The 57671-nt window shown below is 72.0% G+C and carries 48 protein-coding genes, 1 tRNA gene, 1 other RNA gene and 1 pseudogene (2 of these 51 running past the window's edge); 35 read left to right on the top strand and 16 right to left on the bottom strand.

Annotation, left to right across the window (positions count from 1 at the left end):
• Nucleotides 1-91, bottom strand: the start of a protein-coding gene (locus KI385_RS18120; RefSeq protein ID WP_238573220.1) for an ABC transporter substrate-binding protein. The gene continues 1280 nt to the left of window position 1, outside the view; the window shows 91 of its 1371 coding nt (coding positions 1-91); its start codon is at nucleotides 89-91; its stop codon lies off the left edge, out of view.
• 205 nt (nucleotides 92-296) lie between these two features.
• Nucleotides 297-3647 (bottom strand): FtsK/SpoIIIE domain-containing protein, encoded by a 3351-nt coding sequence (locus tag KI385_RS18115; protein ID WP_238577732.1) that lies wholly within the window; start codon nucleotides 3645-3647, stop codon nucleotides 297-299.
• A gap of 480 nt (nucleotides 3648-4127) precedes the next feature.
• On the opposite strand from KI385_RS18115, the gene KI385_RS18110 reads away from it, so the two are divergent.
• The 4 genes from KI385_RS18110 to KI385_RS18095 all read left to right on the top strand — a co-directional run bounded on the left by KI385_RS18110 (nucleotide 4128) and on the right by KI385_RS18095 (nucleotide 9764).
• Nucleotides 4128-5792 (top strand): serine/threonine-protein kinase, encoded by a 1665-nt coding sequence (locus tag KI385_RS18110; protein WP_238573219.1) that lies wholly within the window; start codon nucleotides 4128-4130, stop codon nucleotides 5790-5792.
• A gap of 191 nt (nucleotides 5793-5983) precedes the next feature.
• Nucleotides 5984-7321 carry a serine/threonine-protein kinase gene (locus tag KI385_RS18105; RefSeq protein WP_238573218.1) on the top strand — a complete coding sequence of 446 codons (1338 nt, stop codon included), beginning with the start codon at nucleotides 5984-5986 and terminating at the stop codon, nucleotides 7319-7321.
• Between the two features lie 150 nt (nucleotides 7322-7471).
• Complete coding sequence (gene prfB / locus KI385_RS18100; RefSeq protein ID WP_238573217.1) at nucleotides 7472-8578, top strand: peptide chain release factor 2; 1107 nt, start codon at nucleotides 7472-7474, stop codon at nucleotides 8576-8578.
• A 322-nt stretch (nucleotides 8579-8900) separates the two neighbouring features.
• Nucleotides 8901-9764: a hypothetical protein gene (locus KI385_RS18095; RefSeq protein ID WP_238573216.1), complete on the top strand. Its 864-nt coding sequence runs from the start codon at nucleotides 8901-8903 to the stop codon at nucleotides 9762-9764.
• Nucleotides 9765-9874: 110 nt separating this feature from the next.
• On the opposite strand, the gene KI385_RS18090 is transcribed toward KI385_RS18095, so the two are convergent.
• Complete coding sequence (locus KI385_RS18090; protein WP_238573215.1) at nucleotides 9875-10069, bottom strand: hypothetical protein; 195 nt, start codon at nucleotides 10067-10069, stop codon at nucleotides 9875-9877.
• Between the two features lie 251 nt (nucleotides 10070-10320).
• Between KI385_RS18090 and ftsE the strand changes: the two genes are divergently transcribed.
• From ftsE to ssrA, 5 genes are all read left to right on the top strand, one after another.
• Nucleotides 10321-11010 (top strand): cell division ATP-binding protein FtsE, encoded by a 690-nt coding sequence (ftsE, locus tag KI385_RS18085; protein WP_030069385.1) that lies wholly within the window; start codon nucleotides 10321-10323, stop codon nucleotides 11008-11010.
• Between the two features lie 9 nt (nucleotides 11011-11019).
• Nucleotides 11020-11931, top strand: a complete 912-nt coding sequence (gene ftsX / locus KI385_RS18080) for a permease-like cell division protein FtsX (RefSeq protein ID WP_238573214.1) — start codon at nucleotides 11020-11022, stop codon at nucleotides 11929-11931.
• 68 nt (nucleotides 11932-11999) lie between these two features.
• On the top strand, nucleotides 12000-13220 hold the full coding sequence (locus KI385_RS18075; RefSeq protein ID WP_238573213.1) for a S41 family peptidase: 1221 nt from the start codon (nucleotides 12000-12002) through the stop codon (nucleotides 13218-13220).
• 18 nt (nucleotides 13221-13238) lie between these two features.
• Entirely contained in the window at nucleotides 13239-13739 is a 501-nt protein-coding gene (gene smpB / locus KI385_RS18070; RefSeq protein WP_128506430.1) for an SsrA-binding protein SmpB, read from the top strand.
• Between the two features lie 101 nt (nucleotides 13740-13840).
• Nucleotides 13841-14210, top strand: a transfer-messenger RNA (tmRNA) gene (gene ssrA, locus KI385_RS18065).
• A gap of 82 nt (nucleotides 14211-14292) precedes the next feature.
• On the opposite strand, the gene KI385_RS18060 is transcribed toward ssrA, so the two are convergent.
• Nucleotides 14293-15612: an MFS transporter gene (locus tag KI385_RS18060; protein ID WP_238573212.1), complete on the bottom strand. Its 1320-nt coding sequence runs from the start codon at nucleotides 15610-15612 to the stop codon at nucleotides 14293-14295.
• A gap of 120 nt (nucleotides 15613-15732) precedes the next feature.
• Between KI385_RS18060 and KI385_RS18055 the strand changes: the two genes are divergently transcribed.
• On the top strand, nucleotides 15733-16707 hold the full coding sequence (locus KI385_RS18055; protein WP_238573211.1) for a LysR family transcriptional regulator: 975 nt from the start codon (nucleotides 15733-15735) through the stop codon (nucleotides 16705-16707).
• A 113-nt stretch (nucleotides 16708-16820) separates the two neighbouring features.
• The gene (locus KI385_RS18050) at nucleotides 16821-17363 is read left to right on the top strand and encodes a DUF4232 domain-containing protein (protein WP_238573210.1); all 543 of its coding nucleotides are present in this window, start codon (nucleotides 16821-16823) and stop codon (nucleotides 17361-17363) included.
• Nucleotides 17364-17369: 6 nt separating this feature from the next.
• On the opposite strand, the gene KI385_RS18045 is transcribed toward KI385_RS18050, so the two are convergent.
• Together KI385_RS18045 and KI385_RS18040 are read right to left on the bottom strand one after the other, a co-directional pair.
• Nucleotides 17370-17630, bottom strand: coding sequence for a DUF397 domain-containing protein (locus KI385_RS18045; protein WP_238573209.1), 261 nt, complete (start codon nucleotides 17628-17630; stop codon nucleotides 17370-17372).
• The gene (locus KI385_RS18040; RefSeq protein ID WP_238573208.1) at nucleotides 17627-18442 is read right to left on the bottom strand and encodes a helix-turn-helix domain-containing protein; all 816 of its coding nucleotides are present in this window, start codon (nucleotides 18440-18442) and stop codon (nucleotides 17627-17629) included. The genes KI385_RS18045 and KI385_RS18040 overlap by 4 nt, the downstream gene beginning before the upstream one ends.
• A 217-nt stretch (nucleotides 18443-18659) precedes the next feature.
• Between KI385_RS18040 and KI385_RS18035 the strand changes: the two genes are divergently transcribed.
• The 4 genes from KI385_RS18035 (at nucleotide 18660) to KI385_RS18020 (ending at nucleotide 22142) form a co-directional block, all read left to right on the top strand.
• The gene (locus KI385_RS18035) at nucleotides 18660-18860 is read left to right on the top strand and encodes a hypothetical protein (RefSeq protein WP_128506457.1); all 201 of its coding nucleotides are present in this window, start codon (nucleotides 18660-18662) and stop codon (nucleotides 18858-18860) included.
• A complete protein-coding gene (locus KI385_RS18030; protein ID WP_425356922.1) occupies nucleotides 18857-19174 on the top strand; it encodes a type II toxin-antitoxin system PemK/MazF family toxin in 318 nt (105 codons plus the stop codon). The genes KI385_RS18035 and KI385_RS18030 overlap by 4 nt, the downstream gene beginning before the upstream one ends.
• A gap of 136 nt (nucleotides 19175-19310) precedes the next feature.
• On the top strand, nucleotides 19311-20750 hold the full coding sequence (locus KI385_RS18025; protein ID WP_238573207.1) for a nitrate/nitrite transporter: 1440 nt from the start codon (nucleotides 19311-19313) through the stop codon (nucleotides 20748-20750).
• 201 nt (nucleotides 20751-20951) lie between these two features.
• A complete protein-coding gene (locus tag KI385_RS18020) occupies nucleotides 20952-22142 on the top strand; it encodes a uroporphyrinogen-III synthase (RefSeq protein ID WP_238573206.1) in 1191 nt (396 codons plus the stop codon).
• 29 nt (nucleotides 22143-22171) lie between these two features.
• Here the strand turns inward: KI385_RS18020 and KI385_RS18015 are convergent, their stop codons facing one another.
• Nucleotides 22172-22948 (bottom strand): class I SAM-dependent methyltransferase, encoded by a 777-nt coding sequence (locus KI385_RS18015; protein ID WP_238573205.1) that lies wholly within the window; start codon nucleotides 22946-22948, stop codon nucleotides 22172-22174.
• A 247-nt stretch (nucleotides 22949-23195) separates the two neighbouring features.
• On the opposite strand from KI385_RS18015, the gene KI385_RS18010 reads away from it, so the two are divergent.
• From KI385_RS18010 to KI385_RS17980, 7 genes are all read left to right on the top strand, one after another.
• A complete protein-coding gene (locus tag KI385_RS18010) occupies nucleotides 23196-23843 on the top strand; it encodes a CGNR zinc finger domain-containing protein (protein WP_238573204.1) in 648 nt (215 codons plus the stop codon).
• A 151-nt stretch (nucleotides 23844-23994) separates the two neighbouring features.
• Entirely contained in the window at nucleotides 23995-24483 is a 489-nt protein-coding gene (locus KI385_RS18005) for a sigma-70 family RNA polymerase sigma factor (RefSeq protein WP_238577730.1), read from the top strand.
• Entirely contained in the window at nucleotides 24480-25220 is a 741-nt protein-coding gene (locus KI385_RS18000; protein ID WP_238573203.1) for an anti-sigma factor family protein, read from the top strand. The genes KI385_RS18005 and KI385_RS18000 overlap by 4 nt, the downstream gene beginning before the upstream one ends.
• Before the next feature lie 156 nt (nucleotides 25221-25376).
• Entirely contained in the window at nucleotides 25377-27734 is a 2358-nt protein-coding gene (locus KI385_RS17995) for a HelD family protein (RefSeq protein WP_238573202.1), read from the top strand.
• A 430-nt stretch (nucleotides 27735-28164) separates the two neighbouring features.
• On the top strand, nucleotides 28165-29598 hold the full coding sequence (locus KI385_RS17990) for an NAD-dependent malic enzyme (RefSeq protein ID WP_238573201.1): 1434 nt from the start codon (nucleotides 28165-28167) through the stop codon (nucleotides 29596-29598).
• 306 nt (nucleotides 29599-29904) lie between these two features.
• Nucleotides 29905-30186, top strand: coding sequence for an HU family DNA-binding protein (locus KI385_RS17985; protein WP_030069353.1), 282 nt, complete (start codon nucleotides 29905-29907; stop codon nucleotides 30184-30186).
• 337 nt (nucleotides 30187-30523) lie between these two features.
• On the top strand, nucleotides 30524-30685 hold the full coding sequence (locus KI385_RS17980; protein ID WP_238578099.1) for a hypothetical protein: 162 nt from the start codon (nucleotides 30524-30526) through the stop codon (nucleotides 30683-30685).
• 30 nt (nucleotides 30686-30715) lie between these two features.
• Here KI385_RS17980 and KI385_RS17975 read toward each other — a convergent pair.
• Nucleotides 30716-30784: pseudogene (locus KI385_RS17975) on the bottom strand (hypothetical protein); the annotation flags it as partial.
• A gap of 175 nt (nucleotides 30785-30959) precedes the next feature.
• Nucleotides 30960-32306: a UDP-N-acetylglucosamine 1-carboxyvinyltransferase gene (gene murA / locus KI385_RS17970; protein WP_128510977.1), complete on the bottom strand. Its 1347-nt coding sequence runs from the start codon at nucleotides 32304-32306 to the stop codon at nucleotides 30960-30962.
• Between the two features lie 297 nt (nucleotides 32307-32603).
• Here murA and KI385_RS17965 point away from each other — a divergent pair, with 297 nt between their 5' ends.
• The 9 genes from KI385_RS17965 to KI385_RS17925 all read left to right on the top strand — a co-directional run bounded on the left by KI385_RS17965 (nucleotide 32604) and on the right by KI385_RS17925 (nucleotide 46699).
• Nucleotides 32604-33275, top strand: coding sequence for a YqgE/AlgH family protein (locus tag KI385_RS17965; protein ID WP_238573200.1), 672 nt, complete (start codon nucleotides 32604-32606; stop codon nucleotides 33273-33275).
• Nucleotides 33276-33520: 245 nt separating this feature from the next.
• Entirely contained in the window at nucleotides 33521-34201 is a 681-nt protein-coding gene (locus KI385_RS17960; protein WP_238573199.1) for a hypothetical protein, read from the top strand.
• 158 nt (nucleotides 34202-34359) lie between these two features.
• Nucleotides 34360-34653, top strand: a complete 294-nt coding sequence (locus tag KI385_RS17955) for a DUF3039 domain-containing protein (RefSeq protein ID WP_026169910.1) — start codon at nucleotides 34360-34362, stop codon at nucleotides 34651-34653.
• Between the two features lie 353 nt (nucleotides 34654-35006).
• Nucleotides 35007-36659, top strand: coding sequence for a beta-N-acetylhexosaminidase (locus tag KI385_RS17950; RefSeq protein ID WP_238573198.1), 1653 nt, complete (start codon nucleotides 35007-35009; stop codon nucleotides 36657-36659).
• A 341-nt stretch (nucleotides 36660-37000) separates the two neighbouring features.
• Entirely contained in the window at nucleotides 37001-37897 is an 897-nt protein-coding gene (locus KI385_RS17945) for an FAD binding domain-containing protein (RefSeq protein WP_238573197.1), read from the top strand.
• Nucleotides 37894-40107, top strand: coding sequence for a 2Fe-2S iron-sulfur cluster-binding protein (locus KI385_RS17940; RefSeq protein WP_238573196.1), 2214 nt, complete (start codon nucleotides 37894-37896; stop codon nucleotides 40105-40107). The genes KI385_RS17945 and KI385_RS17940 overlap by 4 nt, the downstream gene beginning before the upstream one ends.
• Complete coding sequence (locus tag KI385_RS17935; RefSeq protein WP_238573195.1) at nucleotides 40104-42443, top strand: xanthine dehydrogenase family protein molybdopterin-binding subunit; 2340 nt, start codon at nucleotides 40104-40106, stop codon at nucleotides 42441-42443. Before KI385_RS17940 ends, KI385_RS17935 begins: the two co-directional genes overlap by 4 nt.
• Before the next feature lie 630 nt (nucleotides 42444-43073).
• Entirely contained in the window at nucleotides 43074-45173 is a 2100-nt protein-coding gene (locus tag KI385_RS17930) for an ATP-binding protein (protein WP_238573194.1), read from the top strand.
• Complete coding sequence (locus KI385_RS17925) at nucleotides 45170-46699, top strand: ABC transporter substrate-binding protein (protein ID WP_238573193.1); 1530 nt, start codon at nucleotides 45170-45172, stop codon at nucleotides 46697-46699. The genes KI385_RS17930 and KI385_RS17925 overlap by 4 nt, the downstream gene beginning before the upstream one ends.
• An 18-nt stretch (nucleotides 46700-46717) precedes the next feature.
• Here KI385_RS17925 and KI385_RS17920 read toward each other — a convergent pair whose 3' ends face one another.
• From KI385_RS17920 to KI385_RS17910, 3 genes are all read right to left on the bottom strand, one after another.
• Nucleotides 46718-47134 carry a hypothetical protein gene (locus tag KI385_RS17920; RefSeq protein WP_238573192.1) on the bottom strand — a complete coding sequence of 139 codons (417 nt, stop codon included), beginning with the start codon at nucleotides 47132-47134 and terminating at the stop codon, nucleotides 46718-46720.
• A 235-nt stretch (nucleotides 47135-47369) separates the two neighbouring features.
• Nucleotides 47370-47441 (bottom strand) — tRNA-Cys (locus KI385_RS17915).
• 215 nt (nucleotides 47442-47656) lie between these two features.
• Nucleotides 47657-48520 carry an alpha/beta fold hydrolase gene (locus KI385_RS17910; protein ID WP_238577729.1) on the bottom strand — a complete coding sequence of 288 codons (864 nt, stop codon included), beginning with the start codon at nucleotides 48518-48520 and terminating at the stop codon, nucleotides 47657-47659.
• A gap of 153 nt (nucleotides 48521-48673) precedes the next feature.
• On the opposite strand from KI385_RS17910, the gene KI385_RS17905 reads away from it, so the two are divergent.
• From KI385_RS17905 to KI385_RS17890, 4 genes are all read left to right on the top strand, one after another.
• Complete coding sequence (locus KI385_RS17905) at nucleotides 48674-50299, top strand: MFS transporter (protein WP_238573191.1); 1626 nt, start codon at nucleotides 48674-48676, stop codon at nucleotides 50297-50299.
• A 167-nt stretch (nucleotides 50300-50466) separates the two neighbouring features.
• Nucleotides 50467-52263, top strand: coding sequence for a DEAD/DEAH box helicase (locus tag KI385_RS17900; RefSeq protein WP_238573190.1), 1797 nt, complete (start codon nucleotides 50467-50469; stop codon nucleotides 52261-52263).
• Between the two features lie 348 nt (nucleotides 52264-52611).
• A complete protein-coding gene (locus tag KI385_RS17895) occupies nucleotides 52612-53253 on the top strand; it encodes an IclR family transcriptional regulator (RefSeq protein ID WP_128508503.1) in 642 nt (213 codons plus the stop codon).
• 124 nt (nucleotides 53254-53377) lie between these two features.
• The gene (locus KI385_RS17890; RefSeq protein WP_238573189.1) at nucleotides 53378-54157 is read left to right on the top strand and encodes a S16 family serine protease; all 780 of its coding nucleotides are present in this window, start codon (nucleotides 53378-53380) and stop codon (nucleotides 54155-54157) included.
• A 68-nt stretch (nucleotides 54158-54225) separates the two neighbouring features.
• On the opposite strand, the gene KI385_RS17885 is transcribed toward KI385_RS17890, so the two are convergent.
• The 4 genes in view from KI385_RS17885 to KI385_RS17870 are tightly spaced (each overlapping or abutting the next) and all read right to left on the bottom strand, a layout consistent with a single transcriptional unit that may run on beyond the window.
• The gene (locus KI385_RS17885) at nucleotides 54226-55212 is read right to left on the bottom strand and encodes a glycine betaine ABC transporter substrate-binding protein (protein WP_238573188.1); all 987 of its coding nucleotides are present in this window, start codon (nucleotides 55210-55212) and stop codon (nucleotides 54226-54228) included.
• Nucleotides 55209-56093, bottom strand: a complete 885-nt coding sequence (locus KI385_RS17880) for an ABC transporter permease (RefSeq protein WP_238573187.1) — start codon at nucleotides 56091-56093, stop codon at nucleotides 55209-55211. The genes KI385_RS17885 and KI385_RS17880 overlap by 4 nt, the downstream gene beginning before the upstream one ends.
• Nucleotides 56090-57364 (bottom strand): betaine/proline/choline family ABC transporter ATP-binding protein, encoded by a 1275-nt coding sequence (locus KI385_RS17875; protein WP_238573186.1) that lies wholly within the window; start codon nucleotides 57362-57364, stop codon nucleotides 56090-56092. Before KI385_RS17875 ends, KI385_RS17880 begins: the two co-directional genes overlap by 4 nt.
• A protein-coding gene (locus KI385_RS17870; RefSeq protein WP_238573185.1) for an ABC transporter permease crosses the window boundary here: on the bottom strand, nucleotides 57357-57671 show its 3' portion. 333 nt of this gene lie beyond the right edge of the window; 315 of the gene's 648 nt are visible here — the last part of the coding sequence; its start codon lies beyond the right edge, outside the window; it ends in the stop codon at nucleotides 57357-57359. Before KI385_RS17870 ends, KI385_RS17875 begins: the two co-directional genes overlap by 8 nt.

Here is a 57671-nt window from a genome sequence, read left to right as displayed (position 1 = left end):
TGCCGCAGGCGGCCAGCGTCAGGGCCAGCGCCGCGGTCGCCGCCACCGCGGTCGTGGCGCGTACAGCCGTGCGGTCGAGTCGTCTGCGCATCCCCGTAGCCCCTTATCGCTGCGCCTGCCGTGCCGTTCGCATCGCGGTGTGCGTGCTGCCGTGCGGTGGTGCTTGTGCGCTGGTGCTCGTGCGGTGGTGCTGTTCGGTGTGCGACAGTCCTACGCCCTGACCACGGGGTCCGCAATACCGCGTTCGGTGCCAACTCACCTTTCGTGACGGTGCTGTTACGGGCGCCGCGGCCGGCTCACGCCAAGGGCGGGGCGGACGGTGCGCCGGAGGACTGCGCGGCCCGCTGCAGCGCGCTGGCCAGCAGGGCCAGGTCCGTCGGGCCGTTGCCCAGCTCACGCAGCGGACGCCGGGCCGGTGGGTCGCCCATCCGCTTCCACTCCAGCGGGACGACCGTCGGCCGGAGGGTGGACGTCCGGGGTATCCGGCCGGTCACCCGGCCCGCCTGGAACGGCGTCGAGGAGCCGTCCGCCGCACGATGCAGTCGGCCGCGGCCGGCCGGCACCGGCTCGGACGGATCGCCGGCCGCGCCCAACCGGACGCGCAGACCGGCCCGTTCGCTGGTCGCGGTCTCCGCCGTACGGTCCGGATGGCCGGTCGCGGCTATCAGATGCACTCCGAGCGCCACCCCGTCCCGGGCCACCGCCTCCAGGGCACGCACCACGGAGCCGGCGGCCGGCCGGCCGGTGCTGCCCAGCGCCGGGGCCACCAGCGCATCGAAGTCGTCGACCAGCACGAACAGCCGCGGCATCGGCGCCGCCGCCGGTAGGCCGTCCTCGGCGGGCGCTCCGCTGCGCGCCCGCAGCCGCAGCGTCCCGGTCGTGGACGGGTCCGGCTCACCGGCCGCGGACCCGCTCGTGCCCTCGGTCGTACGCCGTGGCGCGACGATCCGCGGCGCCGGCAGATGCTTGGTACGCCACTCGGCGAACGGCGTGCCGGCCAGTATCTCCGCCCGCCGCTTCAGCTCGGAGGACAGCGCCTGTGCGAACTCCCGCATCCGGACCGGGTCCGAGGCGGCGAGATACGTCGTGACATGCGGCAGGTCCGTACACACCTTCAGGCCCTCGCCGCGCTCGCTGCCGCCGCCGTCCACCAGCACCAGCGACAGCAGATCCGGGCGGTCCGCGGCGGCCAGCGAGGCGGCCAGCGAACGCAGCAGCTCGGTCTTGCCGGTGGCCGCCGCGCCCTCCACGAGGAGATGCGAGCCATCGGCGGCGAGATCGGCACACAGCGGGCCGTGCGGTCCCGCACCGAGCACCGCGGCGGCACCGGGCCGGCCGGTGTCCAGCGCGGCGGCCCAACGGGCCATCAGGGACGCCGGGGTGGCGCGGGCCAGCCCCAACTCGTCCAGCAGCCGGGCCGAATCGGGCAGCGGAACGGCCGCGCGATGCACCGTACGGCCGCCGACGGTGGCCGTCGCATCGGTCTCGCGCAACGGCGCCAGCGCCCGTGCGAACCGCTCGGCCCAGGCGCCGGAGACCGCGTCCACCGTCGCGACCGTGCCGTTGGGCCCCGAGCCCGGCTGGACGACGCGCAGCGCCGTGGCGACATCGCCGCTGAGCACCGCCACCGCCCCGCACTCCCCGAAGGCGGGCGACGCCTTCCGCGCCGCTTCGTACGTCGCGGCCAGCGGGAAGGCGGGAGAGGCGGCCGGGGTCTCCGCCAGACACAGCAGATGGATACCGGCCGCCGGACCGCCCGCCGCGAGCCGGGCCGTGGTCTCGCGCAGCGCGGACGAGCAGGGGTCGCCGTCCACGATCACGAGCGTGTACGGGCCCTGATGACGGGCGGCGGCGGAGGCGACCTCGGCCCGCTCGGCACTGGCCCAGCCGGGGCCGAGCGGGCCGTCGTCGAGCCGCCGCACCAGCTCGGCCGCCCGGGCCGCGGCCTGCTCCTGGTCGTAGGCGAGCAGCAGCCGGCAGTCCTGGCCATGGGCCGGGCGGACCTGCGGCAGCCAGCCGAGCCAGGACCAGTCGGCCACCCGTTCCTCGGCGGCGCGCGCCCGTTCCGTGCTGATCAGCACGATTTCGAGGGTGCCGGGGGAGTGCAGGGCGGCGAGCTGGGCAATGGCGGAGCGGGCCAGTCCGGCGAGCCGTGCGCGCGGCCCGGCCAGGCCCAGGGAGCCCGCCCGGCTCAGCTCGACGGTGACCGGCACGGCCGCCCGGCCGCCGTGCCGGCTGGCGGTCCCCAGCCGGACGGTCAGCGCGTCGGGGTGGTCCGGGCCGCGCTCCCAGAGCCGGGGCCCCGGGCCCAGCGCGGTGAGCAGGATCGCAGCCGCATCCGGCCATCGCTCGTGCCCGACGGGCCCGTCGGGCGCCGCCGCCTCCGCGCCACCGGGGAGCTCCGCAAGGGCGGCCGCATGGTCGGCGGCCGGATCGTACTCCGCGAAGGCCGCGTCGTCGTCCGGCCGCTCCACGGCGGCCCGGCCGCCGGTCAGCCGTCGCGCCCAGGCGCCGAGCCCGCCCCGGCGCCCGCCCTTACGGGACGGCTCATCGGCCGGCGCCAGTGTCTGCTGCCCGCCGTGCGTCCGGTCCGGCGCACCGGCCGGGCCGTCGTCGGCCCGCTCCCGGAGGCCGGGGCCGAATCCATGGCCGTAGCCGTGCGCGGTGGCGGCGTCCGGGTAGGGCGCGGCCGCGGGGCGGTGCGGGGGGCCGTATTCGTGGTCCGGTGTGCCGTGCTCCGGCCCATCGCTCCGGGCCGGGGTGCCGCGCAGCGGGGTGTCCCGCCGGGCCCCCGCGCTCGGTGGCCCAGCGGTCCGGGCGGCCGGTACGGGGGAGGCGGCGGCGCCCCCGGGCATCCGGGCGTACGCACCGTCCGGGGCGGACAACCCCTGCGGGCCTTGCGGGGCCTGTGCCGCCCCGTAGGTGTCGTATCCCGGGTGCCCGTCCGTCCGCCCCGCGTCGGCGCCCGTGCCGCCCGCCCCCGGGGCGATCCGCAGATGCCCCTCCCCGTCGGGCGCGGTCTGCAGGGCGGGGTCGGGGGCGCTGGGCGCCGACTGGAGGCGGAGGGCGGATTCGCCGATCCGCAGCAGGGCGCCGGGCCGCAGCGGCGCGGGCCGTTCGTCGAGGCCGGTGCCGTCGACGGCGGTGCCGTTCGTGGAGTGCAGATCGGCCACGAACACCGCGCCGTCCGGCTCGACCGTCACGGCGCAGTGCAGCCGGGAGACATCCGGGTCGTCGAGCGGCACATCCGCGTCCGCGGAGCGGCCGATACGGATCTGGCCGCCGTGCAGCAGATGCACACCGCCGGCGTCGGGCCCCGAGATGACGCGCAGCCGGGCGGAGCCGTGCGGCAGGCCATGGGCCGGGGCGGGGCCGGGGCCTTGGAGGGAGAGCACCGCGCCGTCGATCAACGGCGGCTCACCGATCGCCGCGCGCTGTGGATCGAGCCGCTCGGACCCGGCGAACAGCACGACCGGACCGCTGCCGCCGCCCGCGCCGCCGACATCCGCACCCGACCCCGCCACGGAGGCCGCGAGGGAGCCGGCCACCGCCGCCAGCGCCGTCCCGGCGGGAGCCGTCACGAGCACGTCGCAGGCCCGTGTGGTGTGGCCGCTGCGCGGCCCGAGGACGGTCAGCCGGATCTGCATCGCCGTCAACGGTCCCTTCTGCCGGGGATCCGGCAGGGGGTCCGCTTGCTCCCCCACCACACCCGAGCACGTCGGCACGTACAAGTCCCAAGTGCACGTCGCGACAAAGACCGCGCGCCCCCACCGCTTCGTGCTGGGTGCATCCTCGCACCTGCCGCTGACAACACGCCCGCCGACCGTCAATCAGTGATCTTGATTGGTCGTCTAAGGACGAAAAAGTGCCTGCTTGCGCGCGGTGATCGGCCTGATTTCGACCTTCGCGGTCAGCTCGGATCCGTCCCCGGCGGGTGGCGCGGGCGGCGGGCGCCTCGGTCGCCGGCCGCGGGCAACCATCTGTCCGGAACGCGCGTCTTCCCCACAAGCCCGGCCCGGGCCGCCGCACCGAAAAGCTTGTGCGACGGCACTACAGTGGGTCGGACGGGCCGCGTGCTGACCCAGCGGGCCAGGCAAGAGATCCATCACGACCAGGGAGCGCATGACGTGCGGCCGGTAGGCAGCAAGTACCTGCTCGAGGAGCCGCTGGGACGCGGCGCCACGGGCACCGTCTGGCGTGCCCGCCAGCGGGAGACGGCGGGCGCCGAGGCCGCCGTGGCAGGAGAGCCCGGCGAGACGGTCGCGATCAAGGTTCTCAAGGAAGAGCTGGCGCACGACGCGGACGTGGTGATGCGCTTCCTGCGCGAGCGCTCCGTCCTGCTGCGGCTCACCCACCCCAACATCGTCCGGACCCGCGACCTCGTGGTCGAGGGCGATCTGCTCGCCCTGGTGATGGACCTGGTCGACGGCCCCGACCTGCACCGCTATCTGCGCGACAACGGCCCCTTCAGCCCGGTGGCCGCTGCCCTGCTCACCGCCCAGATCGCCGATGCGCTGGCCGCCAGCCACGCCGACGGCGTGGTGCACCGCGACCTCAAGCCCGCCAACGTCCTGCTCGCCGGGTCGGACGGCTCCGGCGAGATGCACCCGATGCTGACCGACTTCGGCATCGCCCGGCTCGCCGACTCCCCGGGTCTGACCCGCACCCACGAGTTCGTCGGCACCCCCGCCTATGTGGCGCCGGAGTCCGCCGAGGGCCGCCCGCAGACCTCCGCCGTGGACATCTACGGCGCCGGCATCCTGCTGTACGAGCTGGTCACCGGCCGTCCGCCGTTCGCCGGGTCGACCGCCCTGGAGGTGCTGCACCGGCACCTCAGCGAGGAGCCGCGCCGCCCCAGCACGCTCCCCGAGCCGATGTGGACGGTGATAGAGCGCTGTCTGCGCAAGCGGCCCGAGGAGCGGCCCAGCGCCGAGAACCTCGCACGTGCGCTGCGCACCGTCGCCGCCGGTGTCGGGGTGCACGCCAGCCCGGCCCAGGCCGAGGCCGCGCTCGGCGTCGCCGCGCTGCTCGCCCCGGACCCGGCGCCCGCGACCGTCCCGGGGACGGGCACCGACGGCGGCCAGGCCCCCGGTGGCGACGCCGACCCCACCCAGGTCCTGCCGTCCGGCGCCGGTTCGTACGACCCCGCGGCCGCGACCAGCGTGCTGCCGTCCACGGGCGGCCCGGCCGGACCGGGCTTCCCCGGCGGTCGGGACGCCGATCCGACCCGCGCGATGCCGCCGATGCCCATGGGCGCACCGCCCGGCGGACCGCAGGAGCCCGAGGGCCCCCATCCGTGGGAGTCCCAGATGCGGGCCGCCCGCGACCGCAACGAGCAGACCCAGGTGCAGTACCTGGACCCCAACGAGGACCCGCTGCGCCGCCGCCCGCAGCGCCGCCCGGCCGCCCCGCAGCAGCCGCCGCAGCGCCCGCAGCAACAGCCCCAGTACCGCCAGCAGCCCGCCCCGGTGCCCTACGCCCAGCAGCAGCCGCAGGCCCCGCAGCGCCGCCAGGAGCCGCCGCCGCAGCGCTACGAACCGCAGCGCCCGCCCGCCCCGGAGCCCCGGCCCCGGCGCGAGCCCCGTCAGCGCAGCGCCAACCCGGTACGGATCCCCGGCCTGGGCTGCCTCAAGGGCTGTCTGATCACGCTGATCCTGATGTTCGTGGCGGCCTGGCTGATCTGGGAGCTGACCCCGCTCCAGGAGTGGATCGGTACGACCAGGAGCTTCTTCTCGCAGATCGGCCACGTCTTCGACAACGTGCAGAACTTCGTACAAAAGCTCGGCGGTTGACGCCGGCCGCCCGCAGGTTCCGTCGATCCTGCGGGCGACGTAGTGGATTTGTCGACTTCTGACGGGCAATTTCGCTCACAGAAGTGAAGGTTGCCGCCTTCCGGGGCACTGAACCCCCTGGCACACGCGTAGCTTTGACGCCAACCTCAGCCCCCGCAGGACGCTCGGGGGCCCGACACGTCGGAGCAGTTTTGGCACGGAAGATCGGCAGCCGGTACACCGCTCACCAGATCCTGGGGCGCGGCAGTGCCGGCACGGTATGGCTGGGCGAGGGTCCCGAAGGGGCCGTGGCCATCAAGCTGTTGCGTGAGGATCTCGCCTCCGACCAGGAGCTCGTCGGCCGCTTCGTACAGGAGCGGGCGGCGCTGCTGAGCCTGGACCACCCTCATGTCGTCGGTGTCCGCGACCTCGTCGTCGACGGCAACGACCTGGCGCTGGTGATGGACCTCGTACGGGGCACCGACCTGCGCACCCGACTGGAGCGCGAGCGCCGGCTGGCCCCGGAGGCCGCCGTCGCGATCGCGGCCGATGTCGCCGACGGGCTCGCCGCCGCGCACGCCGCCCGGATCGTGCACCGCGACGTCAAGCCCGAGAACGTCCTGCTGGACATGCAGGGCCCGCTCGGCCCCGGTGGCGCGCACCCCGCCCTGCTCACCGACTTCGGCATCGCCCGCCTGGTCGACGCGCCGCGCCGGACCCTCCCCCTGGGGGCACCTCCCGGCGTCAGCCGGGGGACTCCGGCCGGGGGGACCCCCGTCTCGCCCCGCTCGACCAAGGTCATCGGCACCCCCGACTACCTCGCCCCGGAGATCATCGAGGGCCTGCCGCCGCGCGCCTCCGTGGACGTCTACGCGCTGGCGACGGTCCTGTACGAGCTGCTCGCCGGGTTCACCCCGTTCGGCGGCGGGCACCCCGGGGCGGTGCTGCGCCGCCATGTCACCGAGAGTGTCGCGCCGCTGCCCGGCATCCCCGACGAGCTGTGGCAGCTGCTGCTGCAGTGTCTGGCCAAGGCGCCCGCCTCCCGGCTGCGCGCCCCGGAGCTCGCCGCCCGGCTGCGCGAGCTGCTGCCCGATCTGGCCGGCATCCCGCCGCTGGACATCGACGAACCGGACGACGAGCAGCCGGAGGACGAGCAGGAGCCGGCCGCCGGGTCCCGGGAGGAGTCGTTCTATCCGTCGGCGGCACCGGGCGAGGCCACCCCGCCGCGCGGCGCCGTCCCGCTCGTCCAGGGCGCGGCCCCCGACTCCAACCGGGAGACGCACACCAGCATGCGGGTCCCGGGCCCGGACGAGCTCGCGGGCGGCGCACACGGCACCGCCCGGGCCCCCCGCGCCGCCGGTGAGCGCCGCGCGGGCTCGGCCCGGCACCGTTCGGCACCGGAGGCCGTGCGCCGCCGCCGGACCAGGATCGGCGCGGCCGCCGCCGTGGTGGTCGTCGCGGCCGGTCTGGGCGGCTGGCTGGCCTCGGGCGACGACGAGCCGGGCGACGCCACACCGGGCGTTCATCGGACGGATCAGGACGCTCCGTGACGGTCCGGGCCCGCGGGGTGACCGGCCGGCCGTACAGCGGCCCCGTGGCGCCGCCCACGACCCGCCGTGGGCCCGGTTCTCCCGGGCCCCGGCAGGCCCGACCTGCCGGGGCCGGGTCACGCTGACGGCGGCAGCCGTTAGGCTGGGTGCGTGGCAGTCGTCGATGTATCCGAAGAGCTGAAGTCCCTCTCCTCGACCATGGGGTCGATCGAGGCCGTCCTGGACCTCGACAAGATGAGGGCCGATGTCGCCGTGCTCGAGGAGCAGGCCGCGGCGCCGTCCCTGTGGGACGACCCGGAGAACGCACAGAAGATCACCAGCCGGCTGTCCTACCTCCAGGGCCAGGTGCGCCGGGCCGAGGAGCTGCGCGGCCGCGTCGACGACCTGGAACTGCTCTTCGAGCTCGCCGAGGACGAGGGCGACGACGATGCCCGCGCCGAGGCCGAGTCCGAGCTGGCCCAGGTCCGCAAGGCGGTCGACGAGCTCGAGGTCCGCACGCTGCTCTCCGGCGAGTACGACGCTCGTGAGGCGCTGGTCAACATCCGCGCCGAGGCCGGCGGGGTGGACGCCGCCGACTTCGCCGAGAAGCTCCAGCGGATGTACCTGCGCTGGGCCGAGCGCCACGGCTACAAGACCGAGCTCTACGAGACCTCGTACGCGGAAGAGGCCGGCATCAAGTCGACCACCTTCGCCATCCAGGTCCCGTACGCCTACGGCACGCTCTCCGTCGAGCAGGGCACGCACCGCCTGGTGCGCATCTCGCCGTTCGACAACCAGGGCCGCCGCCAGACCTCCTTCGCCGGCGTCGAGGTGCTGCCCGTCGTCGAGAAGACCGACCACGTCGAGATCGACGAATCGGACCTGCGGGTGGATGTGTACCGCTCCTCGGGCCCCGGCGGCCAGGGCGTCAACACCACCGACTCCGCGGTCCGTCTGACGCACCTCCCGACCGGCATCGTCGTCTCCTGCCAGAACGAGCGCTCGCAGATCCAGAACAAGGCGTCCGCGATGAACGTCCTCCAGGCCAAGCTCCTTGAGCGCCGCCGCCAGGAGGAGCAGGCGAAGATGGACGCGCTCAAGGGCGACGGCGGCAACTCCTGGGGCAACCAGATGCGTTCCTACGTCCTGCACCCCTACCAGATGGTCAAGGATCTGCGGACCGAGTTCGAGGTCGGCAACCCCTCCGCGGTGCTGGACGGTGACATCGACGGCTTCCTGGAGGCCGGAATCCGCTGGCGCAAGCAGCAGGAGAAGTAGCGGATCCTTCCGCTCCGCAACGTGAAACAACTGCCTCCTTTGGGGAGGCAGTTGTTTTTTGCCGTGGCGGTTTGGTCACAGTCGTATGTCCATGTACCGCCTAACTCCCAGCAATTCGGGCATCGAGACTTTATTCGGCCTTGACGATGTTGGCCGAACTGGGAAGGCTGAGCGCGGCATGCGTATGTCTGGGGCGCGTGTATGAACGGGGAAATGAGTGGCCTGCCCGCAGTGCGGGGCCGAAACTCGCGTACCCCCAACGGCTCGTCGCCCCGTACAGCGGTGCTCCAACGACGAGTTCAGCTACTGGGGGTAGCAGTACATGACGAAGAAGACGCGGCTGCGCGTAGCGCGCATTGCGGCCGGTGCGGTGATCGCGGCCGGTGCGTCGCTCACCGCCGCCGGCGCGGCCTCCGCGGCCAGCCCGGGTGACGCCCCGGGCCAGGACGGCGGCATTATCGGCGGCATCATTGGCGGCATCATCGGCGGCGGTGACTCCGGCGGTGACTCCAGCGGCGGTGACACCGTCGGCACCACCGACGGCGGTGAGACCGTCGGCCAGGTCGGCGGCGAGACCTCCGGCGGCGAGATCGGTGGGGACTCCGGCGGCGAGATCGGTGGCGAGACCACCGGTGGCGAGACCACGGGTGGCGAGACCACGGGTGGCCAGACCACCGGCGGTCAGACCACGGGCGGCGAGACCACCGGTGGCCAGACCACCGGCGGTCAGACCACGGGCGGCGAGACCACGGGTGGCCAGACCACCGGCGGTCAGACCTCCGGTGGCGAGACCACGGGTGGGCACTCCACCGGCGGCCAGAACGGCGGCCAGAACGGCGGCCAGAACGGCGGTCAGACCGGCGGCCACAGCGGTGGCGGTCAGAATGGCGGTCAGACCGGTGGCCACAGCACCGGCGGTGACTCCACCGGCGGTGACTCCACCGGCACCGGCACCGACAACGAGGGCTCCAAGCCGATCGAGCAGCCCGGCCAGGGCAAGGAGCAGATCGCTGACACGCCCGGTCAGGCCAAGCAGCAGGCGAAGGGCGGGGAGCTGGCGGAGACCGGTTCCTCCGGCACCACCGTCCTGCTCATCGGCGCGGCGACGATGATCGCGGGCGGTGTGGGCTTCCGTATGCTGCCCCGTCTGATCAACAAGAACGGCGGCGGCGCGGCAGCGGCCTGACGCTGACGTGGCACCACGAGGGGCCCGGGACGCAGCAGCGTCCCGGGCCCCTTGGCGTTCGTGGCACCCGGCTGCCGCCAGGGCGGCGCTCGGGCGGCTTCCTACCGGTGTCAGGCGGCCTGGTGCAGCAGTACACCGACCGCGATCAGCACGATCATCAAAGCCACCAGCATCGCGGGGTTGAGCTGGGCGAACATACCGCCCGCTTGCTGCTGGAGCCGTTCTCTGTTCGCCCGGCAGACAGGGCAGCGGCCCTCGCTCACAGGGGCCGCGCAGTTGGCGCACACCAGTCGGTCGTACGTCATGCGACCTCCTTCTCCACTGCACCAACGCACCGGAAGGCGCATTGGTTCCCTCTTCCACTGTGCCAGCTCCGGGACGGAACGGCGCGCCCCGTGGAATTGTGCGCCCTTTTGTCCCGTAGGTGCCGTGAATAAACGCACCAACCCCCTACGGCGACTGCGCCGCCGTGCGAGGTTCGCGTATGGTCACGCACACCGACGGGAGCCGCAACTCGGCAACCCGTGCCCCTATCCAGGTCGACCGTGGTGCATCAGTGATCCGATTCGACAACGTCTCCAAGACCTACCCGAAGCAGAACCGCCCTGCACTCAGGGACGTCTCGCTCGAAATCGAGCGCGGCGAGTTCGTCTTCCTGGTGGGCTCCTCGGGCTCCGGTAAGTCCACCTTCCTGCGGCTGCTGCTGCGCGAGGAGCGCGCCAGCCATGGCGCCGTGCACGTACTCGGCAAAGACCTCGCGAAGCTGTCCAACTGGAAGGTCCCGCAGATGCGGCGCCAGGTGGGCACGGTCTTCCAGGACTTCCGGCTGCTCCCCAACAAGACCGTGGGGCAGAATGTCGCCTTCGCCCTTGAGGTCATCGGCAAGCCGCGTGGCCAGATTCGCAAGACGGTCCCCGAGGTCCTCGAACTCGTCGGCCTCGGCGGCAAGGAAGACCGTATGCCGGGCGAACTCTCCGGCGGTGAGCAGCAGCGCGTTGCGATCGCGCGGGCCTTCGTCAACCGCCCGATGCTGCTCATCGCGGACGAGCCCACCGGCAACCTCGACCCGCAGACCTCCGTCGGCATCATGAAGCTGCTGGACCGGATCAACCGGACCGGCACGACGGTGGTCATGGCGACGCACGATCAGCAGATCGTCGACCAGATGCGCAAGCGGGTCATGGAACTCGAGAAGGGCCGGCTCGTACGCGACCAGTCGCGCGGCGTGTACGGCTACCAGCACTGAAAGGACGCCATGCGCGCCCAGTTCGTCCTGTCGGAGATCGGCGTCGGTCTCCGCCGAAACCTCACGATGACCTTCGCAGTCATCGTCTCCGTAGCCCTCTCGCTGGGTCTGTTCGGCGCCTCGCTGCTGATGCGCGACCAGGTCAGCACGATGAAGGGCTACTGGTACGACAAGGTCAATGTCTCCATCTTCTTCTGCAACAAGAACGACTCCGAAACCGGCAACTGCGCCAAGGGGGCGGCCACCCAGCAGCAGAAGAACGACATCAAGGCCGAGCTCGACCGGCTGCCGATCGTGCAGAAGCCGGTGGTGTACGAGTCCAGCGACAAGGCGTACAAGCACTACAAGGAGCAGTTCGGCGAAACCCCCGTCGCCGGACTGGTGACGCCCGACCAGCTGCCGGAGTCCTTCCGCGTCAAGCTCAAGGACCCGACGAAGTACGCCGTCATCAAGTCGGCGTTCTCCGAACGGCCCGGCGTCCAGGAGGTGCAGGACCAACGGGACACCGTTGAGCCGCTGTTCAACCTCCTCAACGGCATGAACATCGCCGCGCTGTGTGTGATGGGGCTGATGCTCGTCGTTGCGCTGATGCTGATCGTCAACACCGTCCGGGTGTCGGCGTTCAGCCGGCGGCGGGAGACCGGGATCATGCGGCTGGTGGGAGCGTCCAGCTTCTACATCCAGATGCCGTTCATCCTGGAGGCCGCCATCGCGGGCCTGCTCGGCGCCGGCTTCGCATGTGTGCTGATCGTCGGCGGCAAGTACGCCCTCATCAACAACTGGCTGGCGAAGAAGATCCAGGTGATCAACTTCATCGGCTGGGACTCGGTGGTCGCGGTCCTCCCGCTGGTCCTTCTCATCGGGCTGTTGATGCCCGCGCTCGCCGCGTTCTTCGCGCTGCGCAAGTACCTCAAGGTGTGAGCTTTGCCAAGGGGCGCCGTACGGTCAACTCGCCGTACGGCGCCCTTTTGTCCCCTAGACTCACCGCCATGTCGGGCCCGTGTTCGTACGACCGGCCTCGCCGCATTCGCCGCGGGGCGGCCCTGACGTTGTTCCTCGCGGGTGTGCTCGCCACCGGTGCGGCGACCGGCACTTGGAGCGACGGGGCCGAGGGCGCCGCGGAGCGGACCGCCCGGGACCGTACGGCTTTCGGGGCGCACACCCCCGAATCCGCCACCGCGGACCGCGCGGCCGTCGAACGGGCCGCTTCCGAGGCCATCGCGGACGGCAAGTCCGGTTCGCAGGCCGCCGCCGACGTCGTCAGCCGCAGCGGCGACCGCTGGTCGACGATCTACACGCCGGGCGAGTTCGAGGACTTCCAGGAGCAGCTGGACGGCGCGTACGTCGGCGTCGGGCTGTGGGTACGGCAGGTGGCCGGCGGCCGGACCGAGGTGTCCCGGGTCCAGCCCGGCGGCCCCGCGGCCCGGGCCGGTATCGCCGTGGGCGACAGGCTGCGCGCCGTCGACGGCCTGACCACCCGGGGCCGGCCGGTCACCGAGACCGTCGCCCGGTTGCGCGGTGACGCCCCCGATGGCTCCCGGGGACGCGCCGCCGGCGCCGGCACCCCCGTGGAGCTGGACCTCCAGCGCGGCGCCCGGCACTGGACCACGACCCTGCACCGCACCCGTCTCAGAACCCGGAACGTCGTCACCGACCGGCCGGCCGGCGCCCACGGCCCGACCCGGGTCAAGATCGCCGCGTTCGCCAAGGGCACCGGCGACGCGGTCCGCCGGGCGGTGCGCCGCGCCTCCCCGCACGGCGGCCTGCTGCTCGATCTGCGCGGCAACACCGGCGGCCTGGTCACCGAGGCCGTCGCCACCGCCTCCGCCTTCCTCGACGGCGGCCTGGTCACCACGTACGACGTACGCGGAAGCCAGCGCGCCCTGTACGCCGAGCGGGGCGGCAACACCCGCCTCCCACTGGTCGTCCTCGTCGACGGCGGCACGATGAGCGCCGCCGAGCTGCTGGCCGGCGCCCTCCAGGACCGCGGCCGGGCGGTCGTCGTGGGGTCCTCGACCTTCGGCAAGGGTTCGGTGCAGATGCCCAGCGAGCTGCCGGACGGCTCGGTCGCCGAGCTGACCGTCGGCCACTACCGCACTCCGTCCGGCCGGACCGTCGACGGCGCCGGCATCACCCCCGACCTGGTGGTCGAGGATCATGCCGAAAAACGGGCCCGCACAGTATTGAGTGGCCTCGGGACCGGTGCTTAGTGCGAAAATGGCGACACTATGAGCAAGCAGACCAAGGACAAGGACAAGACGCCCGGGCGCAAGCTCGTGGCGCAGCACAAGAAGGCGCGGCACGACTACCACATTCTGGACACCTATGAGTGTGGCCTGGTGCTGAGCGGCACCGAGGTGAAGTCGCTGCGACAGGGCCGGGCGTCGCTGGTGGACGGATTCGTCCAGATCGACGGCAATGAGGCCTGGCTGCACAACGTACACATCCCCGAATACGCGCAGGGAACGTGGACGAACCACGCGGCCCGACGCAAGCGCAAGCTGCTGATGCACCGCGCCGAGATCGACAAGCTGGAGTCCAAGAGCCAGGAGTCGGGGCACACGATCGTGCCGCTGGCCCTCTATTTCAAGGACGGCCGGGCCAAGGTCGAGATCGCGCTGGCCAAGGGCAAGAAGGAGTACGACAAGCGGCAGACGCTCCGCGAGCAGCAGGACCGCCGCGAGACGGACCGGGCGGTCTCGGCGGCCCGGCGGCGGCAGCGGGCCTGAGCGCGGCCCGGCAGGAATACGCTGGCACCGCCCTCGGTTGTTCACGTACGATGGCAACGCACCCCACGAGGGGTGCAGGTACCACCTTGATAAAAAAACATGGGGATGATCGGTTTCGACAGCGGATGTCGAAGCAGGGGAAGCGAGTCGAGGAAGCGGCAATGATCTCGTTAACCATATGTCGCAACCAATAATCGCCAACACCAAGCGCGATTCCTTCGCCCTCGCTGCCTAAGTAGCGACTTGCGAAGTGTCAGCCCGGGGCTGTTCCCGACCCGGATCCTGGCATCAGCTAGGGAACTAAACTTCTAGACCCGGTCACGGGGCCTAGGAGGAAATCAAACAGTGGCTGGGCCCGTCGGAGACTTGTTCGCGTGATCTCCGGGGCCGAGAAAATCGCAGCGAACTGCACTCGGAGAAGCCCTGATTCTGCACCGTTGGACGCGGGTTCGATTCCCGCCATCTCCACGACACGGAGAGCCGGCTCTGCTCGCAGAAAGCGCGAGCAGAGTCCGTCTCGTCGGATCTCTGGGGGTATGACCCCCAGGCCCCCTCATCCCATGTAAGCCGCTGCCCCGCGAGATTCTCGCGGGGCAGCGGCTTTTTTGCTGCGGGTCAGCAGGGTGACGGTCAGGGCGAGGGCCGCCGCCGTCGCGGGGACCGTGTAGGCGGTGCCGGGGCCGGTCAGGTGGTCCACGGCCCAGCCGCCCGCTGCCGAGCCGGCCGCGATGCCGCCCAGCAGGGCCGTCACGGCGAGCGTCATGCCCTCGTTCAGTTGTCCCGCGGGCGTGCGGGACTGGACCAGGCCCATGCCGGTGACCATGGTCGGTGCGGTGGCCATACCGGCCGCCAGGAGGGCGACGGCCAGCGCCGCCGGGCTTCCGGTCGAGGCGGCGAGCAGGGGCAGCAGCATCAGGGCGGCCATCGCGCCGACACAGGCGAGGAAGCGGCGGTGGGTACGGCCCGCCGGGGGCAGCAGGCCGTAGAGCAGCCCCGCCGCGCAGGAGCCGGCCGCCTGGAGGGCCAGCATGCCGCCCGCGGCGGAGCGGATGCCGTGGTCGTCGGCGTAGGCGAGCGTCACCACCTCCAGCGAGCCGAAGATCGCGCCGGTGCAGAGGAAGGTGATCAGGAGGGGCGGGAGGCCGGGGACGCGCAGGGGTGAGCGGGTGGGGGTGTGGGCCGCCGTCCGGGCGGCCACCGGGGGTTCGGTGCGGCGCTGGGCCGCGAAGAGCAGCACACCGGTCAGCAGCAGCGCCGCGGCCACCGCCGTACCCGCCTCCGGGAAGAGCGTGGTGCACAGCAGCGTGGCGAGCACCGGGCCGAGCATGAAGCACAGCTCGTCCGCGGCCTGTTCGAAGGAGTTGGCGGTGTGCCGGGCGGCCGGATCGTCGCTGAAGAGGTGTGCCCAGCGGGCGCGGGACATTCCGCCGGTGTTGGGGGTGGTGGCGGTGGCGGCGTACGAGGCGAAGAGGGTCCAGGCGGGCGCGTCGTAGTGGACGCAGAGCAGGAGCGAGAGCGAGCCGAGGGCGGCGAGCACGGTGGCCGGGACCGCGATACGGGACTGGCCGTAGCGGTCGATCAGCCGGGCGGTCCACGGCCCCACCAGCGCCGTTGCCGCCAGTCCGGTGGCGGTGACCGCCCCGGCCAGCGCGTAGGAGCCACGCGAGCCGGCGATCATCAGGACCGCGCTGATGCTGAGCATCCCCATGGGCAGGCGGGCCAGCAGATTGGCGGCGGTGAAGGCGCGGGTGCCGGGGACGGCGAAGATCCGGCGGTAGGGGGCGAACGGGCCGCGGCGGGCACGGCGGGCGCGGCGGCGCGGGGCGGGGCGTACGGGCGGGGCCACCGGCCGGGCGGCGAGGAAGAGGATCATGTCTCTACGGTCGCGGTGGCCCCCACCGGCCGTCCAACACCTGATCAGCACCCATTCACGCAGTTGTGTTGTTAATGCGCGGCAGGTGTCGGCGGGCACCGGTACTGCCAGGATGGCCCGATGCCGTACGACATCGATCCGCGTCTGCTCCGCGCGTTCACCGCCGTCGCCGACGAGCTGCACTTCACCCGCGCCGCCGCCCGACTGTACGTCGCCCAGCAGGCCCTGAGCCGCGACATCCGCCGGCTGGAGCGGGAGTTGGGCGCCACGCTGTTCGTGCGGAGCACCCGCCGGGTCGCGCTGACGGCGGACGGGGAGCGGCTGCTGCCGTACGCGCGGCGGGTGTTGACCGCGCAGGACGAGCTGGCCGTCGCGTTCCGGCCGGTCCCCGAGCGGCCGCTGTTGGTCGATGTCGGGGTTCCCATCGGTACCGCCCACGGGGTGCTGGAGGCGGCCAGGGGCCGGGTGCCGGACAGCTGTGAGCTGGTCGCCCGCTTCCACAGCGGGCTGACGGGTGCGGCGGCCGAGGTGGCGGCCGGGCGGCTCGATGTCTCCTTCGGCCGGATCGCGGCGCTGCCGGCGGGCGTGCGGGCCGGTCTCGACCATCAGCCGGTCCGGCTGGAGCCGATGGCGGTACTGCTGCGCGACGATCATCCGCTGGCCGCACGGTCCGCCGTCCCGCTCGCGGAGCTGGCCGGCGAGACGCTCTATGCGGCCGCCGGCAATCCGCAGACCGCGGAGTGGACGGACCTGGCCGAGCGGCTCTTCGCGGGGCGCGGCATCGCGATGGCCGAGCCGTTCCCGGAGATCGAGGGCTCGCAGGAGTTCGTACGGGTGGTGCGCAAGCGGGGGTGGTCGGTGCTGGCGAGCGTGGAGTTCATCGAGGTGCCGGGGATGGTGCTGCGGCCGATCGTGGATCCCGTACCGCTGTCGCCCATATCGATGGTGTGGCGGCGCGGGCTGCGGCATCCGGGGCTCGAAGCGCTGCGGGCGGCCGCACGGGAACTGGGCGAGCGGCACGCCTGGTCGGCGCTGCCGGGGAGCGCATGGTGGCTTCCGGAGGCGGACGCGCGGGTGATGGGGGTGCGCGGGTGACGGCCCGGCGCTGATCGACGTACGGAAGAAGGTACGGCCGCACAGGCAACCTCGGGCACGCGAAAGCTTTCCTTAACGGCAGGGACTCGTGTGTCGAACGAACAGGGGGAGTTGTGCAACGGCGTTCACGTCTTGCGGTGGTGGCGGCCGCGCTGACCATATCCGTCATGGCGGGCCTGGCCCTGACGGGCTGTGGCTCACCGCGGATGGCGGCACTGCACGCCAACTGCACGACCAAGGGCCTGCGGTGGAAGCTCACCGTCCTGAAGAGGAAGCCGCACACCAAGAACCGCGAGGCCCGGCTGTCCGTCGTCAACACGGGCTCGGGCCCGTGTGTGTTCCGCGGCTTCCCGGTCGTCGAGGTCCACCTCGGCAAGGCGACCCAGTCCGATGGCGAAGGCCATGGCCGGGCCCTGCCGATAGACCTGCGGCGCGGCGGGAAGATCACGACCGGCCTGCGCTACAGGGACTGTCCCAAGGACGCGCCGTTGAGCGACCCCATGGCCGTCACCAACGACCTCGCCGTGGTGTCCGCGCCGCACGACTACCCGGGCCGGCGGGCGGTCGCGGCACGGGACGAGGCGGGCAAGCGCCTGTCGATGTATATCTGCGCGGAAAAGATATGGATGGATCCGCCACGGGAAGCGGCGGAGTAGCCCCGGTTACGGGGCTGTTGTGGCGGCGGCGCTGCGTGCGGCGAACGAGGTGAACGAGGCCCAGGCGCCCGGCGAGAAGTCGAGGTGCGGGCCCTGGGGGTCCTTGGAGTCGCGAACGTGGATGGTGGTGGGGTGGGCGGCCACCTCTACGCAGGCGCCGCCTTCGCTGCCGCTGTGGCTGGACTTGCGCCAGGTGTAGGCGACTTCGAGGCAGTTGCCGCCTTCTTCGGTGCTGTAGCTGGCTTTGAACCACGTCAGGTCGGTCATTGCTCTCCTAGCAGCCGGTCCAACAGGCCCCTCGTTTCGGAGTCGCTGAGAGCCTGCATTCGCAGCATTCCATACTTCTGGACCAGAGCGCTGACCTCATCCGGATCGGAAATCAGCTGACTGCCGCGGTGCGACTCTGTGTAAACCAGCCGCTGGTAGTCAGGTGTTTCGAGGATCACGAATGGACCCGAGACCCCGGCGTGACTCTCGCGGTCCAGGGGGAGAACTTGAATCGAAACGCCAGGTTGGTCTGCGCAGTCACGCAGATGATGGATCTGCCGCTGCATAACGTCGCGACCCCCCAGGCGGCCGAGCAGGACTGCCTCGAAGAGGATGAAGCTGGCGCACATAGGCTGCTTGCGGCGCAGCACTGATTGACGCTCTGTGCGTGCGGCCACGCGCCGTTCGGTCTCCTCCTCTCCGAGCGGCAGTACCGTGCAGCGAAATGTGGCATGTGCGTACTCCTCGGTCTGCAACAGCCCGGGGATGACCACGGTTTCGTACGTGGAGAGGGTGATCGCCTCCCGCTCATGGGCCATGAAGTCCTCCGCCCAGATCGGATACTTCTCCTTCGGCGGCAGTTTCGCCACCCCCGCCGCCAGCGCCCCGCCGGTGTTCAGGAGTTGGTCGAACTCGGTAGCCAGATGCGGCATCAGGGCCCGCCTGCCCTGTTCGATGGAGGCGATGGTCTCCTCGGATGCGGTGGTCCGTTCCCCGAGGCCGCGCTGGGTGAGGCCGGCGTTGATGCGGAACAGTGCCAGCTGCGCACCGATGACTTCCATTGCTGCGGAGTGCCGGTTCTTGGGCTTCATTCGCGGGTGCATGGCCTTCCACTCCCCGTACTTGGACGCCTGTGACCATGTGTGCGCCCGTACTCACCAGGAGTACGGGTTCACGTTACGAGGCAGCGTAGTTACGCAGTGCGACCGTCGCTGCGTGAACGCAAAGACTCAACTGACCGGCCTCGGGGCGAGGGACGTGTACTACAACCGTTGGACAGCTGTTGTACGCGGCGTTAATCTGCCCTGTATGGCAGCGACGATAGGGTTTCGGCCCACCGAAGAGGATGCGCGGATCATCAAGGACGCCATGCGCGGTGGCGAGGGCACCAGTGACGTGATCCGGCGTGCGCTGCGACTCCTGGAGCGCGAGGTATGGCTCTCCCGTGCCCGCAGCGACGCGGAACGCCTGGCCGATGAGGACCTGACAACGGAAGAGGACGCCTGGTGATCCGTGGCGCCGTCTACCGGATCGACTTCGGCGATGCGAAGCGTGGGCACGAGCAGCGAGGGCGCCGTTTTGGCCTGGTGCTGAGCCCGACATCCATGCCTTGGAGCGTCGCCACCGTTGTCCCGACGTCCACCAGCGCACAGCCCTCGGTGTTCCGGCCCGAGGTCGAACTGGCAGGGACCAGCACGAGGTTTCTGGTCGATCAGATTCGCACGGTCGATACCTCATTCATTCACGGCGATCCCATCCACTATCTCGACCGTGATGAACTCGCCGAAGTCGAACACGCTGTGACGCGTTACCTCGGTCTCTGACGAGAGCCGCCCGCCCCTCACCGCCCCCCGCCGCATCGCGTGAGTGCAAGGTTTCGTACGCGTCACCGGGCGGCACCGTATGGAAACCCGCCGTCCCTAGCGTCAGTGAGCAGGACCTGACCCCTTGGGAGGCGCGATGACGGCCGCGGCAGCAGATACCCGTAGCGAAAGCCCTGACGACACCCCTGCCGACGGCCGCCTGAGGCGGGGCGGCCGGTGGATCGATCACTGGGACCCCGAGGACGAGGGGTTCTGGCAGGAGTCGGGGGAGCGGATCGCGCGGCGGAATCTTGTGTTCTCCGTGCTCTCCGAGCACATCGGGTTCTCCGTCTGGAGCCTGTGGTCGGTGATGGTGCTGTTCATGGGGCCCGAGTACGGGGTCGATCCGGCCGGGAAGTTCTTCCTGGTGGCGATGCCGACGCTGGTGGGCGGGGTGCTGCGGGTGCCGTACACCTTCGCGGTGGCGCGGTTCGGCGGGCGTAACTGGACGGTGCTGAGCGCGCTGCTGCTGCTGGTGCCGACCGCGGTGGCGGCGGTGGTGATCGAGCCGGGCACCTCGTACACGACGTTCATGGTGGTCGCGGCGCTGGCGGGGGTCGGCGGCGGGAACTTCGCCTCGTCGATGACGAACATCAACTCCTTCTTTCCGCTGCGGAAGAAGGGCTATGCGCTGGGGCTGAACGCCGGCGGCGGCAACATCGGCGTGCCGGTGATCCAGCTGCTGGGGCTGCTGGTGATCGGGACGGCGGGGGCCGCGCATCCGCGGATCGTGCTGGCCGTGTACGTACCGCTGATCGTGATCGCGGCGGTGCTCGCGGCGCTGTTCATGGACAACCTCGGGCCGGTGACGAACGACACCGGGGCGGCCCGGGACGCGGCCAAGGAGCCGCACACCTGGGTGATGTCGCTGCTGTACATCGGCACGTTCGGGTCGTTCATCGGCTACAGCTTCGCGTTCGGTCTGGTGCTGCAGAACCAGTTCGCGCGCACGCCTCTCCAGGCGGCGTCGCTGACGTTCATCGGGCCGCTGCTGGGGTCGTTGATCCGGCCGGTCGGCGGGCGGCTGGCGGACCGGTTCGGCGGTGCCCGGATCACGTTGGGGAACTTCGCGGCGATGGGCCTGGCCACGGGGGTCGTCATTTACGCCTCGGTGGTGCGGTCGCTGCCGGTGTTCCTCGTCGGGTTCATCGCGCTGTTCGTGCTGACGGGGCTCGGCAACGGCTCCACGTACAAGATGATCCCGGGGATCTTCCAGGCCCAGGCGCTGCGGCGCGGGCTGGCGGGGGAGGAGGCCGCGGCGTACGGGCGGCGGCTGTCGGGGGCGGCGATGGGGCTGATCGGGGCGGTGGGCGCGCTCGGCGGGCTGGCCATCAACCTCGCCTTTCGCCAGTCGTTCCTGGTGGCCGGGTCGGGCACGCCGGCGTTTGTGTCGTTCCTGGTCTGCTACGTGGTGTGCGGCGCGGTGACCTGGGCCGTATACCTGCGGCCTGTGGCCCGCGCACGGCGTACGGCGCGGGTGGAGACGGGTGAGGCGGCCGCGGTCGGCGAGCGGCGGCCGGTTTACGCGGAGGTGTGAGGCGGCGGGGGCAGGTGCGGCGGCCGCGTCCGGGCCGCCGCACAGCCCTCGGCCCTCCGGCGCCGTAACCGTGGGGAAATACTGGAGGACCGGGCCTGTCACGTGCCGTTGGCACGGTGGGCACCTTGGCACTCCGTGCCGCCCGAGCCGCGGCGGTACGGGTGCAGGACGCGGCACAACCACTCTGGGCGGAGCGGGACCATGCACGATCACCAGCAGGAGCACGGCGGGCAGGAGCGGACGGAGCCGGGGACGGGACCGGCCGTCCGGCCGCTGGACGGGTTCACCGTCGGGGTCACCGCGGCCCGGCGGGCCGAGGAGCTGGGTGCGCTGCTGGAGCGGCGGGGCGCACAGGTGCTGCACGCGCCCGCGCTGCGCATCGTGCCGCTGCCGGACGACACCGAGCTGCTCGCGGTGACCCGGGACCTGATCGACCATGCCCCCGATGTCGTCGTGGCCACCACCGCCATCGGGTTCCGCGGCTGGGTCGAGGCCGCGGAGGGCTGGGGGCTGGGCGAGGCGCTGCTGGACCGGCTGACCGGGGTGGAGCTGCTGGCGCGCGGGCCGAAGGTGCGCGGCGCGATCCGGGCCGCCGGGCTGACCGAGAAGTGGTCACCGGCCTCCGAGTCGATGGCCGAGGTGCTGGACCGGCTGCTGGAGGAGGGCGTCTCCGGGCGCCGGGTGGCCCTTCAGCTGCACGGGGAGCCGCTGCCGGGGTTCGTGGAGGCGCTTCGGGCCGACGGCGCGGAGGTCGTCGGCGTCCCGGTGTACCGCTGGATGCCGCCGGAGGACATCGGGCCGGTCGACCGGCTGCTGGACGCGGTGGTCGCGGGCGGCCTGGACGCGGTGACCTTCACCAGCGCGCCGGCCGCGGCGTCGCTGCTGCGCCGGGCCGAGGAGCGCGGTATCCGGGAAGCGGTGGTGACGGCGCTGCGGCAGGAGGTGCTGCCGGTGTGCGTGGGGCCGGTGACCGCGCTGCCGCTGCAGGCCGAGGACATCCCCACGCTCCAGCCGGAGCGCTTCCGGCTGGGGCCGCTGGTGCAGTTGCTGTGCCGGGAACTGCCTGGCCGGGTACCGCCGTTGCCGGTGGCCGGGCGGCGGATGGAGATCCGCGGGCACGCCGCCGTGGTGGACGGCGCGCTGCGGCCGGTACCGCCGGCCGGGATGGCGCTGCTGCGTGCGCTGGCCCGCCGTCCCGGCTGGGTGGTCTCCCGCGCGGACCTGCTGCGCGCGCTGCCGGGCGCGGGCCGCGACGAGCATGCGGTGGAGACCGCGATGGCCCGGCTGCGGGTGGCGCTGGGCGCGCCCAAGCTGATCCAGACGGTCGTCAAGCGCGGGTACCGGCTGTCGCTCGACCCGCATGCGGACACCGACAAGTACGGCGGCGCGTAGGGCGTGTCCGAGGGATCGGGCCGGGCGGCTCAGGCCGGGTTGTTGACCCGGATCTTGGACTGGCCGTGCGGGCGCTTCTCCCAGTCGTCCATGAAGCGGGCCTCCAGCCCGTGCTTGCGGGCCAGTTGCAGCAGGGTGTCGGTCCGGTAGTAGAAGTCCTCGCGCAGCACCTGGTGTTCGGTGCCCTCGGTGCGGTCGAAGGTGAAGTCGAAGAAGCCGCCGGGGGCCAGGATCCGGCCGACATGGGCGAGGCATTCGTCGATGACGTCGAGCGGTGAGTGCGAGAAGACGCTGTGCGCGTGGACGACGTCGAAGTGGGCGGTCGGCAGGAACTCCAGCTTGAGGTCCTGGGTGATCGTCAAGTGCGGGAGTTTGTCCTGCAGTTCGTAGGTCGTCAGGGTGCGCTTCGCGGCTATCAGGATGTCCGGTGAGATGTCGATGCCGTAGTAGTTGCCGGTGTCCAGGTGGGCGATGAAGCGCCAGCCGGCGCGCAGATTGCCGCAGCCGATGTCCAGCATCCGGTGGCCGGGCTTCAGACCGTGTTCGGCCAGGTAGTCGAACTGCATCTCGCCCAGCGCCAGCCAGCGGTCGTGGCTGCGGCTGCCGACCGCGGCCTCGGGGTTGCGCCCGGTGTCGGAGGCCATCACCGCCCGGTAGTACGCGACATGGTCGGGGTGCTTGAGGCGCAGCCAGGTGTCGCGGGCGGTGCGCTTGACGTACGGGGTGATGCGGGCCGGGTTACGGACCGCGTAGCCGATCTTGTGGGTCAGGCTGGCGCGGTTCGTGAGCAGGGACTTGCGCGACATGGAGACCTTCGTCCTGGAGGGGCGGCGAGCGCTACGACAGGGGCGGCGCGGTGCGCAGGAGCCCGCGGCCCGCCCACGTCGCGGACTATACATCAGCTGTATACGCACAGCGTCTACTGCCCGTGTCTACGCATGGTGTCTACGGCGGACGCCCGTGCGGAGTGGCGGCCTCCGGAGGGTTCCGGCCGGCTCGTGCGCCGGGCACTCTGGGAGCACACGCGTTTGGTCCCTAAGGAGTGACAGGCACATGGCGGCGCCTTGCGACCTGCGGTTCGACTGCGGGCGGATCTGCCTGGACCTGGTGGCCACCACCGGCGGCGCCCCCGCCGAACGGCTCACCGGCCCCGAGCAGCTGTCGACCTGGCTGGCCGGAGCGGGTCTGGTGCCGCACGGCGCCCCGCTGGACGGCGTCGACGGCCGCTGGGTCGCCCGCTTCCGGGCGCTGCGCGAGCTGCTGCGCCGTGTGGTGCACGACGAACTGCGGGGCCGGGCGGCCGACGCCGACCTGGCGCTGCTCAACTCCGCCGCCGTGGCCGGAGCGCCGCCCGCCCTGCACGCGGTGCGTACCGCGGACGGCGCCCTGGCCGCCGCGCTCCCCGGCCCGCCCGACTGCGCCGGGCTGCTGGCCGCGGTGGCCCGGGACGCGGTCGGGCTGCTGACCGACACGGTGGCGCGGGGACAGCTGCGGCAGTGCGCGGGGGAGAACTGCTCCGTGGTCTATCTCGACACCTCGCGCGGCCGGCGCCGCCGCTGGTGCTCCAGCGAGGTGTGCGGCAACCGGGAGCGGGTGGCGCGGCACCGGAGACGCACCATGAGGCAAAGGGTGGAGGGCGGCGGCGCTCCCGTCGTCCCGGGCCCCGCGACCGCGGCAAAAAATATTTCGGCCGGCCGCTGAACATCCCGCCCGTCCCGTCCGTACTCCTCACCGCAAGTCCGATTCATGGCCCGGCCCCCGGTGATCTTGGGTGATCCGCGCTATCGACCCGGGAGTTGGAGTGCGTAAGGATGCCCTCGTGGCTGACCGGACGACACCTGATGAGGAGCTCATGCGAGCCCTCTACGACGAGCATGCGGGCCCGCTCCTCGCCTTCGTCCTGCGACTGGTGGCGGGCGACCGGCATCGCGCGGAGGACGTGGTGCAGGAGACGCTGGTGCGCGCCTGGCGCAACGCCGATCAACTGCTGCGCGCCACCGGCTCGATCCGTCCGTGGCTGGTGACGGTCGCCCGGCGGATCGTGATCGACGGACACCGCAGCCGCAAGGCCCGGCCGCAAGAGGTCGATGCGACGCCGCTGGAGACGATGCCCGCCGCCGATGTGATCGACCGGGCGCTGCGCCTGATGACGATCTCCGAGGCGCTGAGCGACCTGAGCCAGGCCCACCGAGAGGCCCTCGTCGAGACGTACTTCAAGGAACGTACGGTCAACGAGGCAGCGGAGGTGCTGCGCGTGCCGGCCGGGACCGTGCGGTCCCGGGTGTTCTACGCGCTGCGCTCCCTGAGGCTCTCGCTCGAGGAACGAGGAGTGACGGAGTGACCCCGCCCACGCAGCCGGACCGGCACACCGACGTCGGCGCCTACGCGCTGGGCGTCCTGGACGCCGCCGACGCGGAACGGTTCGAGGCGCATCTGGTCGGCTGTGACCGGTGCGCGGTCGAGCTTGAGGAACTGATGGGCCTGGCCCCGGCGCTGGCCGAGTTCAAGGAGTCCGCCGCCACCCCGGAGACGATCACCGCCGTCCCCGGCCCGGGGCTGCTGGACGGGCTGCTCGACGAGGTCGCCGCCACCCGCCGCGGCCGCGCCCGGCGCCGGCTGTTCCTCGTCGCCGCGGCCGTTGTGCTGATCGTCGGCGGACCGCTCGCCGCCGTCTCCCTGAAGGGCGACACACAGGACGCGCCGGCCCCGCCGCTGGCGAACGCCGTACGCGCCCAGTACGCCGAGGGCGAGAAGGTGAGCTCCGTCGACCCCGTCACCAAGGTCTCGGCGGGCGTCTCCATGGCGGCCCGCCCCTGGGGCACCCAGGTCGTCCTCGAACTCGCCAACGTCAAGGGGCCGCTCACCTGCGACCTGGTGGCCGTCGGCAAGGACGGCCGGCGGCAGACCGTCACCACCTGGGCGGTCCCCAAGGGTGGCTACGGCATCAAGGGCAGCAGCGCGAAGTGGAACCGCGAGCCCCTGTACGCGGCGGGCGGCGCGGCCCTCAACCGCGGAGACATTGATCACTTCGAGGTCAACACCCTGGAGGGCAAGCGACTGGCCACGGTGAACGTCTGAACCCAACGGTGAACGTCGGCCGGCGCAAGCCCGAAGTAAAGGTCTGAGTCGACATCCGACCGAACTCGCCCAACTTTGTCCCTATCACCAGGTGCGCATGGTGCCCGGTTCGCGTACGGTTGACGGCTGCCCTACGCACAGCAGAAGGGGACCTGGGTGGCCGCGCACAACGCCACGCACGCACCGGATCACACATCGGATTCCGTTCGCGAACGCGAGATCGACGCCGAGCAGACGCATCTGGACCGCGTCTACCGGCGCCTCGAGGAGAAGATCCACGAGGCAGAGTTTCTGATGGACGACGCCGCCAAGCGCGGCCAGGTCGGCACGCCCGGCGCACTCGCCGAGCGCGACGCCCAGGTCTTCCAGGCCGGCGTCCATCTCCACCGCCTGAATTCGGAGTACGAGGACTTCCTCTTCGGCCGGATCGACCTGCTCCTCGGCAAGGACGGAAAGAAGGGACCGGACGGCGCCTACACCTCCGTCGAACCCGCCGAGGGCGCCATCGAGGACGGCCGCGCCGCGATCGCCGAGACGCTGCACATCGGCCGTCTCGGCGTGCTCGACGCGGACTACTCCCCGCTGGTCATCGACTGGCGGGCGCCGGCCGCCGCGCCCTTCTACCGGGCCACCCCGGTCGCCCCGGGCCGGGTCGTACGCCGGCGGGTGATCCGCTCCAAGGGCCGTAAGGTCCTCGGCGTCGAGGACGATCTGATGCGTCCGGAGATCACCGCGACGCTGGACGGCCAGGAGCTGCCGGCGATCGGCGACGGCGCGCTGATGGCCGCGCTCGGCCGGGCCCGCAGCCACACCATGCGCGACATCGTGGCGTCCATCCAGGCCGAGCAGGACATGGTCATCAGGGCCCCCGCCGCGTCCGTCACCGAGGTCGAGGGCGGCCCCGGCACCGGCAAGACCGCGGTCGCCCTGCACCGCGCCGCCTACCTCCTCTACCAGGACCGGCGCCGCTACGCGGGCGGCATCCTGATCGTCTCCCCGACGCCGCTGCTGGTCGCCTACACCGAAGGCGTGCTGCCGTCCCTCGGCGAGGAGGGCCAGGTCGCCATCCGGGCGCTCGGCTCCCTGGTGGACGGCGCCGAGGCCACCGCGTACGACCCGCCGGCGGTGGCCCGCGTCAAGGGCTCCTCGCGCATGCAGAAGCTGCTGCGCAAGGCGGCCCGCGGGGCGCTGGAGCTGGCGGCGCCCGAGAGCTCCCCCACCCGGCTGCGCGTCGTCGCGTTCGGTGGCCGGATCGAGCTGGACGCCGACGAGCTGCGCGGCATCCGGCACAACGCGCTCGGCGGCACCGCACCGGTCAACCTGCTGCGCCCGCGCGCCCGCCGGCTGATCCTGGACGCCCTGTGGACCAAGTCGGGCGCCGCCCGCCGCTACACGGACCCCGAACTGGCCGCCGAGGCCCGTGAGGGCTTCGACGAGGACATCACCACCGAGACCGACTTCCAGGAATTCCTGGACGCCTGGTGGCCCGAGCTGACCCCGCGCGGGGTGCTGGCCGCGATGGCCGACGAACGCCGGCTGGGCCGCTGGGCGCGCCGGGTGCTCAACCCGCGTGAGGTGCGCCAACTGGCCCGCTCCCTGCGCCGGTTGGACGAGCGGGGGCACGGCCCGCTGTCGGTGCACGACGTCGCCCTGCTGGACGAGCTGCAGCTGATCCTCGGCGCCCCGATGCGCCCGGCCCGGCCGCGCGAGGCCGATCCGCTGGACCATCTGACCGGCCTGGAGGAGCTCTCGACCCACGCGGACCGCATGGGTGGCGGCCGCAGCCGCCGGGAGCGGCTGGAGGAGGAGCGCACCGACTACGCCCATGTCATCGTCGACGAGGCGCAGGATCTGACACCGATGCAGTGGCGGATGGTCGGCCGCCGCGGCCGGCACGCCACCTGGACCGTCGTCGGTGACCCGGCGCAGTCCTCGTGGTCCGACCCGGACGAGGCCGCCGTCGCCCGCGACGAGGCGCTCGGCACCCGCCCGCGCCGCCGTTTCACGCTCACCGTGAACTACCGCAACCCCGCGGAGATCGCCGAGCTGGCCGGCAAGGTGCTGGCGCTGGCGATGCCCGGAATGCAGTCGCCGAAGGCGGTCCGCTCCACGGGCCTGGAGCCGCGCTTCGCGCTCGCCGCGGACGGGGCCCGTGAGGGCCGGCCCGCCGACGACGCGGCGCTGGCCGAGGCCACGGTGGCGGAGGCCGAGCGGCTGCTGGGCGAGGTGGACGGCACGATCGGCGTCGTGGTGGCCATGAACCGCCGTGCACAGGCCCGCCGTTGGCTCGCCCCGCTGGGGGAGCGGGTGGTGGCGCTGGGCTCCCTGGAGGCCAAGGGGCTGGAGTACGACGCCACGGTGGTGGTCTCGCCGGCCGAGATCGCCGATGAGTCCCCGGCCGGCCTGCGGGTGCTGTACGTGGCGCTGACCCGCGCCACCCAGCAGCTGACCGTGCTGTCCGCCGAACGGGACGAGCCGGACGCGGCGGGGGTGCCCGACCTGCTGCGGGACTGAGCGCCGCGGGACCGACCGCCGTACGGGGGGTCTTGAAATCCGTGCCCCGGGACGGGATTCGCTTCGGGAGATGGTTTGTTAGCCTGGGTGACGGCACCGGCTCGATCCAAGCCCCCGGGCCCAACCATCGTCGCTACGAGCGACCACTTGCCGCGAGGCGAGCATGGCGGGTCGGTGCCGCCAGCATCTGCTGCGGGCGTCTCTCCTCCGGGAGAGGCGCCCGCAGCTGATTTCGCGTGGCGGAGCTCACGCCTGCGTCGGAGGGGTTCCACCTGTCCGATCGTCTCTCGTATGGTGGAAGTTGCTTTCCGAACATACCGCTTCCCGCGAACAAAACGTTCGCAATGCGGGGCGGCTACCGCGTACTCCGCGGTAGGTGCGACGATCGGACGGCAATCCAGCTACACGGTGAAAGCAGAGGAAGTCGGCCATGGCAACGGCGCCCAGCGTCTCCTACTCGATGACGGTCCGGCTGGAGGTGCCCGCGAGCGGAACCGCGGTCTCCCAGCTCACCACGGCCGTCGAGTCCCACGGAGGCTCGGTGACCGGCCTCGACGTCACCGCATCGGGACACGAGAAGCTCCGAATCGACGTCACCATCGCGGCGACCTCCACCGCCCACGCCGACGAGATCGTCGAGCAGCTGCGCAACATCGAGGGCGTCTCGCTCGGCAAGGTCTCCGACCGTACGTTCCTGATGCACCTCGGCGGCAAGATCGAGATGTCGTCGAAGCACCCCATCCGTAACCGTGACGACCTGTCGATGATCTACACCCCCGGTGTCGCCCGGGTCTGCCAGGCCATCGCCGACAACCCCGAGGACGCCCGCCGGCTGACGATCAAGCGCAACAGCGTCGCGGTCGTCACGGACGGCTCCGCGGTCCTCGGCCTGGGCAACATCGGCCCCAAGGCCGCACTGCCCGTCATGGAGGGCAAGGCGGCCCTCTTCAAGCGCTTCGCCGGCATCGACGCCTGGCCGATCTGCCTGGACACCCAGGACTCCGACGCGATCGTGGAGATCGTCAAGGCCATCGCCCCCGGCTTCGCGGGCATCAACCTGGAGGACATCTCCGCCCCCCGCTGCTTCGAGATCGAGGCGCGGTTGCGCGAGGCCCTGGACATTCCGGTCTTCCACGACGACCAGCACGGCACCGCCATCGTGGTGCTCGCCGCGCTCACCAACGCGCTGCGGGTCGTCGGCAAGAAGATCGAGGACGTCCGGGTCGTGATGTCCGGCGCCGGCGCGGCCGGTACCGCCATCCTCAAGCTGCTGATCGCGGCCGGTGTCCAGCACGCCGTCGTCGCCGACATCCACGGTGTGGTGCACGCCGGCCGCGCCGACCTGGTCGACGCCGACCCCGACTCCCCGCTGCGCTGGATCGCCGACAACACCAACCCCGAGGGCGTCACCGGCACCCTCAAGGAGGCCGTGGTCGGCGCGGACGTCTTCATCGGCGTCTCCGCGCCCAACGTCCTGGACGGCGACGATGTCGCGAAGATGGCCGACGGCGCGATCGTGTTCGCACTCGCCAACCCCGACCCCGAGGTCGACCCGGCGATCGCCCGGCAGACCGCCACCGTCGTGGCCACCGGCCGCTCCGACTTCCCGAACCAGATCAACAACGTCCTGGTGTTCCCCGGTGTCTTCCGCGGCCTGCTGGACGCCCACTCCCGTACGGTGAACACCGAGATGATGCTGGCCGCGGCCGGCGCCCTCGCGGACGTCGTCCTGGAGGACGAGGTCAACCCGAACTACATCATCCCCAGCGTCTTCAACGAGAAGGTCGCGGGCGCGGTGGCCGGTGCGGTCCGGGCGGCGGCCAAGGGCAGCGAGCCGGCTGTGACGGCCACCACGACGGTCTGAGTACGGCGCGTCGCTGGACACGCCGTCGTTGGGGCCCCCATAGGGTGGCGGACAGTAAGCACCGCCGCCCTGTGGGGCCGGCCCGGAGCGGGACTGACACAGAGCGTTACCACGAACGAGGCAGTGGCGCTTTTCGTGTGACCCTCCTGGGTGCCGGATTGGCTTTACCGCCGCAGGTGGGGGCAGGATGCGTAATCGGGCGCGAGGGTCTGGCACCAGACCCGGGTCCGGGGACTGTCCGAGGACCCTGGCAGCATCGGCTTCGATCTCACGCCTCATTGGCAAGAAGAACACGGGAGTACAAACATGAACCGCAGTGAGCTGGTGGCCGCTCTGGCCGATCGCGCCGAGGTGACCCGCAAGGACGCCGACGCCGTTCTGGCCGCCCTCGCCGAGGTGACCGGCGAGATCGTCGCCAAGGGCGACGAGAAGGTCACCATCCCCGGCTTCCTGACCTTCGAGCGCACCCACCGTGCCGCTCGCACCGCGCGCAACCCGCAGACCGGCGACCCGATCCAGATCCCGGCCGGCTACAGCGTGAAGGTCTCCGCGGGCTCCAAGCTCAAGGAAGCCGCCAAGGGTAAGTAAGACCCTCAGCACGGCGTTTTGACGGGGCGGCCATCCCTTCCAGGGGTGGCCGCCCCTTCGCGTGCCCACGGGCGGCTGTACGGCCGGTTCTGTGCGGCCGGGGGAGCTCCCACGGGTGAACGCAGGCGGCGGCCGCACAGGCCGCGGGATCGACGCCCAGGGCGCCGCGGCGGTCAGACGGCCGTCCGGGTGACACCGATGCGCACCTCGGCGCCCAATTCCCGCATAAATCCGGCCACTGTCGCCGGCCACTGGTGCGGCGTACGCGCAGCAGCGGACTTCCCCGTCGCACACGCAACTTCCGTGCGTCCACGTGCCCGCCGTGAGGGTGCTCGCCGTGCGCGAAGACCGCTCCGCGGGAGTCCAGGAGCGCCTGGGTGACCGACCCGCAGTCGGCCGGCAGCACCTCGCCGTCCGGCGGCAGTTGCAGCAGGGCCGTCTCCTCGCCGTCGGCGGTGCCGCGGGCGCTCTCCAGGATCCGGCGGACCGTGCCGCGTGAGACGCCGTGGGCGGTGGCGAGTTGGGTCTCCGAGGGGAGCGCGCTGCCCACGAGGTGCCGCCCGTCGACGATCGCCCGGCGCAGGGCCCGTTCCGTCATCACGCTTATGGGCTGCGGCTTCAATGTCGCCAGGGGTTTGTCCTGGGTCCATCTCGCGGTGGGTTCGCCGGGGCTTGTTGACGACGACTTGTTCATACGGGCGGAGCCTGGAAACGCGTCAGGGGCGGCCACCCGGTCCGGGTGGCCGCCCCTGACGCGTCATTGCGTCGGCCGCTCAGTTGCGCAGTGCCCCGTTCGGCAGCTCCACATGGGCGCCCAGTTCCACGAGCTTCTCCATGAAGTTCTCGTAGCCGCGGTTGATCAGGTCGATGCCGTGCACCCGGGAGGTGCCCTGCGCCGCCAGCGCCGCGATCAGGTACGAGAAGCCGCCGCGCAGGTCGGGGATGACCAGGTCGGCGCCCTGCAGCTTGGTGGGTCCCGAGACGACCGCGGAGTGCAGGAAGTTGCGCTGCCCGAAGCGGCAGGCGGAGCCGCCCAGGCACTCGCGGTAGAGCTGGATGTGCGCGCCCATCTGGTTCAGCGCCGAGGTGAAGCCGAGCCGGGACTCGTAGACCGTCTCGTGCACGATGGACAGGCCCGATGCCTGGGTCAGCGCGACGACCAGCGGCTGCTGCCAGTCGGTCTGGAAACCGGGGTGGACATCGGTCTCCAGGGCGATGGCGTTGAGCGAGCCGCCCGGGTGCCAGAAGCGGATGCCCTCGTCGTCGATCTCGAAGGCGCCGCCGACCCTGCGGAAGGTGTTGAGGAAGGTCATCATCGACCGCTGCTGCGCGCCGCGGACGTAGATGTTGCCCTCGGTGGCCAGCGCCGCGGACGCCCAGGAGGCGGCCTCCAGGCGGTCCGGGAGGGCGCGGTGGTTGTAGCCGTCGAGCCGGTCGACACCGGTGATCCGGATCGTCCGGTCGGTGTCCATGGAGATGATCGCGCCCATCTTCTGCAGTACGCAGATGAGGTCCTCGATCTCCGGCTCCACGGCGGCGTTCGACAGCTCGGTGACGCCCTCGGCCAGCACGGCGGTCAGCAGCACCTGCTCGGTCGAGCCGACCGACGGGTACGGCAGCCGGATCTTGGTGCCGCGCAGCCGCTGCGGGGCCTCCAGGTACTGCCCGTCGGCGCGCTTCTCGATGGTCGCACCGAACTGGCGCAGCACGTCGAAGTGGAAGTCCACCGGCCGGCCGCCGATGTCGCAGCCGCCCAGGCCCGGGATGAAGGCGTGGCCGAGGCGGTGCAGCAGCGGACCGCAGAACAGGATCGGGATCCGCGAGGAGCCGGCGTGGGCGTCGATGTCCGCGACGTTGGCGCTCTCCACGTGCGACGGGTCGAGGATCAGCTCGCCCGGCTCGTCACCGGGGCGCACGGTGACACCGTGCAGCTGCAGCAGCCCGCGCACCACGCGTACGTCGCGGATGTCGGGCACATTGCGCAGTCGGCTGGGGCCGCTGCCGAGCAGGGCGGCGACCATGGCCTTCGGCACAAGGTTCTTCGCACCGCGAACCCGGATCTCGCCCTCGAGCGGGGTGCCGCCGTGGACAAGCAGTACGTCGTCAGTAGAGACGGTCATGGATCTCGCGTTCCTGGAGACGGGCAGGGGCCAAGCAGAAATGGTAAGGGCGGCCGAGGGTGTGCCCGTAGGCCCCTGCACGCTCTGAGCATGTAATGGCTTTGTCACAACACGCTCGGCTACGATCCGCCTTTGATCTGTAATCGCTGTTTGGTGGTAAATGCCGCTGAATGTCTTGAATGGCCTATCCGGTGACGAGGTCGTGCGCCGGTGCTGCCGCCGTACGCCCTGCCCTGCTCTCGCACAGGTCCCGGCGTTGACTCCCCGCTTCGGGCAGAAGTGCGGGATCATGTGCCCATGACCGAGGTGTCCTCGCTCACAGGCCGGCTGCTCGTCGCGACGCCCGCGCTCGCCGATCCGAATTTCGACCGCGCGGTGGTGCTGCTCCTCGACCACGACGAGGAGGGCTCCCTCGGCGTGGTCCTGAACCGCCCCACGCCGGTCGGCGTCGCGGACATCCTCGCACCCTGGGCCGCCCTGGCCGGCGAGCCGGGGGTGGTCTTCCAGGGCGGTCCGGTCTCGCTGGACTCGGCGCTCGGAGTGGCCGTGGTGCCCGGCGGGCTGTCCGGTGAGGGCGGCGTCCCGCCGGTGGACGGCGGCGGATGGCCCGCCGGCGAGGGCGCGGAGACGGCCGGTGTACAGGCCGCGGACCGGGCGGGCGTGCAGTCGGGTGACGAGCCGCTGGGCTGGCGCAGGGTGCACGGTGCGATCGGACTGGTCGATCTGGAGGCCCCTCCGGAACTCCTCGCGGCGGTCCTCGGCAGCCTGCGGATCTTCGCCGGATATGCGGGCTGGGGGCCGGGTCAGCTGGAGGACGAGCTGATCGAGGGCGCCTGGTACGTCGTCGAGTCCGAGCCCGGCGATGTCTCCTCGCCCGATCCCGAGCAGCTGTGGCGCGCGGTGCTGCGGCGGCAGCGCAATGAGCTGGCGATGGTGGCCACGTATCCGGATGATCCGTCGCTGAACTGAACCCCGTACGGCGGCGGGCGCGGTGCCGAGTACTCCGCCGAAGACGCCATGGGTCCGCTGACCGGTGTATCGACGGGGTTGTCGAAGGGGTCGCGACGGGGTCGTCGAGGGGTTCGTTGAAGACTTCATTATTGTGACGGCTTCGTCATGGGGAACTGTCAGACCCCGTCGCTATGGTTCGAGATGACAGGGGACGGTGCGCGGTCGCGTCGGCGGGGCCGCGCTGGACGACGGGGGAGAGCGCCATGCACAGGCCGAGTGTGCCCGAGGATCTGGACCATCCGGAGCGGCTCTGGGCACGCGCCGCGACGCTGGCGGTGGTGGCGGCGGCCGTGGACGACTGGGACGAATACTCCTGGGGCAGCCATGGCTTGCAGTGCTGGAATGCGGGCGGCAGCTATTGGTGGCGGCTGCAGCTGTTCGAGGGCGGCCGCGCGTTGCTGTGCGGCCAGGACTCGGACGGCAGCTACACGCACGACGGGGGCGAGCAGATCGACTTCCTGGCCGGCGGTCCCGAGTGGCTGCCCTGGGAGCGGCTGCGGGACGACGCCGAGGGCAATCTCTTCGGGTTCGTCTACTGGTGGCAGGACGGCGCCTGGGCCCGCGCCCCGTATCCCGAGAAGATGCAGGACGACGGCCTGGAGATGGCGATGAACTGGGCCGCGCCCGGTGACGCCGCGATCGAGGAGATCGTCGAGGACCTCGTGGCCCGCACGGAGACGGAGGTCGACCCCGCGGCGGCGGTCCGCGCCTTCATCGCCGCCGCCGAGGCCCGCACGGTCGGCGCGCAGGACATCGCCGCGCTGCTGGACGCGGTCTGCGACCAGGACTCCTGGTACGAGGTCCGGCCGGAGGCCGCGCTGGCCTTCGCCGCGAAGCTGGGTGTGACGGCCGGGGACCGGGGCGGCGTGGCGGTGGCGTCGTAGGGGACGCCGCCGGCCGCCCGGGTGGTCGCGGACGCCGGGGCCGGCCCCGTACGCGCTGCCCTGGGCGGCCGCCGGGGTGGCGGCGGTGGGTCCTGCGCTTCACCCGGCGGTGGGCCGACGCTCCCGGGTTGCGGCGGGCGTGAGTACCCTTGGCTGTTATGAGCACTCTTGAGCCCGAGCGCGGGGCAGGTACGGGGACCCTCGTAGAGCCGACACCGCAGGTGTCGCACGGCGACGGCGACCACGAGCGCTTCGCCCACTATGTCCAGAAAGACAAGATCATGGCGAGCGCGCTCGACGGCACCCCCGTCGTGGCGCTGTGCGGCAAGGTCTGGGTCCCGGGTCGCGACCCGAAGAAGTACCCGGTCTGCCCCATGTGCAAGGAGATCTTCGAGTCCATGGGCGCCGGTGGCGACAAGGACAAGGGCGGCAAGGACGGCGGCAAGAAGTAGCGGCCGCGGGTCGTAGCGCCCAGCAGAACAGCAACCGCAGAAGCCGCATGATCCGGCCATTCGTCGTGCGGTAGCGGTCCCCCGCCTTGGGCACGGGCCCGGCTCCCTCGTGGAGCCGGGCCCGTCGTCGTTCCCGGAGCGGGGCGCCGCTATGTGTTCCGGGCGGGGCCGGTACGCGTTCCGGGGCGGGGTGGGCGGCCGACCGCCCTTTGTCCGGGCGCGCAACCGCCCTTGATCTCCTGGGAATTGTGCGGGTCCGGCTCTTCCGGGACGTCGACAACGCGCCCAAGTCTTCCTACTCGTACAGCGCCGACTGGTTTCGGGCCCGGTCGGCGCGGTGAAGGACTGACGGTATGCCGGACACAGACCTCCACACGGGGCCGGGCGGTGGCCTGATCCCGGCGCCGCTGAGCATCGACGGGCCCTACCGCTGCGCCGTCCGACTCGGCGAACGGACCGCGCTGGCGGCCGCGCCCGGCACCGAGGACACCGCGCACTGGCTGCGCGCCACCCTCGGCGCGGCCTTCGGCCTGCCACTGCCCCCCGGCTCCGCCGAGGCGACCGACACCCTCGCCCTCGCCCTCGATCCGGCCCTCCCCGCGGAGGGCTACCGGCTGGAGGCCGCTTCCCGTTGGGGCGTACGGATCGCCGGCGGCGGCCCGGCCGGTGTCTTCTGGGGAGCGCAGACACTGCGTCAGCTGCTCGGCCCGCACGCCTTCCGCCGGGCTCCGCTCGCACCGGGGCGCGCGGTCGTCCTGCCGCAGCTGACCATCGAGGACGGCCCCCGCTTCGCCTGGCGCGGCATGCTGCTCGACGTCGCACGCCACTTCCTGCCCAAGGACGGCGTGCTGCGCTGTCTCGACCTGCTGGCCGCCCACAAGCTCAATGTGCTGCACCTCCACCTCACCGACGACCAGGGCTGGCGTATCGAGATCGCGCGCTACCCGAAACTGACCGAGATCGGCGGCTGGCGGGAGCGCACCAAGCGCGGACACCGTGCCTCCCCGCTCTGGGACGAGCGCCCGCACGGCGGCTACTACACCCATGACGACATCCGCGAGATCGTCGCCTACGCCGCCCAGCGGCATATCACCGTCGTCCCCGAGATCGACATCCCCGGACACTCGCAGGCCGCCATCGCCGCGTACCCGGAACTCGGCAACACCGATGTCATCGACACCACCTCCCTGAAGGTCTGGGACACCTGGGGCGTCAACCCCAACGTACTGGCACCCACCGACAACACCCTGCGGTTCTACGAGCACGTCCTGGAGGAGGTCCTCGACCTGTTCCCCTCGCCGTTCGTCCACGTCGGCGGCGACGAATGCCCCAAGGAGCAGTGGCAGGCGTCCGCCACCGCCCAGGCACGGATCGCCGAACTGTCGCTGGCCGACGAGAACGAGCTGCAGAGCTGGTTCATCCGGCACTTCGACCGCTGGCTCGCCGACCGCGGCCGGCGGCTGATCGGCTGGGACGAAATCTTGGAGGGCGGACTGGCGGAGGGCGCCGCGGTCTCCTCCTGGCGTGGTTACGCGGGCGGGATCGCCGCGGCCAAATCCGGCCACGACGTCGTCATGTGCCCCGAACAGCAGGTCTATCTGGACCACCGTCAGCACGCCGCCCCGGACGAACCGGTGCCCATCGGCTACGTACGCACCCTGGAGGACGTCTACCGCTTCGAGCCGGTCCCACCGGAGTTGACGGCCGAACAGGCCACTCACGTCCTGGGCACCCAGGCCAACGCCTGGACCGAGGTCATGGACGATCAACAGCGCCTCGACTACCAGGTCTTCCCGCGGCTGGCGGCCTTCGCCGAGGTCGCCTGGTCGCGCCTGCCGGCGCCGGCCGAGCGCGACTACCAGGACTTCACCCGGCGGATGGCCGCCCACTACGCCCGCCTCGACGCGCTCGGCGTCGCCTACCGCCCGCCCGGCGGCCCCCGTCCCTGGCAGAAACGCCCCGGTGTGCTCGGACGCCCGATCGACGGGGCGCCCCCAAACGTGTGAGCCCCGGTGCAAGGTGGGCGCTCGTGCGGCCGGACCCTGGGACGGTGGTGGGTACGGCGGTTCCCTCCCCGCACCGCCGTACCGAGCACCGCCGTACCCACGGTGGGTGTCCCTCCGGACGCCCGCCGTACGCGCCTTGCCCGCGAGCCGCACCGAAGTCCCCGCTCACCGGCGGTGGCGGACGAATCCGGACCAGCACCCCTGTTCGGGACGGATCGTCGCTTCGTGGACCCTCGCGCCGACGGCCCGGGAAGATGTGCCAGAGTTGCCACGTCCGGGCAGTGAGCACGTACCGTACGGCGGAGCGGAACTGCCGGGACACCGGGGAAGGGGCAGCTGGCTTGACCACGCACGCACCGCAGGCGTCGCACACGGTGACGTTGCCGGCCTCGCTCGACGAGGCGGTGACGGCGCTCACCGCCATGCCCGCCGCCGTGCCCGTCGCGGGCGGCACCGATCTCATGGCGGCGGTCAACGCCGGACTCCTCAGACCCGCGGCCCTGGTGGGCCTCGGCCGGATCAGCGAGATCCGCGGCTGGCAGTACCTGGACGGCCATGCGCTGCTCGGCGCCGGCCTCACCCTCGCCCGTATGGGACGCCCCGACTTCGCCGCCCTGATCCCCGGCCTGGCCGCCGCCGCCCGCGCGGCCGGCCCGCCGCAGGTCCGCAACGCCGGCACCCTCGGCGGCAACATCGTGACCTCCGCACCCACGGGCGACACCCTCCCGGTGCTCGCCGCGCTGGAAGCCACGGTGATCATCGCCGGCCCCGCGGGCGGCCGCCGCGAGATCCCGGTCAGCCACCTCCTGGCCGGCCGGGAGATGCTGCACCCCGGCGAACTCGTCGGCTTCGTACGGGTGCCGCTGCTGCACGCCCCGCAGACCTTCCTCAAGGCCACCGGCCGCACCGGTCCCGGCCGGGCCATCGCCTCCGTGGCGCTGGTCCTGGACCCGGCCAGGCGCGGTGTGCGCTGCGCGGTGGGCGCGGTCGCCGCCATGCCGCTGCGCCCCCTGGAGGCCGAGCAGTGGGTGGCCTCGCTCATCGACTGGGACGGCGAACGCGGCCTGGTACCCGAGGCGCTGACGGCCTTCGGTGACTATGTCGCCGCCGCCTGCATCCCCGACCCGGCGCCGCCGGAGGACGGTTCGGAACCGGCGACCCTGCCGCCGGCCGCACTGCACCTGCGCCGTACCGTCGCAGCCCTGGCCCGCCGCGCTCTTGGGAGGGCGCTCTCGTGAGCAACCCAGACCACCGCAATCCGCAGCAGCCGTACCCCGATCAGGGGTGGCAGCCGCTGCCGCAGGGCGGCGAGTACGAGTCGGAGGCGACCGCCTTCGTCCAGCTTCCGGAGGGTTTCACCACCGGTGTCTACGGTGGCCGGACGCCCGGATACGCCACCCCGGGCGCCGACCCGCTCGCCGCGCCCGGCCACGGCTACACCCCGCCGGCCTCCTTCACCCCGCACACCGCCGCGCCGTCGGTCCCCGCCGCGGGCACCGACCCGGCGGCCACCGGCCAGTGGACGATGCCGTTCGCGGACCCCTCGGCCGGCTACGCGGACCCAGCGGCCGGATACCCCGCCCAGGGCGACCCGTCGGCCCACCAGGGCCCGTCCGCGATCTACCACCAGGGCGGCGCGCCCGAGTCGGCACGCCCCTGGGGCGGCGACCAGGTGGACTGGCCCGTCGCCGGCAGCGCGGAAGCGGGCGGCGGCGGAGCCTGGTCGGTCCCGGCCGCCGCGGACGACGGCCTTGAGGAGTCCGGCGAGTATCGGGTCGGCGACGACGGACTGACGGGGCATACGGGATTCACCGGCGGTCACCCGGGCCATTCCGGTCATCCGGGGCATCCGGGCCTTACGGGGCCGGGCGGCGCCGCCGCTTACCAGGGTGGCGGCTACCAGGGCGCCGGCGCGTACGACGGCTCCGGCAGCGTGGCGGACGCCGAGGAGGCCACCCACACCGGTCACTGGAACTTCACCGCCGGACTGAGCGCCACGAGCGGGGCGCAGGCACACGCCACAGGGGCCCAGGAGGCCCCGCACGGCGGTGCGACGGCCGATCCCTTCGGCGGCCCCGTGGGCGACCCGTACGCGCGCGAGAGCGGCTTCCCTGTCCATGGCGCCGAGCCGGGCGGCGAACTGCCCGGCGACGGTGGCCTGTCGGGCGGCGACCCGTACGGGACGGGCGCGGGCGGCTCGGACGACGCGGGCGCCGGTGCGACCGGGCACTGGTCGCTGCCGGCCGACGCGCTGGCCCAGTGGCCGCCGGCCCCGGAGGCGCAGCCGCAGGACGACGCCCCGCAGCAGCAGGCAGCGGCCGGCCCCGACGGGGTGGACGCGCCGGCAGGTGCGAGCGGGTGGACGATCCCGGTGGCCGAAGGGGAACGGCCGGAGGAGTCCGGGGAGTTCGCGATCGGCGACGCGGCCGGGCCCGCCTCGCCCGTTGCGCCCCTTGAGGTCTTGTCCGGTGGGCAGGGCGCCGACGGCGCCGCGGACGTCCCTGTGGACGCCGCCGAACCCGGCGTGCCCGCTGAGCGTGCCGAGCACGGAGGCGCCGTCGCGCACAGTGAGCCCGGCGTGCACAGTGAGCCCGGCGCGCCGGGTGGTCCCGGCGAGCCGACGGACCTCGACGGCCCCACCGGCACCGAGGTACGCGCCGACACGGCCGACAACGACAGCGACTCCGCCGGCGCCCCCGACGACGCTGCGGAGACCACCGGCGCTGCCGAGGTCGCCGGCGTCGAGGGCCCCGCCGACCTCGAACCGGCCATCGACGCGTCCGACGCCGACCCCGGCATCGACGCCTACGACGAACACCCCGCCTCCTCCTACGTCCTGCGGGTGAACGGCATCGACCGGCCGGTCACCGACGCCTGGATCGGCGAGTCGCTGCTCTACGTGCTGCGCGAGCGCCTCGGCCTGGCCGGCGCCAAGGACGGCTGCTCGCAGGGCGAGTGCGGGGCCTGCTCCGTCCAGGTGGACGGGCGGCTGGTGGCCTCCTGCCTGGTGCCCGCGGCCACCACGGCCGGCAGTGAGGTCCGTACGGTCGAGGGGCTCGCGCAGAACGGCGTGCCCTCCGACGTGCAGCGCGCGCTCGCCGCGTCCGGAGCGGTGCAGTGCGGCTTCTGCGTACCCGGAATGGCGATGACGGTGCACGACCTCCTGGAGGGCAACCACGCCCCCAGCGAGCTGGAGACCCGTAAGGCGCTGTGCGGCAACCTCTGCCGCTGCTCCGGCTACCGGGGCGTGCTGGACGCCGTCGACGAGGTCGTCAAGGCTCGCGCGCAGGCCGCGGAGGCCGCTTACGCCCAGGCGGACCACGCGGCCGACGACCCGGACGGGACGGCGCCGGCGGACACCGCCCGTATCCCCCACCAGGCGGGCCCTGCTGACCCCACGGGCCACGCCCCGCACGACCAGGATCCGCAAACGGGAGGCTCGGCATGACTGGCTCGTCCGATGGCACAGGTGCCGTCACCGCGACCCCCGCGGCGGGCGTCCAGATCCCCGTCGAGCCGCCGCCGCACGGCCTGGGCGTCTCGCTGCCGCCCGCCGACGCACCGGCGAAGACCGAGGGCACCTTCCCGTACGCCGCCGACCTGTGGGCCGAGGGGCTGCTGTGGGCGGCGGTGCTGCGCTCACCGCACCCGCGGGCGCGGATCCTGTCCATCGACACCAAGCACGCGGTGGAGATGCCGGGCGTACGCGTCGTCGTCACGCACGAGGACGTCCCCGGTGACGCGGGGCACGGCCGGGGCACCGCCGACCGCCCCGTATTCGCCAAGGACGAGGTCCGCCACCACGGCGAGCCGATCGCCGCGGTGGCCGCCGACCACCCCGACACCGCACGTCTCGCCGCCGCCGCCATCGCCGTCGAGTACGAGGTCCTGGAGGCCGTCACCGACCCCCAACTCGCCTTCGAGGCGGAGCCGTTGCACCCGGACGGCAACCTCATCCGGCACATCCCGCTCCGCTTCGGCGACGCCGACGTGGTCGGTGAGGTGATGGTCGAGGGGCTCTACCGGATCGGCCGCCAGGACCCGGCTCCCATCGGGGCCGAGGCCGGGCTCGCGGTGCCGCGCCCCGATGGCGGCGTGGAGATCTACACCGCCTCCACGGACCCGCACACCGACCGCGATCTGGCCGCCGCCTCCTTCGGCCTGGACCCCGAGCAGGTCAAGGTCGTGGTGACCGGTGTCCCCGGCGCCACCGCCGACCGCGAGGACCCCGGCATCCAGCTCGCGCTCGGCCTGCTGGCGCTGCGTACGGGCTGCCCCGTCAAGCTCGCCGCCACCCGTGAGGAGTCCTTCCTCTCGCACGCCCACCGCCACCCCACGCTGCTGCGCTACCGCCACCACGCGGACGCCGACGGCAAGCTGGTCAAGGTGGAGGCGCAGATCCTGATGGACGCCGGCGCCTACGCGGACACCTCCGCCGATGCGCTGGCCGCCGCGGTCTCCTTCTCCTGCGGCCCGTACGTCGTCCCGCACGCCGTCGTCGACGGCTGGGCGGTGCGCACCAACAACCCGCCGTCCGGCCATGTCCGCGGCGAGGGCGCCATGCAGGTCTGCGCCGCCTACGAGGGCCAGATGGACAAGCTGGCCGCCCGGTTGGGCATGGAGCCCGACGAGATCCGGCTGCGCAACATCATGGCCACTGGCGATCTGCTCCCCACGGGACAGACGGTGACCTGCCCGGCCCCGGTCGCCGAACTCCTGTGCGCCGTAAAGGAAGCGCCGCTTCCCGAGCTGCCCAAGGACGCCCCCGAAGCGGAGTGGCTGCTGCCGGGCGGCCCCGAGGGCGCGGGTGAGCCGGGCGCGGTGCGCCGTGGTGTCGGCTATGCGCTGGGCATGGTGCACATGCTCGGCGCGGAGGGCACCGACGAGGTCTCCACCGCCACCGTCAAGGTCAGCGGCTCGGTCGCCACCGTCATCTGCGCCGCCGTCGAGACCGGTTCCGGGTTCTCCACCCTGGCGCGGCAGATCGTGCAGGAGACGCTCGGCGTCGAAGAGGTGCATGTCGCCGGCGTCGACACCGACCAGCCGCCGGCCGGCCCGGCCTGCCACGGCCGGCACACCTGGGTCTCCGGTGGTGCCATCGAGCGCGCCGCGAAGATGGTCCGTACGCAGCTCCTCCAGCCGCTGGCCCACAAGTTCGGTATGTCCACCGAGCTGCTGCAGATCAACGACGGCAAGATCACCTCCTACGACGGGGTGCTCAGCACCACGGTCGCCGAGGCGCTGGACGGCAAGGAGCTCTGGGCCACCGCTCAGTGCCGCCCGCATCCGACCGAGCCGCTGGACGACGGCGGCCAGGGCGATGCGTTCGTCGGCCTCGCCTTCTGCGCGATCCGCTGCGTCGCCGATGTCGACATCGAGCTGGGCACCATCCGGGTCGTGGAGATGACCGTTGCCCAGGACGTGGGCCGGGTGCTCAACCCGCGCCAGCTGCGGGCCCGCATCGAGGCCGGTGTCACCCAGGGCCTGGGTGCCGCCCTGATGGAGAACCTGCGCACCACCCGGGGCCACGTCCGGCACCCCGACCTGACCGGCTACGCACTGCCGACCGCGCTGGACGCCCCGGACATCCGCATCGTCAAGCTCGTCGAGGAGCGCGATGTGATCGCCCCCTTCGGCGCCAAGCCCGCCAGCGCGGTCCCGGTCGTCACCTCCCCGGCCGCCGTGGCCTCCGCGGTCCGCGCCGCCACCGGCCGCCCCATCGGCCGCCTGCCCATCCGCCCGCAGGCGGCTGTGGCGCAGGTGGCGCAGGTGGCGCAGCAGTAGGGCGCGGTGGCGCCGGGGTAGGTTTTCCGCTCCGCCCGCAGGCGGCGGTGGCACAGCAGTAGGGCGCGGTGGCTCCGGGATAGTTTTTCTGCGGGGCATCCCTCGTTTTTCCGCCGCGCACACCCTTGTTGAATCCCTCCGCCCCCTGTTGTTTCCCCTCCGCCCTCCGCCCCCTGTTGTTTCCCCTCCGCCCTCCGCCCCCTGTTGTTTCCCCTCCGCCCACCCCCCCTTGTTGTTTCCCCTCCGCCCACCCCCCTTCGGGGGGTGGGCGGGTGTATGTGGCGGGTGTAGGTGCCGTCACCCGCCGTGCGCCTCGTCCACCGCGTGCGCCTCATCCACCGTCATGCGCCGCACCCAACGCGTGTGCCTTCATCCACCGCCGCGTGCCTCATCCACCGCGTGCGCCGCATCCACCGCGTGCGCCTCACCCACCCTCCGTCACGGAAATTGTCAGTGGCGTCACTTACAGTGATTTTCAGTGCGCGAGGGGGCGCCGCGGGAGGGGAGGGAAGTGGCCTGATGGGGGCAAAGTACTTGCGGTGGACGGGAATTGGAGGATCCTGGGGCGGCCGGAGTGAGAGCCGACCGGCCGTGGGGAGCGTGGGGAGCGCGAGGCCGAGGGGGAGCGGGATGCCGCAGGAATGGGCGGGGGAATCAGGACGGGACCGGGCCGTGGAGCGGTACGTCCAGGAGCTGTTGGTACGCAGGCCGGGAAGCCGGCCGGAGCTGGCTGCCACGCTGCTGCTGGGGCCGCGCGGCAGCGGCAAGACGACGGTGCTGCGGCATCTGGCGGACTGGGCCCGGCGGGCGCCGGTGGCGCGCCTCGATCTGGCGGCGCTGGGGCAGGAGGGCCGTAAACCGATCGATGTGCTGGCCGCGTTGGTCTTCCAGCTCAACGAGAAGAAGAAGGACTTCGCGCGGCTGCGGTTCCCCGCCTTCGGACTGCTGACGATCGCCGTCGCGGCCCGGATGGACGCGGCCGACCGGGACGCCGCCGTACGGCAGATGGAGGCGGCGCTGGTCGGGCCGCCCGGCAGCCGCTCGGAGGTCATCAACCAGCTGGCCACCTACGCCGCGACGGTCCTGGGCGCCCCGACGGCGGTGACCGCGGCGCTGCCCCTGCTGCCGGAGTGGCAGCGCCACTGGGCGCGGCTGCGGGTGCGCTGGCGGCTGGCGCGTATCGGGCGGCGCAGCCGTGGCGGCGGTTCCGTCGACGGCTTTCTGATCGACCTCAACCAGCGCTACGGCGACCGCGAGGAGGCCGAGCGGCAGCGGGCCGAGGCGGTGCTCTTCGACGCCTTCCTGGACGACCTGCGCCGGGCCTACGGCTCACGCGGTGGCGACAAGCGGCGTACGACGCAGTGTCTGGTGCTGCTGGACAACGTCGACAGTCCGCTGGGCAACAACTTCCTGAAAGCGCTGTTGGACGCCCGGAGGAAGGCCGGGGTGCCCGATCCGCTGCTGGTGCTGGCCACCGCCGGCAGCTATCCGGCGGCGCTGGAGGGCTTCACGTTCGGCGGCCCGTGGCGGCACGGCGCGCTGCCCGGCCGGTGGCCCGCGGGGGAGGAGAAGTTCGTCCCGGAGCGGGTCGTCAAGGGGCTGGTGGTGGGCCGGCTGCGCGACCTGGCCCGTGACGAGGTCGAGCAGCAGGCCAAGGAGGTGCTGCGGTCGGCCGGCCGCCGGGTGCCGGTGCCGGCGGCCGACAACGGTGTGCAGTGGCTGGGCTGGGTGGTGCATGAACTCACCCGCGGGCATCCGGCGGGCACCGCACAGCTGCTGGAAGCCCTTCTGGAGTGCCCGGGCGAGACCGGCTGGGAGGCACGGCTGCGGCAGGTCCTGCAGCCCTCTTCGGAGCTCGTCGAGGCCCTGCTGGAGCGGCTGTTGCCGATAGACGCGAGCGGTGAGCTGGCGCAGGCGCTGGCGCGTGCGGCGGCCGCCGTCGACCTCGCCCAGACGCAGGCCGGCCGGGCGCTGTGGGACGAGTCGAGCGCCCGCATCCAGGAGGAGTTCAACGACTTCTGCACGGACGTGCTGCGCACCATGCACCTCGACAGCGGCGACGAGGAGTCCGACGGCCGTACGGAGACGCCCCATCCGCTGCTGCGTTTCCTGTTGCTGCGGCGGCTCGCCGCGGTCCCCGAGCCTGCGCCCGACGCCGGGACAGGAGCGGCGGGGGCGGCAAACGGCGGTGGTGAGGGGGCGGCCGGCATCCGTGGGCGGAGTGCGGTGCATGCCGCTCTGCGGGACCGCGCGAGCGCCGCCGGGGACGAGAGCGCCGCGGCCTATCACGCGCTGGCCGGCGGCGATCTGGCCGCGGCGGCCGCCTATCTGGACGACGTCTTCGACCGGATCACGCCCGAGGAGTGGTGCGCCGAGCTGTGCCGGCTGCGCCGCGCCCCGCTCGCCGAGGTGGGCGGGGCCCTCGACCAGCCGCTGTGGGAGCGCTACGAACGGCTGGTGGACCACCTCAACGACGGTGCCGTGGAACAGCGGCTGCGGACCATCACCCGGCTGCTCGCCGCGGTCTGGATCGGTCCCGAGCCGCCCGACGACCCCCGTACGGACCGGGTCGGCGATCCGTATCGCGATCCCCTCGGCGATCCCGGCGCCGAGCTGTACGGCGAGATACAGGCCCGCTTCCACACCCTCGCGGTGCACGCCGACACCGTGCCCTGGACCGCCGCGCTGCTGCGGAAGGCGAAGCAGTACGGAAAGGAGCCGTGGCTGTGAGCGCGCGCATCTTCGAACCGCCCAGACCGCCGCGGCGCTGGGGGCTGTGGATCGTCTCGGCGCTGGTCGTGGTGGTGGTCCTGGTCGGCGCCGCCGTACGGATCATCGATACGGCCGGACGGTGCGGGGACGGCGTCCGCGAGGCGACCGGGGGCGAGTGTGTGGGCGTCACGGACGGTGCGTACACCTTCGAGAACATGCACGGTCTGAGTGCCAAGATCCACACCGAGAACGACAATGTCGCCAAGTCCGGTGCGCCGTCGGTCGCCATCGCCTATATCGAGGCCATGTCGGGCGGCTCCACGGACCGCGGACCGGAGGCCACCCGGCAGGCCGTCAGCGGTGCCTACCTCGCCCAGCGCGCGCTGAACGCCGAACGCTCGACACTGCCCAAGATCCGGCTGCTGCTCGCCAACACGGGCGGCGGCGACCGCCATTGGAGCCAGGTCGTCGACCAGCTCATCGCGATGAAGGACAAGGAACACCTCGTCGCGGTGGCCGGCTTCGGGCAGAGCAACGACCGGACGACGAACGCCGTGAAGCGGCTGCGCGCCGCCGGACTGCCGATGGTCGGCGCGACCGTGGCGGCCGACGGACTGAGCTCCCCGACGGCCGGCTTCTACCGGGTCTCCTTCCCCAACCGCGACCAGACCGCGGCCGCCGCCGGCTACCTCAAGGAGCAGCAGCGGACCCACCCCGGCTACCGCGTCCAGGTCATCAGGGACGGCAACGAGAAGGACGACTACAACACCTCCCTCTACGAGGACTTCTCCGCGGCGGCGCGGCGCGCGGGCCTGGACGTCGACGACGAGGTCATACCGTTCCGCTCCGGCGAGGGCGAGGAGGCCACGGCGGGCAATGCGCTGGCCCTGGTCGCCGACAAGGTCTGCGACGACCCGAAGCCGCCCGACGCGGTGTACTTCGCCGGCCGTGGCCGGGAGCTGCGCCGGTTCATCGAAGCGGCCGGTGAGGGCGGCCGGCACTGCCGTACGACGGTGCTCTCCGGCTCCAGCGCACTGGGCGTCTACTTCGACACCGGGGGCGACCGGCACCGCGCCGAGCTCGCCAAGCTCGCCCAGCGCTGGAAATACAGCCGACTGACCGTCTACTACACGGCCTTCACGCACCCGGAGATATCCAAGGAGGTCTACGGCAAGGGCAAGAACGGCCCGTTCGCCGACTTCGAGCGCGCCTACCGCGACGAGGTCGGCGGACCCACCACCGCCCTCGCCAGCGGCCAGGCGATGCTCGGCCATGACGCCACGTACACCATCGGCAAGGCCGCCCGGACCGCCGTCGGCGTCTACGGCACCCGCCAGGTCACCGCCCGTATGGTCCTGGCCATGCTGGAGCAGACCAACGGCCGGTCCCGGGTCCGTGGCATCAGCGGCTATATCGCCTTCGACCCCGACACGGGTGAGCCGGTGGACCGCCCGCTGGCTCTGGTGGAGCTCCGCCACCCGACGGACACGGGCGAGGCCGGGGACATCTACCGCTTCGTGGCCCCCTTGCACACCGACCGGTGAGGGGCGGGCGCGCGAGGCTCAGCCGCTGTAGAGCAGGAAGGCGTAGAAGCAGGGGAGGGGGCAGGCCAGGGCACCGAGCACGGCGAGGCGGTGCGGGAGCGGAAGCCGGCGGAAACCGGGGACGTAGAGCAGCGACACCAGCCCGGCGATCACCAGTACGGCCCAGAAGCCGAGCTTGAGCACGTCGCCGAGCAGCTCGGTCCCGGAGTACCCGGAGGCCAGGCCCCAGACGCCCACCATGGCAAAGACGACGGCGAGCAGCGCGAGCGCAAGCCCCGTGATCGCCCACAGAAGCGCGGCGGCCACGATCGCGAACGTGTGGCCCGGCTTCGTGGGCGCGACGGGAGCGAGGGGCATGCCGGGTGCGACAGGTGCGCCGGGTGCGACGAACGGGTGGCCGGGAGTGCAGGCCGGCCCGTACTGCGGGTTGGTCATACGCCCATCATCGGCAGGCGAGCGGCGCGGCGGCTGAGTACTCGTGCTCAACCGGCGGGCGCCGGTACTCAGCAGGCGTCGGTAATCAGCAGGTCCGGCCGGGCAGCGAGCGCGCCCGGAGGCGGTCCCCACGGGTGTTGGGGCCGCCTCCAGGCACATCGCGCGGTGATCACGCCGTCCCTCACACGGCCGTCACGCCGCCAACGGGCGCAGCACGGGGACGTGCTGTGTATCGAGGCCGTGGCGGGATTCGAACCCACGTAACTCGCTTTGCAGGCGAGCCCCTGAACCACTCGGGCACACGGCCGGGTTGCGGTGCGTTCCCGACTCTAGGCCGAGCGGTGGGGGGCCCGGCAAGGGTGCGGGGCGGGCTGCCATGAAGCTGCAACACGGGGCAACGCGAGGTACATGAATGCTCCCGTGGTGCTGCTGGGCCGGGGCTGCTGGTCAGGAGTCCGGCGGGGTGCCCTCGGCGTCCGCGCGTGGCCGCCGGTACAACCCGCGCGTCACGGGCGGCCGGGCTCAGCCCGCGTGCAGGAACTCCTCCACCACCGGACCGAACAGCTCCGGTTCGTCCACCCACGGATAGTGGCCCACCTCGTGCAGCGGCCGCACCCGCGCGTCCGGGAACGACGCGGCCACCAGCTCGCCCGCCCGCATACCGCACACCGCGTCCCGGTCTCCGGTCACCACCAGCACCGGGCAGTCCACCGCACGCAGCCCGGCCAGCAGCGCCAGCCGCGTCTGCTCGTCCACGCCCTGCCAGAACCCGGCCCGCGGCACCGGCCCCAACTGCGCGCCCTCCGCGGCGGCATGGGCCCGCTGTGCCTCCTCCCACCGCCCGTAGCCGAGCGGCGCCGCGGCGAACAGCAGGTCCCGCACCTCGCTCAGATCGGACGCCTCCATCAGCTGCTGCACTGCCACCGAGGCCTCCGGCCACCACTCCTCGTGGGCCCGCGACTCGAAGATCTCCCGTGCGTCGTCCGGGAGTTCGCCCTGCAGCCGGGAGCCGGGGCAGACCAGCACCAGCCGGGTCAGCCGCTGCGGACGGCCCGCCGCGTACGCCTGCGCGACCGCGGCCCCCGCGTTGTGCGCCAGCAGCGCGAACCGCTCCAGGCCCAGATGCGCGCGGAGCGCCTCCAGATCCTCGGCGAGCTGCGGAAAGGCGTACCGGGACGGATCGTCGGCGGCGGGCGAGGCGCCGGTGCCCCGGCTGTCCGGAATGATCAGCTGCCGGTGCGCCGCCATGCCGCCGAGGTCGCCCAGATAGGCGGCGTCCCGCCCGGGTCCGCCGGCCAGGCACACCAGGGGCGGCAGCGGCGAGTCGGCCGGGCCGAGCACGCGGTAGTGAAGCTCGGCGTCGTCATACGTACGGAAGTGCGGCATACGGTTCAGCATGCCCGACGCGGACCGCTCGCCCGGCGCGCGGCGGAGGAGGGGGCGCGCGCCGGTGCGGGCCGACGACGTAGGACCGACGACCGACCCGATCCCCGTCTCCCGACAGGGGCGCAGCCGCCCTACGGCTCTTACGCTGGCCCGATGACCGCTGACCGCCCCCATGGCACGGACGCCGGCGCCGACGTCGGTTCCGGCGCCGATGTCGGTTCCGGTGTCGATGTCGGTTCCGGCGCCGATGTCGCCATTGACGCCGACAGCGCCTACGTCGCCACCGTCACCGAAATCGACGCCGACGCCGGCACCACCCCCGCCACCGACACCGAAATCGACGCCCTCGCCCTCGCCCACGCCACCACCCCCGACACCGACGGCGTCCTGAGCCGGACCCACCGCGCCCTGACCCTCGGCATCATCTCGGTCGTCTCGCTCGTCGCCTTCGAGGCCAGCGCCGTGAACACCGCGATGCCGGTCGCCGCCCGCGCCCTGGACGGCATCGGCAGCTACGCCTTCGCCTTCTCCGCCTTCTTCACCGCGAGCCTGTTCGCGATGGCGCTCTCGGGCGAGTGGAGCGACCGGCGTGGTCCGCTGGCCCCGCTGTTCACCGGGATCGCCGCGTTCGGGGCGGGGCTGCTGATCGCGGGCGGCGCCCGGAACATGGGGATGTTCATCGCGGGCCGCGGGGTGCAGGGCATCGGCGGCGGGCTGGTGGTGGTCTCGCTGTATGTCGTCGTCGGCCGGGCCTACCCCGAGCGGCTGCGCCCGTCGATCATGGCGTCGTTCTCGGCGGCCTGGGTGGTGCCGGTGATCGTCGGTCCGCTGGTCGCCGGCACCGTCACCGAACAGCTCGGCTGGCGCTGGGTCTTCCTCTCCATCCCCGTGCTGATACTGCTGCCGCTCGCGGTGATGCTGCCGGCGCTGCGCAAGCTGCCGCGTACACAGCCGGGTGCGCGCGCCGGAGTGCGGCACGTCCTGGGCAGCCGGCGCTGTCTGCTCGCACTGGCCGTCGCCGTGGGCGCATGTCTGGTGCAGTACGCGGGCCAGCACCCGACCTGGCTCGCGCTGCTGCCCGCGGCCGCCGGACTGGCCCTGCTGGTGCCGGGCATCGTGCGGCTGCTGCCCCGTGGCACGTTCCGGGCGGCGCGCGGCCTGCCGACCGTCGTGCTCATGCGCGGCCTGGCCGCCGGGGCGATGGTCGCCGCCGAGAGCTTCATCCCGCTGATGCTGGTCGCCCAGCGCGGACTGTCCGCCACCCTCGCCGGCCTCTCCCTCACCGGCGGCGGACTGACCTGGGCGCTCGGCTCGTACGTCCAGAGCCGGCCGCGCCTTGCGCCGTACCGGGAGCGGCTGATGGGCCTGGGCATGGTCCTGCTCGCGGCGGCCATCGTCATGGTGCCGCTGGCCCTGATCGACGGGGTGCCGGCCGGGATCGTGGCGGTGGCCTGGACGGTCGGTGGCTTCGGCATGGGCCTGAACATCTCCAGCGGCGGCGTGCTGCTGCTGAAGCTGTCCCGCCCCGAGGAGGCCGGCAGCAACTCCGCGTCCCTACAGATGTCGGATGCGTTGGGGAATGTGACTTTTGTCAGTATCGGCGGTGTGCTGTTCGTCGCCTTCGGCGGCGGTTCGATCGCGGCGAACGGCCCGGCGGCCACCACTGCCGCCGCCTCGGCGAGCCATCCGGCGGCCTTCACGGCCGTGTTCGCGGCGATGGCGGTGGTCGCTGCGGTCGGCGCGGGGGTGGCGGGCCGGTTGCGTCCCAAGGGGGCGTGAGGCCGGGTGCCGTGCATCGTGCCCGGCGGTCGAGGGCTCCGCACGACGTGATGTGATGTGACCTCAGTCCCACCCTCGGGTGACCCGGCGCTGTAACCCCGGAGCGTGAACCGGCGCACCGGTAGGCTGACGCGGTTGCCGATCGCCGAGTTCAGCCGACGGAGACCGTGACTACCACCACCAGCGCCACCAACAACCATCACCTGTCCCCGGCCTTTCCGGGGCGGGCCCCTTGGGGTACCGCGAACAAGCTGCGTGCCTGGCAGCAGGCGGCCATGGACCGCTATATCCAGACCCAGCCGAGAGACTTCCTCGCCGTCGCGACGCCGGGAGCCGGCAAGACGACGTTCGCGCTCACGCTCGCCTCGTGGCTGCTGCACCACCACGTCGTGCAGCAGGTGACGGTCGTCGCACCGACCGAGCATCTGAAGAAGCAGTGGGCGGAGGCCGCGGCCCGGATAGGCATCAAGCTCGACCCGGAGTACAGCGCGGGGCCACTGGGCCGCGAGTACCACGGCGTCGCGATCACCTATGCCGGTGTGGGCGTCCGGCCGATGCTGCACCGCAACCGGATCGAGCAGCGCAAGACGCTCGTGATCCTCGACGAGATCCACCACGCCGGTGACTCGAAGTCGTGGGGCGAGGCGTGTCTGGAGGCTTTCGAGCCGGCCACCCGGCGGCTGGCGCTCACCGGTACGCCCTTCCGGTCCGACACCAACCCGATTCCGTTCGTGACGTACGAGGAGGGCAACGACGGGATCCGGCGGTCCTCGGCCGACTACACCTACGGATACGGGAACGCGCTGGGCGACGGCGTCGTGCGCCCGGTCATCTTCCTCTCCTACAGCGGCAATATGCGCTGGCGGACGAAGGCCGGCGACGAGATCGCGGCCCGGCTCGGCGAGCCGATGACCAAGGACGCGATCTCGCAGGCCTGGCGTACGGCGCTGGATCCGCGCGGCGACTGGATGCCGAATGTGCTGCGCGCCGCCGATCAGCGGCTGACCGAGGTCCGTAAGTCCATCCCGGACGCCGGGGCGCTGGTGATCGCCTCCGACCAGGAGCAGGCGCGCGCGTACGCCAAGCTGATCCGGGAGATCACCGGGCAGGGCGCCACCCTCGTGCTGTCCGACGACTCCGGCGCCTCGCAGCGCATCGACGACTTCTCGTACTCACAGGACCGCTGGATGGTCGCGGTGCGGATGGTGTCCGAGGGCGTCGACGTGCCGCGGCTGGCGGTGGGGGTGTACGCCACGACGATCTCCACGCCGCTGTTCTTCGCACAGGCCGTGGGCCGTTTCGTGCGGTCCCGCAAGCGCGGCGAGACGGCCTCGGTGTTCCTGCCCACCGTCCCGATGCTGCTCGGCTTCGCCAATGAGATGGAGGTCGAGCGCGATCATGTGCTCGACAAGCCGAAGAAGGACGGGGAGGAAGACCCCTACGCCGAATCCGAGAAGGAGATGGAGGAGGCGAACAAGGAGCAGGACGAGGACACCGGGGAGCAGGAGCAGTTCTCGTTCGAGGCGCTGGAGTCCGAGGCGGTCTTCGACCGGGTGCTCTACGACGGTGCCGAGTTCGGTATGCAGGCGCACGCGGGCAGCGAGGAGGAGCAGGACTACCTCGGTATCCCCGGGCTGCTGGAGCCGGACCAGGTGCAGATGCTGCTGCAGAAGCGGCAGGCCCGGCAGATCGCGCACAGCAGGAAGAAGCCGGACTCCGAGGCGGACCTGCTGGAGATGCCGGCCGAGCGGCGGCCCGTGGTCACGCACAAGGAGCTGCTGGAGCTCAGGAAGCAGCTGAACACGCTGGTGGGGGCGTATGTCCACCAGAGCGGAAAGCCGCATGGCGTGATCCACACCGAGCTGCGGCGGGTGTGCGGCGGACCGCCGAGCGCGGAGGCCACCGCCGGGCAGCTGAACGAGCGGATCAAGAAGGTACGGGAGTGGGCCACCCGGATGCGGTGAGGTGAGCCCGTCGACGCGTCAGGTGGCGCTCCGCTTTTGGCGGGGCGCCACCTGTCTCATGTTCGCCCGTTCCCGTCACGGCGGGGTAACGCCATAGCCCTCGCTGAAGCGCAAGTTGACGCCATTGAGTGGACCAATGGGGATATTCCGGGCGCGAAAGACCGGATTCTGGACGGACTCTTCCGCTGACCGGACTGGCTCGCTACTGTCCCGGTCACGCACACGCCCCGTGGCAGCGCCGCCGCGGAGCGCAGCCGGTGCCATGCGGCCGGCGGCCTCTAGCGCGCGCTGCTCCGGGACTCGCAGCGCGTCGCGTCCGAGTGCCGCCACTCACCCAGGAGGGGCGTCGTGACCGCAGAGACCTCCCAGACACTCGACCGAGGGCTGCGCGTCCTCAAACTTCTCGCCGACACCGACCACGGGCTGACCGTCACCGAGCTGTCCAACAAGCTCGGTGTCAACCGCACCGTCGTCTACCGTCTGCTGGCGACGCTGGAACAGCACGCCCTGGTGCGCCGCGACACCGGTGGCCGGGCCAGGGTCGGCCTGGGGGTGCTGCGCCTGGGCCGTCAGGTGCATCCGCTGGTCAGAGAGGCCGCACTGCCCGCGCTGCGCTCGCTCGCCGAGGACGTGGGGGCCACCGCGCATCTCACCCTCGTCGACGGCACGGAGGCACTGGCCGTCGCCGTCGTGGAGCCGACCTGGACCGACTACCACGTGGCCTACCGGGCCGGTTTCCGCCATCCGCTGGACCGCGGGGCCGCCGGACGGGCGATCCTCAAGGCCCGGCAGGGCCGCACCCAGGACGCCGGACTCGCCCTGACGCACGGGGAGTTGGAGGCCGGCGCGAGCGGGGCCGCGGCACCGCTGCTCGGGGTGAGCGGCATCGAGGGCAGCGTGGGCGTGGTGATGCTCGCGGACACGGTCTCGGAGCGGATCGGGCCGCGGGTGGTCGACGCGGCCCGGGAGGTGTCCGAGGCGCTGCGGTGAGGCCTGGGGCCGATGGGGCCGTCGCCGTGCGGTGAGGCCCCGGGGTGTGAAGGGGCCGTGGCCGTGCGGTGAGGTCGCAGCGCCGTAAGGCCCTGGTGAGGCGGGGGTCAATTAGGGTGGCGGGGTGTCTTCACGCGCTCGTGCCCTGGCGGTCTGCACCGCCCTCGTCCTCGCCCTCCTCGTCACCGTGGCCCTCGCCCCGCTGCCGTATTCGGTGGCATACCCGGGCATGACGGCGAACGTCCTCGGCGAGGACAAGGGCAAACCGGTGATCACCATCACCGGTGCCGAGACCCGCAGGACGAGCGGCGAGCTGCGGATGACCTCGATCGTCGCCACCGGCCCGGACGCCTCCGTCCGTCTGCCGGACATCGTCCGGGGCTGGTTCCATACCGATGAGGCCGTGATGCCGCGGGAGGCGGTCTACCCGGTGGGCAACAACACCGAGGAGATCGCCGAGCACAACGCGAAGCAGATGAAGGAGTCCCAGGACACCGCCACCGCGGCCGCGCTCGGGCAGCTCAACAAGTCCGAGAAGGACATCAAGGTCAAGCTGAGCCTCGCGGATGTCGGCGGGCCGAGCGCCGGGCTGATGTTCGCCCTGGGCATCGTCGACAAGCTGGACGGTGACGGCGCGGGCCACGACCTGACCGGCGGCCGGACCATCGCCGGCACCGGCACCATCAGCGCCGGCGGCAAGGTCGGCGCGGTCGGCGGGGTCCCGCTCAAGACGCAGGCCGCGCGCCGCGACGGTGCCTCGGTCTTCCTCGTGCCCCGTAAGGAGTGCGCGGATGCCCGGGCGGAGCTGCCGAACGGGATGCGGCTGATCCCGGTCTCGACGCTCGACGGCGCGGTGGACGCCCTGAAGGCGCTGCGCACCGGGGGCAAGGTCCCCAGCTGCTGAGAGCCGGCCGCCGAACCGGCGACGGGCACCGGCGGACCGGCCCTGGTCCGCCGGACGGGCCCGCCCCCTCACCCCTCCTTGATGAAGCCCTCCTTCAGCAGCCAGTTCTTGGCGACGTCGTGCGGGTCCTGGCCCTCCACATCGACCTTGCGGTTCAGCTCCTGGGCGACGGTGTTGTTGAGGGCCTTGGTGACCGGGGCCAGGACCTCGGCGATGGCCGGGTACTTCTTCAGGGCCTTGGCGTTGATCTCCGGTGCGACGTTGTAGTTGGGGAAGAAGTGCTTGTCGTCGGCCAGGACGTGCAGGTTCATCGCCTTGATCCGGCCGTCCGTGGTGAAGACCTCGCCCAGCGCACAGGTGCCGTTCTTCGTCTCGGTGTAGACGACGCCGCCGGTCATCTTGCGGACGTTGGAGGACGGCACCTGCATGCCGTAGGCCCGGGCCATGCCCGGCAGACCGTCGTTGCGGGTGGCGAACTCGTTCTCCACACACATCGTCACGGCGCCGGGGTTCTTCTTCGAAAGCGCCGCGACGTCCGAGAGATCGCGTACGCCCAGCCGCTTCTGGTTGGCGGTGTTCAGCGCCAGCGCGTAGGTGTTGTTCAGCGTCGACGCCGGCAGCCAGACGATGCCGTTCTTCCGGTCCTCGTCCCGGACCACCTTCCACTGCTCCTGCGGGTCGACGACCGGTTTGGTGTGGCCGAGGTAGGTGATCCAGCCGGTGCCGGTGTACTCGTAGGCGGCGTCCGCCGTGCCGGACTTGACGGCTTCCCGCGCGCCGATCGACCCCTGGATGCTGGTCTTGTCGATGACCTTGGCGCCGGCCGCCTCGAAGGCGATGCCCATGATCTGGCCGAGGACGATCTGCTCGGTGAACTCCTTCGAGGTCACGGTCAGCTGCGCCCCGGTGAGCGGGCGGTCGGGGTAGCCGGCCGCCGGTCCGGGTTTCACGTTGTCGGTCATCGCACTGCCGCTGACCAGGCCGCATCCGCCGGGCGCGACGGTGGCCAGCAGCGCGGCGGCGAGCAGGGCGGCCGGCCGCCGAAGGGCCCTCATGCGGCCACCTCCAGGCCGCGCGGCCGCAGCAGCAGTTCGGCGAGCGAGGCCAGCCATTCGACCAGGAGGGCGAGCGCCACGGTCAGCACGGAACCGAGGATCAGTACGGGCATCCGCTGGGTGACGATGCCCGCGGAGATCAGATCGCCGAGGCCGCCGCCCCCGCCGAAGGTGGCCAGCGTCGCGGTGCCGACGTTCAGCACCAGCGCGGTGCGCACACCGGCCAGGATCAGCGGTACGGCCAGCGGGAGCTCGACCTTGGTCAGCACGCCGGTGGGGGACATCCCGATACCGCGGGCCGCCTCGGTCAGCGTCGGCTCGATGCCGCGCAGCCCGGCGATGGTGTTGGCGAGGACCGGCAGCACGGCGTAGATGACCATGCCGACGATCGCCGAGCGCGCGCCGATGCCCAGCCAGATCACCAGCAGGACCAGCAGACCCAGCGCCGGTACGGCCTGGCCGAGGTTGGCGATGGCCATCGCGAGCGGAGTGGCCCGGCGCAGCTTGGACCGGGTCAGCGCGATGCCCAGCGGGATCGCGATGATCAGTACGAAGACGGTGGAGATCGCGGTGAGTGCGATGTGCTGGCGCAGCGCCAGCCACACCTTGCCGTTGTCCACCGCCTGATGGGCGATCGAGTCCAGGCGCGCGCCGCGGAACCACAGCCAGGTGGCCAGCAGCGCGGCGAGCAGAAAGACCGGCATGAAGGTCCACTTCTGCCAGCTGATCCGGCGCTCGCCGGGGGCGGCGGACGGGGTGGGCGCCTCACCGGATGCCAGCTCCCGCTGCTCCATCTCGACGTTGTCGCGGAAGGCCAGCGCTTCGTGGTCGCCCGGCGGGCGCTCGCGCGGCGGCCCGCCGCTGCCGTCGCGGGGGCTCATGCCGTGACCCCTCGGCCGCCTTCGGTGCCGCCCGTGCCGTGCAGGCCCTCCTGTTCCAGCTGTGTCTGGCGGGCGCGCTGCTCCTGGAGCTCGTGCTGATGCTCGGCGGCCTCCAGGCGGTCCGCGTCCAGGAGTTCATGGACGTTGTTCATCAGCGTCTCCATGTCGACCACACCGATGTACTCGCCGCGCCGCCCGGTGACCGCGACCCGGCCCGCGTTGTCGGTGAGCACCGCCTCCAGCGCGTCGCGCAGCGTGGCGTCCCGGGTGACCGTGTCGGCGACCAGGGTTCCGGCCCGTGCCAGCGAGCCCTTGGCGAGGGACAGATCGCCGCGGCGCAGCCATTTGTACGGCCGGCGGTTGCGGTCCAGCAGCAGCAGTTCGTTGTGGGAGCTGGAGCGCAGCCGGTCGAAGATGGACTGCAGCGGGTCGTCGACCCCGGCGGTGGGGAAGTCGACGACGCCGACGTCCCGTACGCGGGTGAGGTTCAGCCGTTTCAACGCCGCTCCCGCGCCTACGAAGCCGGAGACGAAGTCGTCCGCGGGGTTGGTGAGGATGGCTTCGGGGGTGTCGAACTGGGCGATGTGCGAGCGCTCGCGGAGCACCGCGATCCGGTCGCCGATCTTGATGGCCTCGTCGAAGTCATGGGTGACGAAGCAGATGGTCTTGTGCAGCTCGTGCTGGAGCCGGATCAGTTCGTCCTGGAGGTGGTCGCGGGTGATCGGGTCGACGGCGCCGAACGGCTCGTCCATCAGCAGTACGGGTGGGTCGGCGGCGAGCGCGCGGGCCACGCCGACCCGCTGCTGCTGGCCGCCGGAGAGCTGGCGCGGATAGCGGCCGTGGAATTCGGCCGGGTCCAGGCCGACCAGGTCGAGCATCTCCTCGACCCGGTTCTTGATCTTCGTCCTGGACCAGCCGATCATCTTGGGCACCAGCGCGATGTTCTGGGCGACCGTCATGTGCGGGAAGAGGCCGGAGGCCTGGATGGCGTAGCCGATCTTGCGGCGCAGCTTGACCGGGTCCATGTCGGTGACGTCCTCGTCGCCGATCCGGATCCGCCCGGACGTCGGCTCGATCAGCCGGTTGATCATCTTCAGGGTGGTGGACTTTCCGCAGCCCGAGGGCCCCACGAAGATCACGATCTCGCCGGCCTTGACCTCCAGATTGACGTTCTCCACCGCGGGGTTGGGGCTGCCCGGGTAGATCTTCGTCAGGTTCTCCAGATGGATGCGCGCGCCGGTGGTGGCGCGGGTCTCGGGTGTCTCAGGCACGGATCCCCCTGGAGATGGTCAGGCGTCCGATCAGGACGTACGCGGCGTCGAACAGGAGGGCGAGGATGGCGATTCCGAGGGTGCCCGAGAGCACCTGATTGAGCGCGTTGGCGCTGCCCAGCGAGGCGATACCGCGGAAGATCTCATTGCCCAGGCCGGGGCCGGAGGCGAACGCGGCGATGGCGGCGATGCCCATCAGCATCTGGGTGGCGACCCGGATGCCGGTGAGGATCGGCGGCCAGGCGAGCGGAAGTTCGACGCGGAAGAGCCGGGCCAGGCGCGACATCCCGATGCCCTTGGCCGCGTC

Origin of the sequence: Streptomyces inhibens, from assembly GCF_022221585.1 — a bacterium.
GTDB classification, from domain to species: Bacteria; Actinomycetota; Actinomycetes; order Streptomycetales; family Streptomycetaceae; genus Streptomyces; species Streptomyces inhibens.
This window is presented reverse-complemented; position numbering and strand designations above follow the sequence as displayed.

What these genes read in the sequence shown, in the direction of transcription:
- KI385_RS18115 (WP_238577732.1), bottom strand. Translation starts at nt 3,647, where the DNA reads ATGCAGATCCGGCTGACCGTCCTCGGGCCGCGCAGCGGCCACACCACA.
- KI385_RS18095 (WP_238573216.1), top strand. Translation starts at nt 8,901, where the DNA reads ATGACGAAGAAGACGCGGCTGCGCGTAGCGCGCATTGCGGCCGGTGCG.
- KI385_RS18090 (WP_238573215.1), bottom strand. Translation starts at nt 10,069, where the DNA reads ATGACGTACGACCGACTGGTGTGCGCCAACTGCGCGGCCCCTGTGAGC.
- ftsX (WP_238573214.1), top strand. Translation starts at nt 11,020, where the DNA reads ATGCGCGCCCAGTTCGTCCTGTCGGAGATCGGCGTCGGTCTCCGCCGA.
- KI385_RS18075 (WP_238573213.1), top strand. Translation starts at nt 12,000, where the DNA reads ATGTCGGGCCCGTGTTCGTACGACCGGCCTCGCCGCATTCGCCGCGGG.
- smpB (WP_128506430.1), top strand. Translation starts at nt 13,239, where the DNA reads ATGAGCAAGCAGACCAAGGACAAGGACAAGACGCCCGGGCGCAAGCTC.
- KI385_RS18060 (WP_238573212.1), bottom strand. Translation starts at nt 15,612, where the DNA reads ATGATCCTCTTCCTCGCCGCCCGGCCGGTGGCCCCGCCCGTACGCCCC.
- KI385_RS18055 (WP_238573211.1), top strand. Translation starts at nt 15,733, where the DNA reads ATGCCGTACGACATCGATCCGCGTCTGCTCCGCGCGTTCACCGCCGTC.
- KI385_RS18045 (WP_238573209.1), bottom strand. Translation starts at nt 17,630, where the DNA reads ATGACCGACCTGACGTGGTTCAAAGCCAGCTACAGCACCGAAGAAGGC.
- KI385_RS18040 (WP_238573208.1), bottom strand. Translation starts at nt 18,442, where the DNA reads ATGAAGCCCAAGAACCGGCACTCCGCAGCAATGGAAGTCATCGGTGCG.
- KI385_RS18035 (WP_128506457.1), top strand. Translation starts at nt 18,660, where the DNA reads ATGGCAGCGACGATAGGGTTTCGGCCCACCGAAGAGGATGCGCGGATC.
- KI385_RS18025 (WP_238573207.1), top strand. Translation starts at nt 19,311, where the DNA reads ATGACGGCCGCGGCAGCAGATACCCGTAGCGAAAGCCCTGACGACACC.
- KI385_RS18020 (WP_238573206.1), top strand. Translation starts at nt 20,952, where the DNA reads ATGCACGATCACCAGCAGGAGCACGGCGGGCAGGAGCGGACGGAGCCG.
- KI385_RS18015 (WP_238573205.1), bottom strand. Translation starts at nt 22,948, where the DNA reads ATGTCGCGCAAGTCCCTGCTCACGAACCGCGCCAGCCTGACCCACAAG.
- KI385_RS18010 (WP_238573204.1), top strand. Translation starts at nt 23,196, where the DNA reads ATGGCGGCGCCTTGCGACCTGCGGTTCGACTGCGGGCGGATCTGCCTG.
- KI385_RS18005 (WP_238577730.1), top strand. Translation starts at nt 23,995, where the DNA reads ATGCGAGCCCTCTACGACGAGCATGCGGGCCCGCTCCTCGCCTTCGTC.
- KI385_RS17990 (WP_238573201.1), top strand. Translation starts at nt 28,165, where the DNA reads ATGGCAACGGCGCCCAGCGTCTCCTACTCGATGACGGTCCGGCTGGAG.
- KI385_RS17985 (WP_030069353.1), top strand. Translation starts at nt 29,905, where the DNA reads ATGAACCGCAGTGAGCTGGTGGCCGCTCTGGCCGATCGCGCCGAGGTG.
- murA (WP_128510977.1), bottom strand. Translation starts at nt 32,306, where the DNA reads ATGACCGTCTCTACTGACGACGTACTGCTTGTCCACGGCGGCACCCCG.
- KI385_RS17965 (WP_238573200.1), top strand. Translation starts at nt 32,604, where the DNA reads ATGACCGAGGTGTCCTCGCTCACAGGCCGGCTGCTCGTCGCGACGCCC.
- KI385_RS17960 (WP_238573199.1), top strand. Translation starts at nt 33,521, where the DNA reads ATGCACAGGCCGAGTGTGCCCGAGGATCTGGACCATCCGGAGCGGCTC.
- KI385_RS17955 (WP_026169910.1), top strand. Translation starts at nt 34,360, where the DNA reads ATGAGCACTCTTGAGCCCGAGCGCGGGGCAGGTACGGGGACCCTCGTA.
- KI385_RS17950 (WP_238573198.1), top strand. Translation starts at nt 35,007, where the DNA reads ATGCCGGACACAGACCTCCACACGGGGCCGGGCGGTGGCCTGATCCCG.
- KI385_RS17935 (WP_238573195.1), top strand. Translation starts at nt 40,104, where the DNA reads ATGACTGGCTCGTCCGATGGCACAGGTGCCGTCACCGCGACCCCCGCG.
- KI385_RS17930 (WP_238573194.1), top strand. Translation starts at nt 43,074, where the DNA reads ATGCCGCAGGAATGGGCGGGGGAATCAGGACGGGACCGGGCCGTGGAG.
- KI385_RS17920 (WP_238573192.1), bottom strand. Translation starts at nt 47,134, where the DNA reads ATGACCAACCCGCAGTACGGGCCGGCCTGCACTCCCGGCCACCCGTTC.
- KI385_RS17910 (WP_238577729.1), bottom strand. Translation starts at nt 48,520, where the DNA reads ATGCCGCACTTCCGTACGTATGACGACGCCGAGCTTCACTACCGCGTG.
- KI385_RS17905 (WP_238573191.1), top strand. Translation starts at nt 48,674, where the DNA reads ATGACCGCTGACCGCCCCCATGGCACGGACGCCGGCGCCGACGTCGGT.
- KI385_RS17885 (WP_238573188.1), bottom strand. Translation starts at nt 55,212, where the DNA reads ATGAGGGCCCTTCGGCGGCCGGCCGCCCTGCTCGCCGCCGCGCTGCTG.
- KI385_RS17880 (WP_238573187.1), bottom strand. Translation starts at nt 56,093, where the DNA reads ATGAGCCCCCGCGACGGCAGCGGCGGGCCGCCGCGCGAGCGCCCGCCG.